Annotated in this window: 60 protein-coding genes and 1 pseudogene (2 of these 61 cut by a window edge); 28 read left to right on the top strand and 33 right to left on the bottom strand. The window is 39.4% G+C overall.

All coding sequences use genetic code 11. The annotated features are described in order from the left end of the window. From argJ to LEP1GSC199_RS17610, 8 genes are all read right to left on the bottom strand, one after another. Positions 1–185, bottom strand: the beginning of a protein-coding gene (gene argJ, locus LEP1GSC199_RS17645) for a bifunctional glutamate N-acetyltransferase/amino-acid acetyltransferase ArgJ (RefSeq protein ID WP_002988543.1). It extends 970 nt beyond the left edge of the window; the window shows 185 of its 1,155 coding nt (coding positions 1–185); it begins with the start codon at positions 183–185; its stop codon lies off the left edge, out of view. Positions 186–236: 51 nt separating this feature from the next. Beyond that, on the bottom strand, positions 237–1,601 hold the full coding sequence (locus LEP1GSC199_RS17640) for a HAMP domain-containing sensor histidine kinase (protein ID WP_002988626.1): 1,365 nt from the start codon (positions 1,599–1,601) through the stop codon (positions 237–239). Then, a complete protein-coding gene (locus tag LEP1GSC199_RS17635; protein WP_002988474.1) occupies positions 1,594–2,268 on the bottom strand; it encodes a response regulator in 675 nt (224 codons plus the stop codon). Before LEP1GSC199_RS17635 ends, LEP1GSC199_RS17640 begins: the two co-directional genes overlap by 8 nt. Positions 2,269–2,339: 71 nt before the next feature. Beyond that, positions 2,340–2,720 carry a hypothetical protein gene (locus tag LEP1GSC199_RS17630; protein WP_002988621.1) on the bottom strand — a complete coding sequence of 127 codons (381 nt, stop codon included), beginning with the start codon at positions 2,718–2,720 and terminating at the stop codon, positions 2,340–2,342. 7 nt (positions 2,721–2,727) lie between these two features. Next, positions 2,728–3,078: a hypothetical protein gene (locus LEP1GSC199_RS17625; RefSeq protein WP_002988482.1), complete on the bottom strand. Its 351-nt coding sequence runs from the start codon at positions 3,076–3,078 to the stop codon at positions 2,728–2,730. Then, entirely contained in the window at positions 3,062–3,565 is a 504-nt protein-coding gene (locus LEP1GSC199_RS17620; RefSeq protein ID WP_415857911.1) for an RNA polymerase sigma factor, read from the bottom strand. Before LEP1GSC199_RS17620 ends, LEP1GSC199_RS17625 begins: the two co-directional genes overlap by 17 nt. A gap of 65 nt (positions 3,566–3,630) precedes the next feature. Then, a complete protein-coding gene (locus tag LEP1GSC199_RS17615; RefSeq protein ID WP_002988477.1) occupies positions 3,631–4,005 on the bottom strand; it encodes a hypothetical protein in 375 nt (124 codons plus the stop codon). Further along, on the bottom strand, positions 3,986–5,173 hold the full coding sequence (locus LEP1GSC199_RS17610; protein ID WP_002988660.1) for a hypothetical protein: 1,188 nt from the start codon (positions 5,171–5,173) through the stop codon (positions 3,986–3,988). Before LEP1GSC199_RS17610 ends, LEP1GSC199_RS17615 begins: the two co-directional genes overlap by 20 nt. Before the next feature lie 12 nt (positions 5,174–5,185). Between LEP1GSC199_RS17610 and LEP1GSC199_RS17605 the strand changes: the two genes are divergently transcribed. Further along, positions 5,186–5,917, top strand: coding sequence for a hypothetical protein (locus tag LEP1GSC199_RS17605; protein WP_002988379.1), 732 nt, complete (start codon positions 5,186–5,188; stop codon positions 5,915–5,917). Next, the gene (gene aat / locus LEP1GSC199_RS17600) at positions 5,914–6,579 is read left to right on the top strand and encodes a leucyl/phenylalanyl-tRNA--protein transferase (protein WP_002988398.1); all 666 of its coding nucleotides are present in this window, start codon (positions 5,914–5,916) and stop codon (positions 6,577–6,579) included. The genes LEP1GSC199_RS17605 and aat overlap by 4 nt, the downstream gene beginning before the upstream one ends. On the opposite strand, the gene LEP1GSC199_RS17595 is transcribed toward aat, so the two are convergent. Beyond that, on the bottom strand, positions 6,557–7,147 hold the full coding sequence (locus LEP1GSC199_RS17595; protein ID WP_002988653.1) for a hypothetical protein: 591 nt from the start codon (positions 7,145–7,147) through the stop codon (positions 6,557–6,559). The genes aat and LEP1GSC199_RS17595 overlap by 23 nt on opposite strands. Before the next feature lies 1 nt (position 7,148). Beyond that, a complete protein-coding gene (locus LEP1GSC199_RS17590) occupies positions 7,149–7,484 on the bottom strand; it encodes an Mpo1-like protein (protein ID WP_002988614.1) in 336 nt (111 codons plus the stop codon). Between the two features lie 215 nt (positions 7,485–7,699). Here LEP1GSC199_RS17590 and LEP1GSC199_RS17585 point away from each other — a divergent pair, with 215 nt between their 5' ends. Further along, the gene (locus tag LEP1GSC199_RS17585) at positions 7,700–7,987 is read left to right on the top strand and encodes an LIC10235 family protein (protein ID WP_002988547.1); all 288 of its coding nucleotides are present in this window, start codon (positions 7,700–7,702) and stop codon (positions 7,985–7,987) included. 5 nt (positions 7,988–7,992) lie between these two features. Here LEP1GSC199_RS17585 and LEP1GSC199_RS17580 read toward each other — a convergent pair whose 3' ends face one another. After that, complete coding sequence (locus tag LEP1GSC199_RS17580; protein WP_083901972.1) at positions 7,993–8,169, bottom strand: DUF1289 domain-containing protein; 177 nt, start codon at positions 8,167–8,169, stop codon at positions 7,993–7,995. Between the two features lie 86 nt (positions 8,170–8,255). Here LEP1GSC199_RS17580 and flgN point away from each other — a divergent pair, with 86 nt between their 5' ends. From flgN to LEP1GSC199_RS17545, 7 genes are read left to right on the top strand one after another with little or no spacing between them, the layout of a single operon-like run. Continuing rightward, the gene (gene flgN, locus LEP1GSC199_RS17575; protein WP_002988778.1) at positions 8,256–8,768 is read left to right on the top strand and encodes a flagellar export chaperone FlgN; all 513 of its coding nucleotides are present in this window, start codon (positions 8,256–8,258) and stop codon (positions 8,766–8,768) included. 9 nt (positions 8,769–8,777) lie between these two features. Next, a complete protein-coding gene (flgK, locus tag LEP1GSC199_RS17570; protein ID WP_002988655.1) occupies positions 8,778–10,691 on the top strand; it encodes a flagellar hook-associated protein FlgK in 1,914 nt (637 codons plus the stop codon). A gap of 5 nt (positions 10,692–10,696) precedes the next feature. Continuing rightward, entirely contained in the window at positions 10,697–11,962 is a 1,266-nt protein-coding gene (locus tag LEP1GSC199_RS17565) for a flagellar hook-associated protein 3 (RefSeq protein ID WP_232227844.1), read from the top strand. 52 nt (positions 11,963–12,014) lie between these two features. Beyond that, positions 12,015–12,476, top strand: coding sequence for a flagellar assembly protein FliW (gene fliW / locus LEP1GSC199_RS17560; protein ID WP_039927315.1), 462 nt, complete (start codon positions 12,015–12,017; stop codon positions 12,474–12,476). A gap of 3 nt (positions 12,477–12,479) precedes the next feature. Beyond that, positions 12,480–12,719 (top strand): carbon storage regulator CsrA, encoded by a 240-nt coding sequence (gene csrA / locus LEP1GSC199_RS17555; protein WP_083901971.1) that lies wholly within the window; start codon positions 12,480–12,482, stop codon positions 12,717–12,719. A gap of 59 nt (positions 12,720–12,778) precedes the next feature. After that, on the top strand, positions 12,779–13,453 hold the full coding sequence (locus tag LEP1GSC199_RS17550; protein WP_002988780.1) for a lysophospholipid acyltransferase family protein: 675 nt from the start codon (positions 12,779–12,781) through the stop codon (positions 13,451–13,453). Further along, positions 13,450–13,854 (top strand): OsmC family protein, encoded by a 405-nt coding sequence (locus LEP1GSC199_RS17545; RefSeq protein WP_002988607.1) that lies wholly within the window; start codon positions 13,450–13,452, stop codon positions 13,852–13,854. The genes LEP1GSC199_RS17550 and LEP1GSC199_RS17545 overlap by 4 nt, the downstream gene beginning before the upstream one ends. A gap of 10 nt (positions 13,855–13,864) precedes the next feature. Here the strand turns inward: LEP1GSC199_RS17545 and LEP1GSC199_RS17540 are convergent, their stop codons facing one another. The 3 genes from LEP1GSC199_RS17540 to LEP1GSC199_RS17530 are packed head-to-tail and all read right to left on the bottom strand — an operon-like array spanning position 13,865 to position 17,851. Then, positions 13,865–14,692 carry a metallophosphoesterase gene (locus tag LEP1GSC199_RS17540; RefSeq protein WP_002988421.1) on the bottom strand — a complete coding sequence of 276 codons (828 nt, stop codon included), beginning with the start codon at positions 14,690–14,692 and terminating at the stop codon, positions 13,865–13,867. A gap of 13 nt (positions 14,693–14,705) precedes the next feature. Next, positions 14,706–16,940 carry an alpha-glucosidase gene (locus LEP1GSC199_RS17535; protein ID WP_002988755.1) on the bottom strand — a complete coding sequence of 745 codons (2,235 nt, stop codon included), beginning with the start codon at positions 16,938–16,940 and terminating at the stop codon, positions 14,706–14,708. 59 nt (positions 16,941–16,999) lie between these two features. Further along, on the bottom strand, positions 17,000–17,851 hold the full coding sequence (locus tag LEP1GSC199_RS17530) for a sulfurtransferase (RefSeq protein ID WP_002988732.1): 852 nt from the start codon (positions 17,849–17,851) through the stop codon (positions 17,000–17,002). A gap of 172 nt (positions 17,852–18,023) precedes the next feature. On the opposite strand from LEP1GSC199_RS17530, the gene LEP1GSC199_RS17525 reads away from it, so the two are divergent. The 4 genes from LEP1GSC199_RS17525 (at position 18,024) to LEP1GSC199_RS17510 (ending at position 22,651) form a co-directional block, all read left to right on the top strand. Continuing rightward, positions 18,024–18,893, top strand: a complete 870-nt coding sequence (locus LEP1GSC199_RS17525; protein WP_051999788.1) for an LIC11113 family protein — start codon at positions 18,024–18,026, stop codon at positions 18,891–18,893. After that, positions 18,886–20,343, top strand: coding sequence for a S1C family serine protease (locus LEP1GSC199_RS17520; RefSeq protein WP_002988746.1), 1,458 nt, complete (start codon positions 18,886–18,888; stop codon positions 20,341–20,343). Before LEP1GSC199_RS17525 ends, LEP1GSC199_RS17520 begins: the two co-directional genes overlap by 8 nt. Further along, positions 20,330–21,694, top strand: coding sequence for a PDZ domain-containing protein (locus LEP1GSC199_RS17515; protein WP_002988486.1), 1,365 nt, complete (start codon positions 20,330–20,332; stop codon positions 21,692–21,694). The genes LEP1GSC199_RS17520 and LEP1GSC199_RS17515 overlap by 14 nt, the downstream gene beginning before the upstream one ends. 63 nt (positions 21,695–21,757) lie before the next feature. Then, positions 21,758–22,651, top strand: coding sequence for an ATP-binding response regulator (locus LEP1GSC199_RS17510; RefSeq protein ID WP_002988690.1), 894 nt, complete (start codon positions 21,758–21,760; stop codon positions 22,649–22,651). Here the strand turns inward: LEP1GSC199_RS17510 and LEP1GSC199_RS17505 are convergent. After that, positions 22,648–23,994, bottom strand: a complete 1,347-nt coding sequence (locus LEP1GSC199_RS17505; protein ID WP_002988725.1) for a hypothetical protein — start codon at positions 23,992–23,994, stop codon at positions 22,648–22,650. The genes LEP1GSC199_RS17510 and LEP1GSC199_RS17505 overlap by 4 nt on opposite strands. Positions 23,995–24,076: 82 nt before the next feature. On the opposite strand from LEP1GSC199_RS17505, the gene LEP1GSC199_RS17500 reads away from it, so the two are divergent. Next, the gene (locus LEP1GSC199_RS17500) at positions 24,077–24,703 is read left to right on the top strand and encodes a hypothetical protein (RefSeq protein WP_002988484.1); all 627 of its coding nucleotides are present in this window, start codon (positions 24,077–24,079) and stop codon (positions 24,701–24,703) included. Here LEP1GSC199_RS17500 and LEP1GSC199_RS21505 read toward each other — a convergent pair. Then, the gene (locus tag LEP1GSC199_RS21505) at positions 24,681–25,913 is read right to left on the bottom strand and encodes an oligosaccharide flippase family protein (protein ID WP_198288801.1); all 1,233 of its coding nucleotides are present in this window, start codon (positions 25,911–25,913) and stop codon (positions 24,681–24,683) included. The genes LEP1GSC199_RS17500 and LEP1GSC199_RS21505 overlap by 23 nt on opposite strands. A gap of 513 nt (positions 25,914–26,426) precedes the next feature. Beyond that, positions 26,427–26,930: pseudogene (locus LEP1GSC199_RS22110) on the bottom strand (phosphatase PAP2 family protein); the annotation flags it as partial. Positions 26,931–27,001: 71 nt separating this feature from the next. Between LEP1GSC199_RS22110 and LEP1GSC199_RS17485 the strand changes: the two are divergent. The 5 genes from LEP1GSC199_RS17485 (at position 27,002) to LEP1GSC199_RS17465 (ending at position 36,095) form a co-directional block, all read left to right on the top strand. Beyond that, entirely contained in the window at positions 27,002–27,823 is an 822-nt protein-coding gene (locus LEP1GSC199_RS17485; RefSeq protein ID WP_198288800.1) for a lysophospholipid acyltransferase family protein, read from the top strand. 102 nt (positions 27,824–27,925) lie between these two features. Further along, a complete protein-coding gene (locus LEP1GSC199_RS17480) occupies positions 27,926–31,300 on the top strand; it encodes a methylmalonyl-CoA mutase family protein (RefSeq protein ID WP_002988702.1) in 3,375 nt (1,124 codons plus the stop codon). A 38-nt stretch (positions 31,301–31,338) separates the two neighbouring features. Then, positions 31,339–33,039 (top strand): hypothetical protein, encoded by a 1,701-nt coding sequence (locus tag LEP1GSC199_RS17475; protein WP_002988680.1) that lies wholly within the window; start codon positions 31,339–31,341, stop codon positions 33,037–33,039. 153 nt (positions 33,040–33,192) lie between these two features. Then, positions 33,193–33,657, top strand: a complete 465-nt coding sequence (locus tag LEP1GSC199_RS17470; protein WP_002988602.1) for a hypothetical protein — start codon at positions 33,193–33,195, stop codon at positions 33,655–33,657. Further along, entirely contained in the window at positions 33,654–36,095 is a 2,442-nt protein-coding gene (locus LEP1GSC199_RS17465) for a C1 family peptidase (RefSeq protein WP_002988427.1), read from the top strand. The genes LEP1GSC199_RS17470 and LEP1GSC199_RS17465 overlap by 4 nt, the downstream gene beginning before the upstream one ends. Before the next feature lie 47 nt (positions 36,096–36,142). On the opposite strand, the gene LEP1GSC199_RS17460 is transcribed toward LEP1GSC199_RS17465, so the two are convergent. From LEP1GSC199_RS17460 to gcvT, 5 genes are all read right to left on the bottom strand, one after another. Then, entirely contained in the window at positions 36,143–36,919 is a 777-nt protein-coding gene (locus tag LEP1GSC199_RS17460) for a c-type cytochrome (RefSeq protein WP_002988773.1), read from the bottom strand. A 398-nt stretch (positions 36,920–37,317) separates the two neighbouring features. Continuing rightward, complete coding sequence (locus LEP1GSC199_RS17455) at positions 37,318–37,653, bottom strand: (2Fe-2S) ferredoxin domain-containing protein (protein WP_002988569.1); 336 nt, start codon at positions 37,651–37,653, stop codon at positions 37,318–37,320. Between the two features lie 14 nt (positions 37,654–37,667). Next, on the bottom strand, positions 37,668–40,580 hold the full coding sequence (gene gcvP, locus LEP1GSC199_RS17450; RefSeq protein WP_002988516.1) for an aminomethyl-transferring glycine dehydrogenase: 2,913 nt from the start codon (positions 40,578–40,580) through the stop codon (positions 37,668–37,670). A gap of 16 nt (positions 40,581–40,596) precedes the next feature. Then, positions 40,597–40,989 (bottom strand): glycine cleavage system protein GcvH, encoded by a 393-nt coding sequence (gcvH, locus tag LEP1GSC199_RS17445; RefSeq protein WP_002988728.1) that lies wholly within the window; start codon positions 40,987–40,989, stop codon positions 40,597–40,599. 29 nt (positions 40,990–41,018) lie between these two features. Next, positions 41,019–42,161, bottom strand: a complete 1,143-nt coding sequence (gene gcvT, locus LEP1GSC199_RS17440; protein ID WP_002988631.1) for a glycine cleavage system aminomethyltransferase GcvT — start codon at positions 42,159–42,161, stop codon at positions 41,019–41,021. Between the two features lie 47 nt (positions 42,162–42,208). Between gcvT and LEP1GSC199_RS17435 the strand changes: the two genes are divergently transcribed. After that, positions 42,209–43,228, top strand: coding sequence for a synaptic vesicle VAT-1 family membrane protein (locus LEP1GSC199_RS17435; protein WP_002988522.1), 1,020 nt, complete (start codon positions 42,209–42,211; stop codon positions 43,226–43,228). A gap of 137 nt (positions 43,229–43,365) precedes the next feature. Here the strand turns inward: LEP1GSC199_RS17435 and LEP1GSC199_RS21495 are convergent, their stop codons facing one another. The 4 genes from LEP1GSC199_RS21495 to LEP1GSC199_RS17420 are packed head-to-tail and all read right to left on the bottom strand — an operon-like array spanning position 43,366 to position 45,581. After that, positions 43,366–43,536 (bottom strand): hypothetical protein, encoded by a 171-nt coding sequence (locus LEP1GSC199_RS21495; RefSeq protein WP_002988387.1) that lies wholly within the window; start codon positions 43,534–43,536, stop codon positions 43,366–43,368. Between the two features lie 25 nt (positions 43,537–43,561). Then, positions 43,562–44,143, bottom strand: a complete 582-nt coding sequence (locus LEP1GSC199_RS17430; RefSeq protein WP_002988692.1) for a hypothetical protein — start codon at positions 44,141–44,143, stop codon at positions 43,562–43,564. Positions 44,144–44,202: 59 nt separating this feature from the next. Next, positions 44,203–45,345, bottom strand: coding sequence for a suppressor of fused domain protein (locus LEP1GSC199_RS17425; RefSeq protein ID WP_002988431.1), 1,143 nt, complete (start codon positions 45,343–45,345; stop codon positions 44,203–44,205). Next, positions 45,345–45,581 (bottom strand): hypothetical protein, encoded by a 237-nt coding sequence (locus tag LEP1GSC199_RS17420; protein ID WP_039927309.1) that lies wholly within the window; start codon positions 45,579–45,581, stop codon positions 45,345–45,347. Before LEP1GSC199_RS17420 ends, LEP1GSC199_RS17425 begins: the two co-directional genes overlap by 1 nt. Before the next feature lie 165 nt (positions 45,582–45,746). On the opposite strand from LEP1GSC199_RS17420, the gene LEP1GSC199_RS17415 reads away from it, so the two are divergent. Beyond that, positions 45,747–46,352 (top strand): alpha-ketoglutarate-dependent dioxygenase AlkB family protein, encoded by a 606-nt coding sequence (locus LEP1GSC199_RS17415; protein WP_002988600.1) that lies wholly within the window; start codon positions 45,747–45,749, stop codon positions 46,350–46,352. Here the strand turns inward: LEP1GSC199_RS17415 and LEP1GSC199_RS17410 are convergent. Both LEP1GSC199_RS17410 and LEP1GSC199_RS17405 read right to left on the bottom strand, forming a co-directional pair. Next, positions 46,334–46,933: a DUF4269 domain-containing protein gene (locus LEP1GSC199_RS17410; RefSeq protein WP_002988546.1), complete on the bottom strand. Its 600-nt coding sequence runs from the start codon at positions 46,931–46,933 to the stop codon at positions 46,334–46,336. The two genes, LEP1GSC199_RS17415 and LEP1GSC199_RS17410, sit on opposite strands and share 19 nt — an antisense overlap. A gap of 192 nt (positions 46,934–47,125) precedes the next feature. Next, positions 47,126–48,178 carry an SDR family oxidoreductase gene (locus tag LEP1GSC199_RS17405; RefSeq protein ID WP_002988390.1) on the bottom strand — a complete coding sequence of 351 codons (1,053 nt, stop codon included), beginning with the start codon at positions 48,176–48,178 and terminating at the stop codon, positions 47,126–47,128. Positions 48,179–48,431: 253 nt separating this feature from the next. On the opposite strand from LEP1GSC199_RS17405, the gene LEP1GSC199_RS17395 reads away from it, so the two are divergent. Beyond that, positions 48,432–49,463: an MBL fold metallo-hydrolase gene (locus LEP1GSC199_RS17395; RefSeq protein WP_002988400.1), complete on the top strand. Its 1,032-nt coding sequence runs from the start codon at positions 48,432–48,434 to the stop codon at positions 49,461–49,463. A gap of 256 nt (positions 49,464–49,719) precedes the next feature. Here LEP1GSC199_RS17395 and LEP1GSC199_RS17390 read toward each other — a convergent pair whose 3' ends face one another. Continuing rightward, complete coding sequence (locus LEP1GSC199_RS17390; RefSeq protein ID WP_039927282.1) at positions 49,720–50,289, bottom strand: Crp/Fnr family transcriptional regulator; 570 nt, start codon at positions 50,287–50,289, stop codon at positions 49,720–49,722. A gap of 142 nt (positions 50,290–50,431) precedes the next feature. Here LEP1GSC199_RS17390 and trxA point away from each other — a divergent pair, with 142 nt between their 5' ends. The 5 genes from trxA to LEP1GSC199_RS17365 all read left to right on the top strand — a co-directional run bounded on the left by trxA (position 50,432) and on the right by LEP1GSC199_RS17365 (position 55,001). After that, positions 50,432–50,746, top strand: a complete 315-nt coding sequence (gene trxA, locus LEP1GSC199_RS17385; protein WP_002988610.1) for a thioredoxin — start codon at positions 50,432–50,434, stop codon at positions 50,744–50,746. Positions 50,747–50,816: 70 nt separating this feature from the next. Continuing rightward, positions 50,817–52,112 (top strand): discoidin domain-containing protein, encoded by a 1,296-nt coding sequence (locus LEP1GSC199_RS17380; RefSeq protein WP_002988405.1) that lies wholly within the window; start codon positions 50,817–50,819, stop codon positions 52,110–52,112. 7 nt (positions 52,113–52,119) lie between these two features. Beyond that, on the top strand, positions 52,120–53,385 hold the full coding sequence (locus LEP1GSC199_RS17375; RefSeq protein WP_002988489.1) for a hypothetical protein: 1,266 nt from the start codon (positions 52,120–52,122) through the stop codon (positions 53,383–53,385). Then, positions 53,375–54,259, top strand: a complete 885-nt coding sequence (locus LEP1GSC199_RS17370; RefSeq protein ID WP_002988712.1) for a VanW family protein — start codon at positions 53,375–53,377, stop codon at positions 54,257–54,259. Before LEP1GSC199_RS17375 ends, LEP1GSC199_RS17370 begins: the two co-directional genes overlap by 11 nt. Positions 54,260–54,323: 64 nt before the next feature. Continuing rightward, the gene (locus tag LEP1GSC199_RS17365; protein WP_002988618.1) at positions 54,324–55,001 is read left to right on the top strand and encodes a M15 family metallopeptidase; all 678 of its coding nucleotides are present in this window, start codon (positions 54,324–54,326) and stop codon (positions 54,999–55,001) included. 8 nt (positions 55,002–55,009) lie between these two features. Here the strand turns inward: LEP1GSC199_RS17365 and LEP1GSC199_RS17360 are convergent, their stop codons facing one another. From LEP1GSC199_RS17360 to LEP1GSC199_RS17345, 4 genes are all read right to left on the bottom strand, one after another. Beyond that, on the bottom strand, positions 55,010–55,216 hold the full coding sequence (locus tag LEP1GSC199_RS17360; RefSeq protein ID WP_002988520.1) for a type II toxin-antitoxin system HicB family antitoxin: 207 nt from the start codon (positions 55,214–55,216) through the stop codon (positions 55,010–55,012). Positions 55,217–55,521: 305 nt separating this feature from the next. Next, the gene (locus LEP1GSC199_RS17355) at positions 55,522–55,947 is read right to left on the bottom strand and encodes a PH domain-containing protein (RefSeq protein WP_002988749.1); all 426 of its coding nucleotides are present in this window, start codon (positions 55,945–55,947) and stop codon (positions 55,522–55,524) included. A gap of 75 nt (positions 55,948–56,022) precedes the next feature. After that, entirely contained in the window at positions 56,023–56,442 is a 420-nt protein-coding gene (locus LEP1GSC199_RS17350) for a MaoC/PaaZ C-terminal domain-containing protein (RefSeq protein WP_002988549.1), read from the bottom strand. A 15-nt stretch (positions 56,443–56,457) separates the two neighbouring features. Then, positions 56,458–56,774: the 3' portion of an FAS1-like dehydratase domain-containing protein gene (locus LEP1GSC199_RS17345; RefSeq protein ID WP_002988441.1), read on the bottom strand. It continues 121 nt past the right edge of the window; 317 of the gene's 438 nt are visible here — the last part of the coding sequence; its start codon lies beyond the right edge, outside the window; the stop codon is at positions 56,458–56,460.

Raw genomic sequence — 56,774 nt, 5'->3', positions numbered from 1 at the left:
GCTTGGAGGAATCCGTCTTGAATATGGTCGCGCCCTACATAAATGGGAGCACCGGGAAAATTATTACGAGTGAATACAGCTGCTGCCTTACATCGATTTTCTGAATAAATGACTGCAAAATCTAAACTTTCGTCTTTGATTCCTATGTTTTTGCCGAAGGAATAAAATCCCAAAGGAAACTTCATAAATACCTACCGGATACCAATATTCTATCCGGTGACTTCTCTTACGAGAATCTATTTTTTAGGGAATTCAAAGGTAAAAATGGAGCCACCTTTGGGGTTGGGAGAGACCGAAACTTCACCAGAATGTAGCCTTGCAATGTGTTTTACGATGGAAAGTCCAAGGCCAGTCCCCCCTTCTTTCCTGGAACGGTTGGTATCCACGCGAAAAAAACGTTCGAAGATTCGTTCGGCATCCTCGCCGGAAATTCCAATACCATGATCAACAACTTGGATTTGGTTTTTGTCCTCTGTAGAAGACGTTCTTACAATGACACTCGATCTTTCGGGGCTATAGGCGGAAGCATTGGAAATTAGATTCACGAGTAGATCCTCGAGAAGCAAACGGTCGGCCCTAACGCGAAAATCGGATGGGATATCCAAAACCAAACTTTGTTTTTTTTGGGAATAGATAACTCCCAAGGATTCGGATACATTTTTTACAAGATCTAAAACGGATACATCCGTAAGATTCAAAACAGTTTTATGATTTTCTAAACGAGAGACCGTCAACATATCTTCCACAATTCGAATCAATCGATCCGTATTTCTAAGAATGGCATCTAAAAATTTCCTTTCATTTGAATCTTGTGGAAGTTTTAGTTTATATTCCAAAGTTTCTGCATACCCTTTAATCGATGTTATGGGAGTTTTTAGTTCATGGGAAGCATTTTGAAAAAACTGTTCTCGGATGAGTTGATTTTGTCTGTCTTCTGTGATGTCTGACAAAACTCCAATATACAATTGAATCATGGAATCGGATTTAATAGGATAAATGCGTGCAGTATAAAAGTGAATTCCGTCCTGAAACTCTGTTTTTCCTTCCACACCATGATGGATTTTATCTTTGATGAAAGTTAAGAGTTCTTTGTTTTTGATCGAAGGAATATAATCTTTGTACTGCGAATTTTTTTCAATTAAGGTATCTGAAATATTACGATTTAAAAATAGGAATTTTTCAGTCCTATCAATGGCAAACACACCTTCTTTTAGATTTTGTAGTAAGTAATTAAACTTTTCTTTTTCGACAGTAAGATCCAAAAATTGGACTTTCAGTCGTTTTGCCATTTCATTGATAGACAAGGCAAGGGTTGCCAACTCGCGAATGTCAGGCGAAGAAAGTTCAACACCAAAATCTCCCGCATTGATTTCTTTTGTTTTTTTCTCTACAGTGGCCAGCGGATCTGTGATTCGCATCGCAATGTTTGTGGAAGTATAAAAAGTACCAAAAATAGCAATTAAAACAAATCCGAATAGGATAAGAGGGCGTACGGCAGGTACAACTAGATCGTAAACAAAAAATACTCCCAAGGCAAGGGTCAGTAAAACGAGTAAAAGACCCCAGTTGAGTAAAAGTAATGTAGAAAAAAAACTACGCATCTCGGAATCGGTAACCGACCCCGCGTATGGTTTCTAGTCTTTCTTTTTCGGAGAGTAATTTGTCACGAAGGCGTTTGATGTTTACGTCAACAGTCCGGTCTGTAACAAAAACGTCTTTTCCCCAAATTCGATCTAGAAGTTTGTCCCTAGAAAAAGCAACCCCCGGATTGCCAGCAAACAGTTGTAAAAGTTTGAACTCAATTAGAGTCAGATCAATTTCCGTTCCTTCGACAAAAACTTTGTGGGCGGTTGGATTGATTTGGATTTTTCCAGTGGAGATGGTTCCTTGGACTTCCCCAGCAGGATCAGTTGATCGTCGTGTAACGGTTCTTACTCGAGCCACAAGTTCCCGAATGTTAAATGGTTTACGAATGTAATCATCGGCACCTAACTCAAGGCCAAGAACGATATCGGTTTCTCCAGTTTTTGCCGTTACCATTAAAATAGGAATATGAGGGTATTTTTCTTTAATCCGTCTGCAAAGATCCATCCCACCAATGCCCGGTAACATTAAATCCAAAATGATTCCGTCCGGGAGGTGTTTTTCTAAACGGGGGAGGACTTCCATCCCATTGTGACATACTTCGGTCTGAAATCCTTCTTCCTCTAAATGGAATTGGATGAGTCCTGCAATGTCTTCTTCGTCATCTACAATTAGTATTTTCATGAATTATTCCAAAAGTAACAGGGATTCATTACAAAGAGAATACAAAATGATGACAATAAAGCGATATCTATCTATTTGCCGAGCATTTGGTTGATGTCTCGGATGGCTTGCCTTTGGCGAAGTAATAAAAAGCCAAGGAATCCGAAAAACAAAAAGAAGGCCAATCCATAAACCCAAAGTAGGGAACGTAGGCGCGCCTGTTCTTTTTCGATGGCTTGGATTTCTTCTAAGTGGGAAATGAGAAAATAAAAATGGTCTGCCTGGGAGTAAGATTTTTTGATTTCCGTTCGGAGTTCCGAAACAAGAACCTTTGCATCTTCTTTGGAAAGGGATTCAACTAAAGGCAGTGCGCGATCCAAATCCATTTTTAAAAATTCTTCACCAGAGGGCAAAGCGTCCGCAGAGAGAGACAGGGCAAAACAAAAAAACGGGAGAACCAATAGACCTTTCACGAATACTTTAGACCTCTTCAAATCCAAGTTTCTCCTTCCATTCATTCAGAAAAGGAATTCTTGTGTTGAGGAGTAAAAAGCCAAGGACAAGAGAGTAGAAACAGAAAAACAAACTAGAACTAATCAATAGGGGCAAAAGTAAACCCGTGTTCTCGTGGTGAAAAACAGAGAGAAACATGGTGCCGAGTGGGATCATAAATAACAAAAAGGATAGACCCACAGAAGAAAATAAAAAACGTAAAGGCAAAATTTGGCCTAACACTCGCAAACGTATTACAGCAGGTGCGTCCGAATGTTTTAAAAACGGATCTGGATGGCCAAAGGAATGGGAAGTTTCAAAATCAACCTTCGATTTCATGTGACCACCATTTCCTTAAAAGGTCCTTACCTCTAGAGATATGACTTTTGATCGTATTCAGTTTTATATTTAGATCTAATGCAATTTCTTTGAGAGGTTTGTTTTCAAAGTAATGTAAGAGAATCGGCATTCGGTAAGATTTTGGTAATTTGGAGATGAGGGACCGTAAAGTATGACTTGTTTCTTCTTTGTCTAAAATTTCGACAACAGAAGGTCCTGTTTTGTCTGCTACAAAGGAAATGTCTTCTTGCCAATCGGCAATAGGTAGTTTTTTCTTTTTAAAAACTTTTGTTAGGCGAAATCTAGCAATTTGGAATAACCAAGTGGAAAATTGTGATTCCCCGCGAAACTTACTCAACGATTCGTAAGTTTGAATAAAAACTTCTTGAGTGAAATCTTCCGCTTCTTCTTCTGTTAGAAAAGCTTTCCTGGCTTGGGAAAATACCATTCCTTGGTATCGTTTCATCAGTGCCTCGAATTGGGACACATCTCCCTTAAGGATGGATTGGACAGAGTTCCAATCTTCGTCGTTACAGATCCTTGTTAAAGGCTCTACCGATGCATTTTGTAGAAGGTCAAGAGACCGAGTCCAATTGCGAATGGGATTAACCCTCCTAACATCGCCATAGAACTTCCTAAGACGAGTATAAATACAAACGATAAGGCAAAACCAGTGAATGTCAACAAAAGACCAAGGAAAAAGGAATACAATCTGATGTCAAAACTCCAAGGTTTGTACTGACCGGATTGGATGAGGGCCATCTTTTGTTTATGCCACCATTGGAACAAAAAAAACAAAAGTGTGGTGCCAAAAATAATTCCTATGTTGGGGACTAAATAAAGAACCAAACGATAAGGATCGGATCCTCCCGTTTTTTGAATTTCGGTGAGTAGTGTTATGATTGTTTCATATTGTTCTTGGGTCATACACAGCCGCTCCAATTAAATTTGATGCATAAGAACTAAGATAAGACATTCCTTCTGGTTTGTCACATTGGAAAATTTGTAATCCAATATTTATAGAATCGGATTCTCCTTTTTTTATACTTCTGAGGCTTCCGTAAAAGGTATAAGGGGAAGAATTAATTACCATCTGGAAAGATAGAGGGGATCCTAACGGTCTGCTTTCAATATTAGTTCCTGCGGGCAAAGTCATACCAATCCCACGCCCATCTTGGCTTATATCTCTAACGGGTGTTGTGCGAATCACAGTTTCCCAATCCTTTGCATAAGCAAATTCCAATTGAAATACAAACTCCTCCGCTTTTTGATCTAAAAAAGCAAGTAAGGGTCCAATCCCTTCCGGCCCTTCGATATTTGATTGTAAAATAGGGTTTCCAAGATCTGGTAAATTACTGATGATTTCAAAATAACCGAGTAAAACTTTTCCATTTGAGAAGATTGGAAATATCAAAGTGGATTTTGCATTGTTTAAAAGAAGAGAGTCCAAATAGGAACGAATGTACATTTCGCTCAGTTTTTTGGGGCTGAAAAAACCTCTGTCAGTATAAAAAACTCTACGATTCGCATCACGCAGATAATATGGTGCTTTGGAAGTGGCAAGTGCTTCCATTAACTGGGTGTCTACGGCATAATAAAATCCAATTTGAATTTTTTTGATAAAATAACCATAATTCGTTAACACTTGTTCCAGGTGGACTTGCCATTCATTCAAAATTTGGTTGATAATAGAAGTTTTTCCATAAATAGAAATGACAGTTCCTAAATCTGCAGTCTGCGCCATTTTGAATTCGTAGGCGGAGATATCTTCAATGTTTGCTCGTTTGGCGGAACGTTCCAAAGGTTCTATGAGAATTTCATATACTTGCTGTAAATCATCTTGGTAGGGGTTGGCTGGTTTGAGCCGAAGTTCGACTCTGTTTTCTTTAAGAACACAAACGAGAGATTTTGGTTTGGAGACAATTGGTTCTGTGGTAACAATTGTAATATGAACTGATTTTAGGATATCGTTTACTGCTACTGGATTTTGGAGTGTAAACTTTTGTTTGGTATCCTTGTCTTGGAGAACCGTCGTAGTCAGTTTGGAAACAATTCCCAAAACCGTCCTTTGGTCAGTCAGTCTATATTTTTTCATGGTCTAATCAGTATGATACGTAAAATCCTAATTTTTGCCATAGTTTTTCCATCTTTTTTACCTTTGTGGGCAGAAAAACCAAAATACCAATACTTCGGAAAAGCATACGATCTGAGCACTGGAAAGTATATATACTCAGACAATCATAAAGAATATTATAATAATGGAAAGCATACCCATTCGGATATCGTTTATAAAGACGCAGAGGGAAGGGTATTCGGTACCAAACATATTGAGTTCGACAAAAACTCGGAAGTTCCCACCTTCAAAACAGAAGACTTTAGAGATGGTTATACAGAAGGTGCGGACGTAAAAGGTAAATCGGTTCGTCTGTTTTCTAAACGAAAAAAAGAGGATCCTCTAGCCGAACGGACCTATACTCCCAAATATCCTGCAGTGATGGATGGGGGATTTGATTATTTTGTAAGAAACAATTGGGAGACTTTAGCGAAGGGAGAAAGGATGTCCTTTCATTTCCTCGCACCTATCCAGTTGGATGATTATAAATTTGCCGCTGAAAAAATCAGAGATGGGGAATGGAAGGGTAGGCCTGCGTTATATCTACGATTGGAAGTGGATAATTTTATTTTGAAACAGGTTGTGAAACCCTTTCTTTTGGTTTATGATGTTCAAACCAGGAGAATTTTACAATTCGATGGGCTTTCTAATATCAATGATGAAAATGGGAAAAGTTTGAAAGTAAAAATTGTTTACGATTATCCAAAGGAAGTATTGGAGCCTTGACACAAAGAAGTTTAGACCAGTTCTTTAAAAATCCACGTACTTGGAAGGAAGACCTTGTCGCCGTGGGTGGAGATTTTTCCGTAGAGCGTTTGTTATATGCTTACAAACGAGGAATTTTCCCTTGGTCAGAAGATCCTATTCGTTGGTATTGTTTAGATCCCCGGGCCATTTTCGATTTACAACGAGTTCATTTTTCAAAAACAGTATTACGTAAAGTGAGACAAGGTAAGTTTCGTATCACTTTCAATGAAGCCTTTCCGATCGTAATGCAAGGTTGTTCTTATAGAGAAAAAGATAATACATGGATTACTCCTGGTTTTATCGAAGGGTATTTGGAATTACACCGATTGGGATGGGCGCATTCTGTAGAAGTGTGGAATGCAGAAAATATTTTGGTGGGTGGGGTGTATGGAGTGGCGATCGGCAAGTTCTTTGCAGGGGAAAGTATGTTTTCTTTTGAATCGGATGCGGGAAAGGTTGGGTTATACCATTTATTTGTATCATTAAGAAAGTCTGGGTTTGAACTTTTTGACACCCAACAACTCAATCATGTGACCTGGCAATTGGGTGCCTACGAAATTCCAAAACATTCCTATTTGGACCGCTTAGAGCGTGCATTAGGTGAATGTGATCCCTGGATTATTCCACCTTCACTCGACTAAATTCATCCAATTCTACTTTCCACAATTTCTGAATCTCACCTGTTACACTTTCCCATTCTTTATCACCTAACTTTGGTGCCTTAAAAGGATCAAAATTAGGATGGGTTTCCCAAAAAACATCCAATTCATGTTTGGAAATGGTTGTTCTGAAAATTTCTGCTTCTTGGATTTCTGTGTCAGGATTGTTTTCTCCCTGAATGAAAAAAGGTTTGGAAAAACTTAGGGAAAGTCTGTGAAACTGGTGCAGGGCCAATGCATAACCCACTCGCAGAAGGACCAAACTATGGTATTCTGTATTGGTTTTCCGGTAGTCCGATGCATCATTGAAGGTGAGTGCTGAGTTACTGCCATAAGTGATATGAACTTCGTTTTTTTTGTCCGCATCCACACCGGATTCGAATCGTTTAAATTCTTTTCCTAAGATTTTTGGCAAAACTAAATTCGAAAAACTGACAAGGTTATCCTGATTTCCATCGCGAAGAGAAGTGATTTCCTGAATGGAAACTTCTTTCGGCTGGCAACCAATGAGTAAAACAGCAGTTACAAGCAAATTGAGAACAAGTTTCATCTTAACCTTTATTTGACTTAATTTTGGCAAATTCTACATCAATACGACCAGTTAACATTTTGAAATACATGATCCAATCCGATACAAAAGAATAAAATGGATAGATAAAGGTTGCTGGTCGGTTTCTTTCTACGAAAAAATGTCCGATCCATGCAAAGAAATACCCACTAACAAGGGCGCAGGCTAAGATATAGAATTTACCAGTGGATACAAATCCAAGGATACATCCTAATGCTAGGCTTGATCCAACAAAGTGAAGAGCTCTGTTGAACGGATGACTATGTTCTTCCAGATAAAAAGGGAAAAAATCTTTCAGTGTTTTGTATTTCTTTTCCATATATGGTTCCTCACGTTTGATCTTAGTAGATATTTTAACTTTGCCAGGACAAAAATGATTCTAAATATTAGAGTTTATCCCTAGTTTTTTCGGCTATATTCGATAAATCTGATATGATTTTAAAATTGTGTTGCGCGTTAGTGGGTACTGCCTAATTTGCATTAACATTTAGAATCTAACAGAGAGTTAAATTTAGCAAGAAAGCAGGAGAATGTATGAAACCTAAATCGATTAAACCGGATGAGCTGAGTAAGATTTTTGCCGAACTAAAAAAAGGTGAAGAGTCTGCAATCGGTAGCTATTTGGTAAAAGGGGTTCGCCTTCAAATCAGTAAGTACAATCTTTCCGGTGCAGAACGAGTTCAATTGTTATACAAACGAAGAAGAACCCAAGGGATGTGTATTGTATGCGGAAAAAAAGTTACAAAGAAAAATCCATCTACAGACCAACTCTATAGATTATGCGAAGAACACCGCAATAAGATTGATAAAGGTTCGAAATAACCAATTTAGTTGAGAGAGCCTCCCGCCTTTCTTTGCGGGAGCTCACTCCAAATTTTTTCCCTTTCTTCTTCACTCATCACAGACCAATTCCCAATCTCTTCAATAGTGCGAAAACAGCCCGCACAGAGCCCTGAATCTGGGTCCATCATACAAACTTTCGTACAAGGTGATTTTAGTGACATAGACCTGAAAATAGTAAATTTTTATAAATTTTCCTAAGCAAGTTTCGGAATCCGTCGATCCTTCCCATAAGGGAAAAGGAATTCGCATGTTGGATTGGGTAGAATCACTTAGAAGTTTATTTACTAATGAAATAGACTGTTACAAGCGCCTTCTGGAATTGGAAGGCAAAAAAAGAGCTGCAATCCATTCTGCGGACGGAAAATCCCTGGAATCTTGCGTGAAAGAAAGTTATCATATTATGGTAGAAGCCTCCGAATTGGAAAGAATTCGAATGAAGGCCATCGAAGATGTCTATGAAAAGGAAAAATTCGCGAAAGACGAATCTTCCATCACACTTACAAATTTTTTAAACCAATTGGATCGTGAGTCCAATTTTAAACTAAAAACCTTTGCTTTAGAATTAAAGAAGGTAGTGGCAGATCTTAAAGACGCCATCATCACCAATGACAAACTCTTAAAAACAAGAAAAGAGTTTTTGCAAACAACTGTTGACTCTTTGCAAGAGTTATCGAAAGAAAAAGTTTATACCTCACACAAACAACCGACAAGGCGTGGGCAGGGCCAAAAAGGCGCGATCATTTTGAACGCGACTGCCTAGGAGAATCGTATGGGATCAACATTCCAGGGAATTGAAGTAGGGAAACGAGGACTTTCGGTCCACCAACAAGCGATCCAAACCACAGGTCATAACATATCCAATGCGGATAACAAACATTATGCTCGCCAACGAGTGGTAATGAACAGTATGGATCCTATTTATGATCCTGCATTCAACCGGGCAGAAGTTCCCGGTCAAATTGGACAAGGTGTGAAAATTTCCGAAATCGAAAGAGTTCGTGATAATTTCATTGATGATCGTATCATTGATTCTTCCTCTCTCAAAGAATATTGGGGTAAAAAAAACGATTACTTATACCAAGTAGAAACAGTTTTTAACGAACCAACAGGAACGACACTTCGTTCGATGATGGATCAGTTCTGGTCTTCTTGGGAAGATCTTTCTAACTATCCAGAAGAAACCGCACATAGAGCTGTGGTCCAAGAGAAAGCAGAAGCTCTTGGATCCCGTATGGAAGATGTGTATAGAAAACTTTCCCTATTAAGAGACCAATCCAATCGTGAAATTGAATCGAAGGTGAATCATTTAAATACGGTTGCTGAGAATATCAAATCTCTAAACGAAAAAATTACAAAATCACAAGCATTAGGTGACAATCCGAATGACCTTCTAGATAGAAGAGACGAACTTTTGCAGGAACTTGCGGGAATGGCGGACATTACTATTGGTCGCAGTGATGAAGATGAACTGATGGTTTTTATTGGCCAACAGATCCTTGTCCAAGGACAAAAAGTTCATAAAATCGACCTCGTTGGAAATCCGAATAACGATGGACTTCTGGATTTGAAATGGTCGCAGACAGGGGACACTGTTTTACTTCGTCAGGGAAGTATCCAAGCTCTCTATGAAATCCGCGATAAGATCCTGGTAGATAAAATCAATGCTGTCGATGCACTTGCGATCAACGCCATGGATGTCATCAATGAAATCCATAAAGATGGATTTGGTTTGAATGGAAAAACTAATTTAAACTTTTTTGAAAGTCGTGCTCTTGCCACGAATACCTTTGGGGAAATTGATACCGACGGAGATGGACTAAACGACAAAACCGCTGTGTTCCGAGTGACGGGCCGTACCTCCATTGATGCGGATCGTCCCATTGGAATTTCAGGAACTATGCGTTTTTTAAAAGCAAGTCCTGGTGGGGAAACAGAGGTTCTTGTTCCCTATTCCAAAGATGACACTTTGAATGCGGTGATCAAACGGATCAATCGTTCGGAAACGGGTGTGGTTGCTTACATGTCGCATGACAACCAGTTGGCGCTAAAGGCGACAACAAACCCACTGGATAAAAAAGAAAACTTTATGATCCGTCACTTAGAAGACTCCGGAGAACTCCTTGTCGGTCTTACCGGAATTCTAACAGCAACGGGAGTGGCAGGATCTTTTGATTACCGAAAAGTAGGTGAGATCAATAAATTCCAAGCGAATGCCCAGGACCTCACTCTCACACCAATGTATCATCCCTCTTCTTTCTTTAAAATGTCGGAAGATGTAAGAAACAATCCGGCAAACATTGCCGCAGCTCGCGGTAAGGATGTGAATGGATCTGGGGATTACAATTCACCTAACGGGCAAAAAGACGGATCCAATGCCCTTCTCATTGCCGCAGCTCTTCGAGAAAAACCGGTGATGTTTGATTATTCCAAAACAACGGATGATTTTTACAACTCACTGATTTCAAGACTCGGAACAGAAGCTCGCGAAGCAAAACAAGAATATACAACACAAAATGAACTGATGGTAGAACTTGAGAATATGCGTCAGTCCGTGATGGGTGTGAATTTGGATGAAGAGATGGCCAATATGGTTCAGTTCCAACAGTCCTATAACGCATCCGCAAGAATGATCTCAACACTCAATGAAATGTTGGATACCATCATCAATAGGTTAGGTGTATAAAAATGATTCGAATCACTAACATGATGCAGAATAATTCCTTGGTGCGGAACTTAAACCGCCACCAAGTGGCTATGGACGAAACCCAAACCCAACTTGGGACTGGATTAAAAATTCGTAAACCCTCCGATGATCCGGGTGCTGCCACAAACCAAATGTACTTTCGATCACGCCTGAATGAACTTTCTCAGTATGAGGAAAACATTGGGGATGGATACCAAAGGTTACAACAGATTGATGGTGTTCTAGACAAAATGGGAGAAATTTTCCAAAGAGCTCGTGTTCTTACGGTTCAGGCCGGAAACGGAATTTACCAAGGGGACAAGGGATTTGAATTGGAAGTGGCTATCGGTAAAGAGATAGACCAACATTTACGTGCAATTGTGGATTTAGCCAATGCTCGGGATGCTACCGGGCAACCTTTGTTTGGTGGTCATGTGATTGAACGTCCTCCCTTTGAACCGATCGAATCGAAAATTAAGGGATTACAAGGTCTTGAACTCAAAAACCAATATGTGGGTGTTGAGTATCGGGGTGATATTGGCGAACAACTTCGTGAAATAGAAAAGGGAGAATATATCCCGATCACCATTCCTGGTAACAAAGTGTTTTGGGGAACAAACGTCAGTGTCACTTCCAAAGTGGATAACTCGGCCTACCAAGCTACTTCCGACCAAAAGTTCAAAATTGATGGAGTAGAAATTCATGTTTCTGTGGGTGATACCATTGATGATGTGATTGATAAAATCAATAATGCTCCTCTCGAAGTAAAAGCAAGTAAACTGGCTCAAGATAACGTTTCTATTTCTTCCACAGCACCTCACCAAATTTGGTTGGAAGATGTGGATGGAGGAACTGTGTTACGAGACATTGGACTTGTAGAACCAAGTGCCAGTGAACCACCTAACAACTTTTCTAAATCAGCAACAGTGACTGGCCTTTCCGTATTTGATGTTCTTATCCAACTCCGAAATGACCTGATCCAAAAAGACCAAGAGAGAATTGGGGGAAGGGATTTGGGGGATTTGGACTTAGCATTGGAAAACATCCTTCGTCATCGGGCAACGATTGGTGCTCGTATGAATCGGTTGGAACAACATGAAGATCGAGTCTCTTACGACAAAATGTATATGACTGAACTTCTTGCGAAAAATGAAGGAATCGATTTTCCAGAGACCATCATGAATATGAAGTGGTTAGAAACGATTCATAGTTATGCGCTCAATGTCGGTTCTAAAATTATCAAACCCACTTTGATGGATTTCCTTCGGTAAACGAAACTAAATGACGGAAATATTAGAAAGATTAGAAACTACAGGAACTAGAATGTCGGTAACGATTCACACAAAACCTTTCGGAACCATCCAAGTGGACGCAAAACAAATCTTAAAATTCCCGCAAGGATTGTTAGGGTTTGATGAATTTGATGAATATGCACTCATCGAAGAAAGTGCCGAGAGTCCTTTCAAATGGTTACAATCTACAAAAGAATCGGGACTGGCATTTATCGTAATCCAACCTGAACTTTTTATGAATGATTACAAACCGGCAGTTTCTGATGAGGAACTGCATGATATTGGCCTTTCCAGTTGGAAGGAAGGATTAATTTTTTTAATTGTGACCATTCCTCATGACAATCCCAAAGGAATGACTGCGAACTTGCAAGGCCCAATCATTCTGAACGGAAAAGAGGGTAAGGGAAAACAATGTATTTCTCGTGATGAAAATCACCCGATTCGTAAAAACATCATTGAATCGATGGAAGAGATGTCTTCCGAAAAGGTATAATCCGTGTTAGTTCTTGCAAGGAGGAGTAACCAATCGATTATGATCGGTGACGATATCGAAATTGTCATCGTTGATATTAAGGGTGACCAAGTAAAGATTGGAGTCAAAGCTCCGAAAAATGTTTCTGTTCATCGGGCGGAAGTGTACAAAGAAATCCAAGAAGAAAACAAAAAAGCTGCCGGAGCTAACATCAAACCGGAAGATTTGGGCAAACTTGGAGATTTGTTCAAAAAGAAAACTTAACTTGATCTTTCTTTAGATTTGCGTTTCCCTGGAATTTAACTCTCGGGAGTATCTTTACTTTGAAACGTAAAATTTTAGTTTGGTTATTGCCTTTAATCGTCGTTTGGTTCCAACGTTTGATTGGACTCACTTCAAAATTTCGTTTTCTCACAAACGATGCATACGAAGAATTATTTAAAAATAAAAAACCTTTTATCTATTCTATTTGGCATACGAACGTTTTGTACTCTCCTTATTTGCATCGAGGTAAAAACGTTGCTGTTTTGATTTCTGAATCGAAAGATGGGGACTACATCAACCAAGTGGTGCACAGGTTTGGAAACACAAGCATTCGTGGCAGTAGTTCCAAAGGTGGATCTAAGGCTTTAAAGGCAGTGATCCAACATTTAAAAAAAGGCTTACCTGCTGCGTTTACACCCGATGGCCCTCGTGGTCCAGCCTTCATTGTCCAACCCGGACTGATTGCAGCGGCCCAAGTCACTCAAGTTCCCATCATTCCTTTCCATTATGAATGCAGTCGGCAATGGATTTTGGAAAGAGCCTGGGACAAACATAGAATTCCGAAACCTTTCACAACCTTTGTTGTTTCTTATGGAGATCCCATTTCGGTTCCTAGAAACTTAAATGAAGAGGAATTTGAAAAGGTACGTCTAAAAGTTGAAGAAGCTATGTTAAACAATCGCAACCGCGCGATTACAGAAGCAGAACGAATTTATAAAGGAGAATCCAAATGACAGCAGTATTCGAAGACAAGGTGGTAGTATCTACCGCTAAAACAAAATATGAAACAAAAATCTCGTCAGGAAAACATAGTTGGATTGCCGATGAACCAAAAGATAAAGAGGGAACGGATTTAGGACCTATGCCTACCGAGTTACTGGCTTCGTCTTTGGGTGCTTGTACTTCTATTACAATCAGGATGTATGCAGATAGAAAAGAATACCCTTTGGATGCCGTAGAGGTTCATGTAACGCTTGATAAACGATCTGCGGATGATCACAAATTTGTGCGGGAAGTAATACTGTCTGGAAATTTAACCCCCGAACAACGAGAAAGATTACTTTCTGTAGCTAATGCTTGCCCAGTGCATAAAATCCTTTCTGGAAAAATTGAAATCGAAACCAAACTAGGGTAGATTTACTTAGTTACACCCACAAAGGAATCACAGTAGCAGATCCTCCGTCCCATTCGATTTTTGTATGGAAATGTTTTCCTTCACGAATCCTTGGGACTTTGGCACCGTTCACATAGAAAGTTCCGCCTGTGTATTCATGGGTTTCACGTTCTCTTTTTTTACTAATGGAATGGTGCATATGTCCTGAGAGAACCAAGGGAACTTTTTTCCCGATGGATTTGGCGTAACTTATGGCTTCGGTCAGATCAATATCTCCCCAGTCTCCACCTTCTTTTTTGAATTCTGCTCCATACATAGAATTTTTTGCGCCACCCAAACCAAAAGGACCGTTATGCGAAAGGAAGAATAAATTTTTCTCCTTTGTTCCATCGATGAGGCGTTTGTATTTTTCAATCGATGTGTCCATATTGGAAACCATATAGGTTTTTTTCATATTGGGTGCAAAACTTAGTCCTCCACCCATAGCATGAGGACGACCTACAATCAAACTTAAGTCTAACTCCTGTGATAAAACTAAAGAACTGTAACCAAGTAAACTAATTGGTTTTACGAGTTCAGAAAGTTTACGTATCCTTCTGTTTTGACCAAATTGCCCTGATTGGATCAGGATTTTGGATTGGATTACTTCTCCAATGATGGATGTGAGACTTGTGCCATCCCAATTTCCTGGAATCATATACGCTCGTTTGGTGAGACCTTGGAAAGAAAGTTTGCTTAGTTTTGGGTTGCCACGAAGGTCACCAGTGAAAAACAAAAAATCGTAATCCGATGTATTAAAATACTCGATATCAAGATGGTTCCAATACCCATGGATGTCTCCAATCAGTGCAAATTTCATAAGAGTTTTGTCCTTAGTCTTTATTCCGAATGTTACTGAGGGAAGAACGAATGAGAGCTTCCGACTTTCCACCGATCCGAAGGAAGGCAGGTGGTTTTCCGATGGGTGCAGGAACTTGTATCTTCCTATAACCATCATAAGTGGTTCCCGTCCAAAGATGTTGCCACCTACCACGAGGGAGATAAACATCCTGAACAATTTCTCCACTTTCTACAACAGGAGCTACAAGAACGTCGTCCCCTAAAAAAAACTGATATTTGTATTTTAATAAATTTTTATCTTCAGGTTCTACTATCGCATTATGTCGGACAACTGGAATTCCTGTTTGGGATGCTTCTTCCACCAAACTTTGAATATATGGTTTTAGGGCAAAATGGATTTTAGCAATTTTTGCAAATAGTGCCACTGTATCTTCATCACCGAGGGATTTGGTTCCATCCGGTTTTGTGTAAGTGTAAACTTGCCAATTTTTGAGTGGTTTATTACCTTCGTGGGTACGAAAAACCGGTGTAAAGGCAGAGGCTTCTGCCCAACGCAAAAGGAGTTCCTTGGATCTATGGTAGTTACGAAGTGGATTGGAAATCGTAGTGTATCCACCTATGTCACTGTGATTGAGCGCATAACCGCTGATACCCGATGTTGTGAGACCAATGATAGAAGAAGGAAGGCCGTCATTGGTTCCAAAACTCACCATTTGGTCTCCTTCCCAAAAAAGTGTAGAGTGGGCATTGGAATAACTATATCCCGCACGTGTGAAAAATACAATTTTCCCTTCCATACCCGCTTCTTTGATAGCCTCTCTATTGATCTTTGCCCAATCGACAGGATAACGGTTATGATAGATTTTGGCATCGACACCTGATGCAAGTTTGGCGTCGTAGGGAAGCCATTCTCCAAAATCGGCCATCCAACCGGAAAGACCCATTCCAATTAAGTTCTTCTTAATTAAGTCCTTGGTCCAACGCACTGCCAAAGGATTGGTTAGGTCAATTAAATAAGCAGGAAATCCAACGGTTTGGATTAGGTAGTCTTCTCCATTTTGATTTTTGACAAGATATCCTTTTGCCTTTGCTTCTATTAAGAGGGGGTTTGTAAAATCATCTCCCGGTTTTTTCGGATCCGTGTCCGCAAGGAAGGAATTGATATAACCTAATACCTGTACATTTTGATTATTCATCGATTTTACAAATTTTTTAAAATCGGGATAAAGAGTTTCATCGGCATACCAACGCCATTTGAGTTGGTCTCCAAAATTGGTCACACGGCGGCCACACCAGTCTTGGATCCAAAGTGCGGTCACCGGATTTCCAACATCTTTTGCTTGTTTGACGATCGCCGAAACTTTTTCCGTTCCGCCTTGGACACCGAGCCAAGTTCCATAAGCCCAATCAGGAAGTTTCGGAAACCTACCCGTTTTTTTAGTATAGGCTTCGATGAGTGTTTTGGAAGAGGTTCCAAGCCAAATGGTTCCCGTAAGAGATTTTTCTGATTGGAAATCCCAAAATTCTACCTTTGTTTTTTTCGAATTACTAAAATCAAAGTTCGCATAACCACTGTTTTCAAAAAATACGGAACGATTATCGGATGTGATGTAGTGGGGGATTGGTGCATAAGTTGTGTAAACATTCCCACCGGCACCAGCCAGTAAGTTTGCTCCTGTTGTGATGGGTTGGTCTCCCCGACCAATTCCTTGTTCTTCCGTAAATAGGAAGGGTTTTTTTCCTTTGAGTTCATCATAGGTAAACTGTTCCCCAAGGCCATAAATCCGTTCTTCTGGATGGGAACCGTATTGGAATTGGATTCTGTTGAGAGTGGGATCAGTTAACGTGATATTGAATTCTATTTCAGTTTCGGATTTGGAAACAAAAACGATTTGGTAATCGCTAGAACAATCACTACCAGTTAACTTTCCTTTGATGGTAACTTTGCCGGTTTCTTTTTTGATTTCGTCTATGGACTGTTTTGTGCAAGATTTTTGGAGAGTCTCTTCGAATTGAAAGGAAGCCATTCTGTATTTGGCTGTAGTTTCTTTGGTGAAAGATTGGAGAAAGGGTTCCTCCAAAGAAAGTTCAATAAAGTCCTTATCAAGCGACTGGTTTTTTAACCTGAGTTCATTTGCGGATTGAATCCATAAAATTTGTTTGCTAAAAGGAAACGATTCTTCTGTCGGAGGAATGTGAGAAATGACGCGCGAAGCACAATCCCAAAAGATAAGTGAAAATAGTATGAAAAATAAACGAGATGCCATCGACCCCTCCAGGAGCAGGAGTAAGTGGATCGATGGTTTTGGGTTTCGTAAATCTTTTTTTAAACTTTCTTGCGATCGACCCCGCCAACCCGAGGAGGAGCTGCTGCTACCCCTTGTTTGGCACCAAAGATCGCAACGGCTTGTTTCGGTAGGCTCGACTTTCTCCACTCAAACCAAGAACCTTGGTAGGTAGTTACATCAATGTACCCTGCTTCCCTAAGCATAAGTGCTAATAAACAAGACCGAGCACCATTGTAATCATAGATGACAGTAGGTCTTTCTGGCATGAAGGGAAAACCATTTAGGCGTTTTTTGAAAATAGAACGTTCGATGAGGTTTGCTTCTCCATCGTACAAGTTTCTCCAATCCCACAGGAAGGCACCTGGCAAACGTCCACAAAGAGTTCCCTCTTCTGGAGCAGTAAGCCTTGGCAATCGGCCTTCGTATTCGTCCATTGTCCTTGCATCAAAGATTTGGAGTTTGGTAAGATTTCGTTCCATAAAGGCTTTGTCTACGACACCTTCGATGGGTTTTACTTTGTCAGCGATCGGTGGTTCTACTTTCAGCTCACCTTTGGATTTATTTCCGGTGGCAGGCCATTTTTGACCAAGAACATAGGTTTCTTTGATTCCCATACCGCGGAGTAAATACACCATACGAGTGGAAAACATTCCCATTCCCTCGTCGAAAACGATGATTCGAGTTTTTTTTGATTTTTGAAATTCTTGTACGACTGCCAACATCGGTCCGTACAATTTCTTTTGGGATTCTGGATCAGATCCGAATGCTTTTTTGATAAATGGATAGTAGTAAGCACCTTCTAATGTTTCTTCTTCATATGCTGATTGGGAACGACAATCGATGAGGAAGTCACCAGGTTCTATTTCGGTTTTAAGAAAGCTCCAGTTCAAAAAAGTATTCTCCTATTTCTTACATTACTTTTCCCCCCCATGAATTTTTGAAAGTCTGAAAACCAAAAAAAAAGTTCATCCTCGGTTTGAGACATAATGAGAAAAGAAATCAATTGGATGCCAGTTGATTCTTCGGGGTAGATAAGCCGATAATCACCATAATCGGTAATCCATGATTAGGCAGTTATACATATACTTCGCATTGATTTTGTTATTTTTTGTGTCAGGAGTTGCATTTGCGGACCGCACAAAGACAAACCTAACGCTACAATCGCTTGCGGAGGAAGTGAATGTTTGGAAAGAAAGAAAACCTTCCCAACTGATCAGAAAACAGATCCAATCAAAACAAAGTTTTCCTATGGATGATGGAAATTGCCATTTAGAACCCGCTTCCCGCATTTCCTCTGTCACATACTTTCGATTCAGTTGCCAGAAAGAACCCGAACCGATGTTGATTCAATTCCAATCCCATCAAAAAAAGAAGTTGGATCCTGGCAAGTTCCGATTAAGGGCTGTTCATCGTATTGGAAAAAAACAATACTTAGAAATTGAAACAAATCTTGGTATGAGCGAATCAAAAGTGGTTTCGAGAACTAATACAGATGATACGGATTTAGACTATCCTTCGAAAAAACAAATACCAGTTGTTATCGAAGGAAAACAACCAGTCAGTTCGTACAAACCCATCCAAAATCCGAACCTATTCTATTTTAAATCCGTTACCGAAAACCCGCGCCGAAGAAAAGAAGCCCCAAGTAGTATCGAGGTGTTTTTTGATTCTTCTTGTCCCTTAGAATATATAGAAAAAGATGAAAGTTTTTATTGGGATCAAACAGTATCTTACGTTTTTCGCATAACATGTATTCGTGATTCTGTTTACAGTTTGATTCGAGTACCATCTAATTCTTCGGGTGATTTGGTATCATCAAATACGATATGGAAAGATCCAAAACCTGGGGATCGAGTTTTAGGAAATGCCATCCTAAAAAAAATCACAGAAACTCAAACCTTTTGGGAGAAAATCGTTTTGTATTATGAATAAACTATCTAAAATCTACATTTTATTTTTTGTATTGAGTTGGTCATTACTCGCTCAAGAAGATCCCGCACCTGCTGTGGATTCAATTTTTCGTTCTGTGGTTCTCATTCGTAATGAAGGATTCAATACCGAAAACAAAACGCAACCTTGGATGAAAAAGAATTTGTATACTGGATTTGGATCAGGACTTGTTTTACCCAACCAAACCATTTTAACGAATGCTCATGTGGTGCGTGATGCCAAAAGAATCCTAGTCAAAAGTAGTTTTACAAAAAAAGAATATTTAGCAGATGTTAAATTTATCGGTTATGACTGTGATTTGGCATTATTACAAGTTACGGATTCTGATTTTTCAGAACAAACCACCACTCTTTCCTTTTTGGAAGGAATTCCCAATTTAGGTTCTGATGTATTACTTTTAGGTTTTCCCAATGGAAACGATAGTTTGTCTGTTGAAAAAGGATCGATCCTCCGGTTTGAAAAAAATCGCTACACCTATTCTGGGTTAGATTATCGAAATGTATTAAAAATTACTGCGAATATCCAACCTGGAAATTCTGGTGGACCTGCTGTACAAAACGGCAAAGTGGTGGGCCTTGTGTTCCAAATTAGTACTTTGGAACAAGGGATTGCTTACTTGATATCGAATGATATTGTCCGCCACTTTTTAGAAGATATCGCTGATGGAAAGTATGATGGCTTTCCTAACATCGGGTTTACTTTTCAAAATGGAAATCCCAAAAGTTTGAAACAAGCAATGAAAGTTCCGGCAGGACAAACGGGGATTTTTGTAAATCGAATTTATCCTTCTTCTACATTTTCAAAAGTTTTAAAAGAAAAAGATTTTGTAACAGCAGTGGATAGTTTGCCACTTTCTAATGATGGTGAAATTTCAGAGTCCAACAAAAAAGAATTCATCATCGATTGGATCGAAAATAAACAACTCAATACGAAAGTGACTGTGAGTTATTATAGAGCTGGAAAAAAGTATGATGCCGAAGTGAATCTTCAAAAAAACTATGCTTTGGACTTATATCGAGATTCAACAGAAGACTATTTTTTGCAGGCAGGGTTTGTTTTCCAACCCATCACTCGGTCTTTTTTTCATTCGGAAGATGGGGACTTAGATAGTTCCTTAAAATACCATTATAGTTATTTTATCCAAGATCTGTTGTACAGGTATACTACTCGGGACATTGTTCTAAGTTATACATTTAATGATCCTGAAACATCTAAATACAAAAAGTATAAATACAAAGTGGTGGAATCGATTAACGGCCGAGTTCCGAAAGATCTAAATGAGTTTAAAACCATTTGGAAAGATGGGAAAAAAGGTTTTATTGTCCTTCGGTTTCGCGGCATGGACCTACCGATTGTGCTAAGGCCTGAGTCTGTCTATCAGATGAACCAACGTGTGAAAAAAAGATATGGTGCGAATTATGAAGAGTTTTAAATTTATTTTTGTAATTTTTTCGATTTTTGCCACCTTACTTCCCCTTGGTGCAGAAGACTTCGAAGACAAACGTGTAATCGAATCAAGGATTACATTCCAAAAAACAAGCCATCAAAACCCATGGCTTGTAGGAGAACCATTCTCTCGAAAGTTAAATTTGATTTATATAGGGAAAGGTCTTTTTTTCGGAGTCACACTTCCCAAACAAAATCCCGTGTTTGCTGAATTCGAATCTTTTGATTATTCCGTTCCCAAACTAGGAATCAAATCCTATGATGAAGAAACAGGCTTTCTTCTTTTGGAAACAAAAGAAATGCCAAAACTTCCGAAACCAGTGGTTTTGGATTCCAAATCTTCGAATAAACATTGCCCTAGTGGGAAGTCTCGTTATGTATTCCTCCCCTTTTCTAAAACACCAATCAAAGTGTTGTTACTTGAGAAAAAAAAATCGGAAGAATCTGATTTTTTCTTCAAAGATCAATTGTTATGTGGTGTTACTGTCTCTGAATATTTGATTCCTACCGAATATGTGGAAACCTTCTACAGAACCGGTGGAAAATCTTTTCCCCATCCAGGTTTAGTTTTTGATATCAACCTAACTCCTTCCGAACGTGAGTATTATTCCAAAACTATATCCAATCCACTGTTAGTCACAGAAGTGGTTCCTGGTGTTGGTCCAGCATACAATTTGTTTCCGGGAGACTTGATCACAGAGGTCAATACAATCCCTCTTTCCAAAATTGACGATTGGGACCGGACAGATAAAGTATATGATTTGATTTTACGGAAACCAAATGGGACTTTACGCGAATTAAGTGAAACCGTACAATTAAAACTACACCGTAATTTTCAAAATCAATCGGTGAGTTACGATTTGAGAGCTTATGATTCCAATGATTTTCTAATCCCCGAAGAAGCCAAAAAAAGAAAACCCCTGTATTTGATTGTCGGTGGTTTTTTCTTTACCGAACTTACGAACGCATATTTGAAAGAGTTTGGTTCGGAATACCGGGTGAAGTCGGAGAAAAAACTCGTTTATCTTTCCGATTACTACCAGAAAAAAGTCCACCCCGTCCGAGAAAAGATAGTGATTCTAAGTCGTGTTTTTCCCCTAGAAGGGAACCTAGGATATCAGGAATTCCAGGATTTAGTATTAGAGAAGGTAAACGGAACACGAATCACCTCACTCAGCCAATTGAAAACACTGCTCCAGTCGGAGGACACCACCTATTATGCGTTTGAGCTATCGGGTGGAAAAATTGCATTTTTTACGCGTCGCGAGATTTTGGACCTCCAACAAGAGTTACAATTAACTTATAAATTGGGCCGAGCCTACAACTTAGAAGACTAAAATCCAAAAATAGATTTACAATTGTTATAGATTGGAGTTCCCTTTACCCTAAGACTCCACTCTATGAAAATCCTTTTTGTTGATGACGAAGATACAATCCGCGAATTGTTCTGGGAATACTTCAAAGATGAATTTAATGTCACTCTTGCATCCGATGGACTAGAGGCTCTCGCGATCTCCAATCAAAAAACATTTGATCTTATTATTTCTGATATCAGCTTACCGAAATTAAATGGAATTCAATTCATACAAAAACTAAGAGCCGATGGAAACCAAACTCCGTTTTTGGTAATCACCGGTGATAGCGATATTCAAATTGCCATCGATGTTTTTCGAATGGGAGCTGTTGATTTTTTTCTGAAACCATTCCGAATGGAAGCCCTTCGTTCTCGGATCAAAAAATTTGAAAATGCAGATGTTGATTTAACTCTCCTTTTTAATAGCGGGGAAATCATCCAGTTTAGTTCTGATTGCAGAATGAAACTTCGGCCACAAATTAAAAAATTAAATTCATATATTGCTTTTATCGTAAAACAAATTTTGAATTCTCCTTTGGCAACTCAGGAAGATTTGATTTCCATTAAGATTGTTTTATATGAACTATTGGCGAATGCAATTGAACATGGTGTTGCTGGTGTGAGTTATGCAGAAAAACAAGATTGTTTGGAATCAAACGAAGATTACTTTAAGTTAGTGGATTCACGTTGTGCTAAAAATAATACATCTGTGTTTGTAGAAATTTCCATGGATGATGTAGGGATTACCATTGTGATTCGAGACGAAGGGAACGGATTTGCTGTCAGTCAAATTCCAAACCCAGTGATCAACCCTGCCGCCAACTTAGTGAGTGGGCGGGGCATTTTTCTTGCTAAGATGAATATTGATTCCATTGTTTATAATGAAAAAGGTAACGAGGTCCGATTTTTCAAAACTTGGTACAAATTAATGCAATCCTAAAATTGTGTTCCTAAAGAAACATAAAATCGAATGTATTCTTTTTTTGGTTCCTCTTCAGTAAATGGTTCTGTAATCCAAACTCGTGTTCTACGAGGATCCATTACTGTATAAGAAACACTCAATTGTGCAAATAACTTACCGTAGTCATTGGATAAAAAACTTACTTTCCCTATCACTTCATTACCTTTGCCAAGTATGGAATCAGATCGGTTGATAAAGAGATCAGTGCGAAAAAAGGAATACCAATCCATACCCATTTGGACTCCATAAATACGGTTCCCCTTGTTTTCAAAGTTGGGATTTTCTTTTGTGGGTACATCTCGGAACTGGGGTGGATGGATCAAATCTAATGATTGGTATAAAAGAAAAGAAGAATAACCCCCTAATACTCGTGGCTCGGCAAAGTTAGACGCATAACCATTGCTATTTGAATCTAATCTATCCTTTTGGTCTTTTTTTGTAACAAGACCCGCTATGGCAAAACTGAATTTTTCCCCTTGAGAATGTAGGGATAAATAACCCAAATAGGAATTGGTCGCCGTTTGGTTTTCGGACCAAGGATTTGAGGAAGATTTAGATTCTCCTAAAAGTCGGATGCCTGCTAGATCGATAATCCAAGTATCCCAAAATTTCCGTGATTGAAATTCCATTCCACTATAGGAATAACGTCCAGATAACCTTTGGCCAGATAGAATTTGCCCATTGGAATTGTGGTTGGGATCAGAATATACATAATGGAAAAAACGAAACTCTTCCCAAAATAAAGTTTTTTCAGAACTGATGAGGCCCCCGTAGATTTCTCTGCGGTATCCTGTCCAGGGAGGCCCAAACCAATTTTCTAATTCTGGTTTCGCGTTTAAGTGAATCCCTGTTATGCGAAAACCGGAAGAATGAGAAATCGACACAGATCCATAATTGGCCATTCCGACAAAGAAAAACCCATACCGATCCAACCTGTTGAACCCTCGACCCACTTCGAATGCCACTTGGATTCCAGAAATTTCTTTGGAAAGGAGGGCCGTGGCTTCAGAATCGTAAATTGTGCGGACTTCCTTTTCTACCACCCTTCCTTCGGAAAGGACAACTCGTGGTGCGAGAAGGATTCCTAGATTCCAACCTTGGCCCGCATAATAAAACAAACTAGGCGTTGTAAAACTTCCTTGTGTGTAGTAGCGATTGGCTTTTTCGGAATCAACGCCACCTTTTTGGGACTGGAACCTTCCCCCACTGATAAACTCTGTTTGGAAACCAAAACCGGCGTTTTCAGAAGCCGTCGGTATCTTTTGATTCCGTTCTCCTACAACGACTCGACCAAAATTTCGATTGGCGCGGTCGTCATCCATTACCGAGTCGGAATAGGACTCAGCAGAAAGTCTGGAAAAAAAAGAAAGAAAGAGAAAGGAAACTATCCCGATACTTGTAGGGATGAAGAAAATACTTTTGAAATACAGACATGGATTTCTTCTCATTTTCCCTCTTCTGTTGGTTATTTTTTCTTATAGGGAAGCTGACACTCGTTTTTCTCAGGATTTGAGTCGGTTTTTTGAAAAGGCTGACCATAGTAAAGAGGAGGTAGTGTTATTTGCCTATCTCACGGAAGCAGAAAAAACCAATTTTTCTGTTCGTCGAAGGAAAGAACTTTCGAGGGCGATAGTTCGATTTTCGCAAAAATTACAATTCCCCGATGGCACTTTGTTAGGTGGATATCCAACAAATCCGTCTTTATTTTTACTCGCTTGGGCAAAAACAAGATCGGAGTTTAGAACAAATCACACAGAGGGTTATGGAATTTTGAGATTGCCGGAAATCTTTGTTCGGGAATTTGAAATGTCTTCTGGAACCAAAATCAATCGTGACTACGACATCCAAAACGATTCCATCCAATTGAAAATGGTCATTCTGAAATTAAAGGAATTCCTTTCTGAAGGAAAATCTGTTAAAGACGCCTATCTGAAGTTATATGGAGCAAACGTTTCTCCTAAGGAATGGGAAACTTTGGAGACAAACTATAAAAAAATTTATGAGTTTGTTACTTCCGAAAGTAAGCCATAAAGTAACCAGTTAATAATAACCAAGAAACAATCTGCCCAAGAAACAAAGATATGGCGGCTCCATTGGCACCCCAATCGGGAATGATCCAATAGTCAAAGATAGCACCAAACAATAATCGGAGCAGTGCTAGGCCTGCCAGAAGTCTTGGCAGACCAAGCGCAAAAAGTGCCGTTCCCAATGGAGCAAAGACCAATTGTAGCAGAAAGTTCGGGTATAGGATTTTGAAAACCGAAATGGAATTGGTATATTTTGTTCCAAATAACAGTGTTAAGATAGGTTCTGCGAGTAAAATTCCAGGGGATAAGGCAATGGCAATCATCCCCCCTAAAAAGACAGATTTTTTGAGGACATTGGGAAATTCTTCTGTTTCCGCAAGTCGTGCTAATTTTGGATAAATAATAGAATTAAAAGTAGCAAGAATGATGACAAATCCGCTAAACAATTGCAAGGCGGTGCCATAATCGGCCACAATTTCTGGCGGATGGAATTGGTTTAAAAAGAAAATTTCCAATCTGTCAGATAGGATGGCACAAATAGAAGCGGCAAAGGCCCAAAGATTAAAGAGTAAAAGTTTTTTTTCATTAGTTCGAACGTCCGAAGCATCGGCGGTAAAAGAAATTTCTTCTTTACCAAAAAAGAAAAAGAACAAAAACAAAACAAAAATAGGGGCGATACAAAAAATAGCAAGTATGTCCATGTAGGTTAATGGATGAACACTCGACTCAGACAAATAAATTAACAACAAAAGTCGAACTACGTTTGGAAGTGGGTTCCAAAGAGATAAGGATTTATACTTACGGTAAGAAACAAATAGACTTTCGAAGTAGGAGATAAACGAAATGATAATCCCACCGAATAACAAAAGTAATAATACGAAGTAGTTTTCATCACCTGTAATGTAGGCGACTAAACATACTAAGGATAAAAACAAAAAGGAATAAAACTTAATCCGAAGAGATGCATTTAGAATGGCACCCGGATTTTCTTTTCGATCTGCCATTGGAGAGATGTATTTGATAAGTGCATTGGGAAGCCCAAATTCAGCAACAGCTAAAACGACAGGTAAAAAACCTAAAAAGTATTGGAGTTTTCCGTTTTCTGCTTTGCTTAACAAATTTACGGAATAAATCATAAACACCAAATTGGTGATAGCTGATATGGCTTTGGAACTGCTAACAAAGAAAGAGTTTTTGAGGACTCCTTCTTTCATCAGTTCTGTTTTTAAAATCTGAAATATCTTTTTTATTTTTTGCAAAACCAAAGGGACGATTACCACGAGTGCAAATCCAACAACTAAATAGCGGATGTATCTCAGAAACAAATCATCTTTCCAAATAGATTTTTTGATAAGAATCCCCGGTAGCACATAGAGTAACGAGATCACTATGACTAATACTAACAAGCGAATAAGAACCGTATTCCAAAAAATGCGGAATTCTTTAGTTCCGAATGAGAAACTAAATTGAGGAAGAGACCAATCCAGAAATTGTGGTTTACTAAATCTCGGATAAAATAGAATTCCTAACCAAAAACCTGCAAGGGCACCACTGGCCATAAGCACTCCTGACAAACTATGGTGGTGTTCTACCGAAAGAAAAGGAGAATCCAAAGAAATTGGGGAGAGTGTAACAACAATTCCAAGTAAACCTATGGTTCGGTATTTATCTGTTTGTAGGAAGGTTTGAATGGAATCCTTATGATAGAATTTGTTCAGTAAGAATAAAAGAATGATTAAGTGAACAACACCCAATCCAAATCCAGAACTGACATCTCCTAAATAATGCACCTTGAGATACATCCTGGAAAAAGGCATACATAGTATGATGAGGATGGACAAAATACGAAACCAAAGTTTGGGAATTCGATAGGCTAACAATCCCCATACGACTACGGCTGAATAAACATGCCCTGAAGGCAAACCAAAGGCTTTTTCATCGAAAGCTTCTGGATAAGGAAAGGGCCTTGGACTTTCAAAATAAAACTTTAAAAGAGAAACCATCACGGCTGATGTGAGGAGTCCCAGAGATAATTCAAAAGCGAGTTTGGGTCGAAAGTAAATATAAACAAATGAAATCAGACCGAGGAAAAAACTACTTCCTCCCAGGTAATGGCAGATTGTCGAAATTGTGAGGAAGATTCCGCCGAATGTTGGATCCCAATTGTGTAGGGAATCCAGAGGTAGGGGGGAGAACCAAAGGGAGTTCTGTGCGAGAAGGAGTTCTTTCATAGGAATTTCCATCTAAGATGAAAATCCAACTTGATTTCATAAAGTTTTATTTTGAAATATGTGATGTTTCTATGGATTCAAACCAAAACGCCTCTGATATATTAGAAAGTCTCTTTGTGATCCCCCGGGAAGTTCCCAAAACCATCCTTCGTAACCTCCTCGAGCTCATTTATGATGTCCGAGTCGTCGGATCTGAAAATCTTCCCGAATCTGGTGGGGCTCTCATTATCTCCAATCATACAGATTATTTGGACATTGCTGTTCAGGGGGCCTTTGCCGACCGTAAAATCGTCTATTTAGGCAAATATGAACTTTTCCATCCACAAGAAGAGATCATGGCCATCATCAATCACAAAAACTCTCCCTTCCAATACCCACCACTCAGTCTGACAAAACCAGTCATTGAAGTTTTGTTAAATTCTCTCGGGGGAGTGGTGAAAAAAAACCTCATCAATTGGGGGAGTATGCCCATCATTCGCAATGCTGCTAAGGAGTCAGAAATGGACAAACGGGCGGTTATGGACTATTACGAAAAATTGGAAACGTATATGGTAGACCTTATGAAAGAAGGGGAACTTCTTTCCATCTATCCAGAAGGTTCGCGTTCGGAGACGGGAGAAATCCAATCCTTTCGAGCAATGGCGGCAAAACTTGCCATCCGGGCTGGGGTTCCGATCATTCCTTCGGGAATTGTGGGGGCAACCAATATGTCCAAACCAAAGGCCTTCCTGACAGGGGATGCGTTCAAAACAAAAATTCGCTACCTGATCGGGAAACCCATCCTCCCTTCCGAGTTTCCTACGGGCCCTGAGAAAAAAGCAGCCAAAGAACTGACAGAAATTCTGGAAAATCGGGTGCGAGAACTGATGAAAAAGGCAGAATCCATACTTTAGTCTCGACCTTTCGGGAAAATATGGCATAATTTCAAAAGCTATGTCATTCCCGTCACATTTTCCAATTGAATCCGTAACAATCATTCTAGAACGTTGTTCTCTATGACGACCGAAATTCTAACTTACACCCCCAAAAACAAAATTCGCTTTGTGACGGCGGCCTCTCTCTTTGATGGCCACGACGCCTCGATCAATATCATGAGGAGGATTTTGCAACAGAGTGGGGTGGAAGTGATCCACTTGGGACACAATCGCAGTGTCCAAGAGATCGTCCAGTGTGCGATCCAAGAAGACGTCCAAGGAATTGCCATCACGAGTTACCAAGGTGGCCATGTGGAGTACTTCCAATACATGATTGACCTTTTACAAAAAGAAGGGGCAGGTCATATACGTGTGTTCGGTGGTGGTGGCGGAACCATTCTTCCTTCCGAAATTGAAATCCTTCATAAATATGGTGTGGCACATATCTATTCTCCTGATGAAGGAAGAACTCTTGGCCTGCAAGGTATGATCAATGATGTGGTCAAAAAATCAGATTTCCCTACACCACTCTCATTTAACGGAGATTTGGCGTCACAGATTCAAAAGAAAAATTATTTAGCACTGGGGCAAGCCATCACTCAGATGGAATTTTCTCTCCTACAAGAAAAAACAAATTACTCTATCAATTTAGAATTTCCACCACCTAAAAAAATAATTCCAGTGCTTGGGATTACGGGGACTGGTGGTGCCGGTAAGTCTTCCTTAACGGATGAACTGGTTCGTCGTTACTTACATGATTTCCCAAATCAAACCATTGCCATTTTATCGGTAGATCCATCCAAACGAAAAACAGGTGGGGCATTACTTGGTGATCGAATTCGAATGAATTCGATTTTTAATGAAAAAGTTTATATGAGGTCCTTTGCAACAAGAGAAGCAAACATTGCCCTCAATCGTAGTGTCAAAGGTGCCATTCAAATTTTAAAGTCTGCAGGGTATGACCTCATCATTGTAGAAACTGCGGGTATTGGACAAAGTGATTCCGAAATCACAGAAGTCGCTGATGTTTCGTTATACGTGATGACACCGGAGTATGGTGCGGCCACTCAATTAGAAAAAATCGATATGATCGATTATGCGGATGTGATTTCCATCAACAAGTTTGACAAACGAGGAGCACTCGACGCACTCCGGGATGTAAAAAAACAGTACCAACGATCTCGTAATTTATTCAACGATCCCATTGATGCGATGCCGGTTTTTGGAACGATTGCTTCTCAGTTCCAGGATGCAGGGACAGATGAACTCTACGCTCATTTGATTGGGGTTGTGATTGAAAAGTGCCAATTGGATTGGAAATCGAAATATTTAAAAAATCAAATCGGAAGAGAAGCCTCGGTTGTTCTTCCTCCCGACCGCATTCGGTATTTGACAGAAATCAAAGAAGAAATTGATCGCAATGGAGAATGGATTCAGAAAGAAGCAGAGACTGCCAGATCCGCCTATCAATTGAAAGGTGCAATTGCAGTTCTTTCTAAAAAAGGAAAACCAACAGTCGACTTGGAGTCCGAATATCAATTGTTATGGGACGCTTTGTCTTTAGATTCACGAAACATTCTCGATACATGGTTAGAGAAATTAGAATCCTTCCGTAAGGAACAGTATTCCTATTTTGTTCGTGGCAAAGAAATTAAAGTAGAAAATTATACCGTTTCTCTCAGTCATTTGAAAATTCCAAAAATTGCCACTCCTCGTTTTGTGGATTGGGGTGATATTTTACAGTGGTCTTACCAAGAAAACTTCCCCGGTTTTTTTCCTTACACGGCAGGTGTTTATCCATACAAACGAAGTGGAGAAGACCCGACTCGTATGTTTGCCGGAGAAGGTGGACCTGAACGAACCAACCGTCGTTTTCATTATTTGAGTTCGGGAATGCCTGCCAAACGTTTATCAACAGCCTTCGACTCAGTTACGTTATACGGGGAAGACCCTGATGTCCGTCCCGATATTTATGGAAAGATTGGAAACTCCGGTGTGAACGTAGCCACTCTCGACGATGCTAAAAAACTCTATTCTGGGTTTGATTTGTGTGATCCATCCACTTCGGTTTCTATGACGATCAATGGGCCAGCACCTATGGTACTTGCTTTCTTTTTGAATGCAGCCATTGACCAGGCCTGTGAAAAGTATATTCGGGCCGAAGGAAAAACAGATGAGATTCGTTCCAAAATCAAAAAAATTTACGAATCCAAAGGACAACCGGTTCCCCGTTTTGATGGGCCTTTGCCGGAAACGAACGATGGTTTGGGTCTCATGCTCCTCGGAGTCGCAGGTGATGAAGTCCTTCCATTTGATGTATACGCAAAACTTAAAAAAGAAGCACTATCACAAGTTAGGGGAACGGTGCAAGCGGACATACTCAAAGAAGACCAGGCCCAAAATACTTGTATATTCTCCACAGAATTTGCCTTAAAGATGATGGGAGACATCCAAGAACATTTCATTCAAAATGCAGTGCGGAATTTTTATTCGGTATCCATCAGTGGTTATCATATTGCAGAAGCAGGAGCCAATCCCATCACCCAAGTGGCATTTACTTTGGCCAATGGATTTACGTATGTGGAATATTATTTAAGTCGAGGGATGGACATCAACGAATTTGCTCCGAACCTTTCCTTCTTTTTTTCCAATGGAATTGATCCTGAGTATTCCGTCATTGGTCGAGTGGCAAGAAGGATTTGGGCCAAAGCCATGAAGTTCAAATACCGAGCCAATGAACGTTCTCAGATGTTAAAATACCATATCCAAACATCAGGACGTTCTTTGCATTCTCAAGAAATTGATTTTAATGATATAAGAACTACCTTGCAGGCGTTATATGCCATTTATGACAATTGTAATTCCCTTCATACGAATGCTTATGATGAAGCGATCACCACACCAACAGAAGAATCCGTTCGCCGGGCTGTGGCCATCCAACTCATCATCAATCGGGAGTTAGGTCTAACCAAAAATGAAAATCCGTTGCAAGGTGCTTTCATCATCGAAGAACTCACTGACCTTGTGGAAGCTGCTATCTTAACGGAATTCAATCGTTTGACGGAAAGGGGTGGTGTTCTTGGTGCCATGGAGCGGATGTACCAAAGGAATAAAATCCAAGAAGAATCGCTTCATTATGAAACTTTAAAACACACAGGTGAGTATCCTATCATCGGTGTGAATACTTTTTTAAACAGCAAAGGTTCCCCAACCGTTATCCCAGGGGAAGTCATTCGTTCGACCGACGAAGAAAAACAAACTCAAATTGGAAATTTGAAGGCGTTTCAAAACCGAAATGGAGTCAAAACCATTGATGCCATTACAAAATTAAAACAAGTGGCTCGAGCGAAAGAAAATATCTTTCACGAGTTACTAGAAACAGTGAAAGTGGCGTCCTTAGGGCAGATCTCCCATGCCTTGTATGAAGTGGGAGGTCAGTACCGCCGCAACATGTAAACAAAGGATAGGGTAGTGTATCTGCCCTTGGTGAATCTATGATTTCTTGGGATTTGATCAAAAAACACAAATTGGGAATTCCATTACTTTGGGACATAACCATGGTCTTTGTTGTCCTTGGCAACTTAGCCCTCATTCTTTTTGATCTGAGTTATTTGAGTTTACGTCCGTTTTACTTTCATAAGTTTCCTGAAATTTTAGAATTGTATGACAAGCCGATTTTAGGCATTGAAAATCACCGAACGACAACCGCTTACACCGATTTGGTGGATGATTTAAAATATCTCACCCAACTGCGAGAGGATACATTCAGAGAAAACCAAAGAAAAATCACAAGAGAAGAAATTTATAAAGTTCTCACATCATTAAAATCACAAGTATCCAATGAAAGGTTCGAATTGTTATACGCCGAATTTGAAAAAGCAATTCAGATTGAGGATGTCCAACTTCGTAGAAAAAAAGTAGAAGAAATCTTAGTCCAACTCAATGTTTTTTTTAGCGTTTTGGAAGAGACGGATGAAATCACTACTCTCAGTGAATTGTCAGAAAAATATGCCTTTATCAATCGTTTGAGTGTTGAATCCAACGAGTCGAAAGAAATTTTATCCATTTTGCAAAAGATGGATAAACGTATGTTAGAGATCGTGGAATCAAATCCATTTGCGATGTCGGGACAAACTAAATTTTTATCTGAGATCCAAACCGGTATCAAAACGGAATACCAAACTCATAAAACCAAAGCTCGTGATATCAAACTAAGACAAGAACTGGATCCAGTGCTCAATAGGGATCGAATCCCTTCGACTGTTGTGGCTTTTGCTTGGTTTTGGCGGGACCAAAACAGGTCACTCGAACAAAAAATAGATTTTTTTAATTCAAATTTTAGAGAGTATTTTGCACTTAATTATTATCGGGCCATTTCTTCTGATGGAAGTCCTGTGAACAACTATTTATTGTTAGATGCTCCGTTTCTCTTTTTCTTTTTGGCAGAATTTATCCTTAGTTGGCTAATCGCCATTCGTAATAAATCCTATATAGCTTGGTTTTTATATCCTATTTACCATTGGTATGATGTTTTGGGACTCATCCCACTTGCGCCGTTCCGTTTTTTCCGTTTAGTACGTGTGTATAAAATTTATCTAATGTTACAAACCAATCAATTCACTCGTATTTTAGGGAATGATTTGATTAGTAGAACTTTACGGTATTATTCCAATATCATCAAAGAAGAAATCTCGGATATTGTTACCATTCAAATCCTGACTGAAACACAAAATGAAGTGAAGTCGGGGAACTCTCTTGACCAATTGGTGAATGCTATTGATCAAAATAGGGATGAATTAAAAAAAGTGGCGATCAAAAATATTGCTAAGTCGGCCCAGAATCCCAACTTACAGGCATTAATTCAAAATTTGGTGACAGAAGTGTCGGAACGTGTTTCTGCCAATATGAAACCAATTTCTCTTCTTCCAAAAGAAATGCAGGCCAATTTAACAAAACAAATTAGTTTAACCATTTATTCTGCGATCTCACAAGCAACGGTCGCTATGGCCACCGATCCATCGGGAAGAAAGTCCATTGAAAATTTGATTGATTACCTCATTGATGAAATGATTCTGATTGCGCAAGATCCCGATATGGTGAAACTCAATACCAATATCACTGTGGCTCTCATTGAAAATATGAAGAAGTCGATCGGTGAGAAAAAATGGCTAAAAGCAGAAATTGCAAATAGTTAGTACTTAAAACAACAGGTATCAGTTAATCTTTCGAACACTGTTTTTCAGTAAAAAAAGTCTTGTTTTCGTAAGAAAACAAGATGAGATCGATCCACTTTGATTTCATTTTCTAAATTTTTTATCCTTGTTTGTTTGGTTTTATTTCCGGGATTGATGGCTGTTGCAAATTCCAAAACAAAAAAAGTCAAAACACAGGGATGGAATCTAAAGAATCAAAAAGGGAATTGGAAACCAATGGACCTTGTATGGGAAGAAAGCTCTGGTGCTGTTGCCCCTGAGTTTCGGTATGGAAAACAATACCACCTAGTTGCGGGACAAAATAAAATTTTACTCACCCGTAAAGTATTCCGCGCGAACAACCAAATACTCAATGAAACAAAAGAAGTATCTTCGAAACTTTATGAATCGTGGATGCAAAAACTGTTTCAAACAGGGATAACAACTTTAACTTTCGAATCTCCACCAACAGAGATAATTACCGGTGTGAGTTACAACTATGTTTCTTTTCAGCTGGGTTCCGCCAAATCGAGGTTTTATTATCGTCTAGAAGAACGTAAAGAGCCAAGTTGGAAACAAAAAAATACTATCATACATATCATAGAGAGGATGAAACCATGAATTTAAAATTAAACAGAATGATCGTTGGAATTTTGCTTTTGTTTGCGAGTGCAATTCTCGCGGAAGAATTTGATCCAAGTAGTGTTCGGTCTCCTGGATGTAAACCGGGTACTTTTTCTTGTGGATACATTCCGAGTTCCAAGGAAATCCAAGATAGTATCCCTCTCAAAAGAGATTTTAACTCGTTTGAGGAAATACCAAAATCTATAGATTTATCTTCACAAATGCCACCTGTGGGAAACCAAGGCCGACAAAATAGTTGTGTGGCATGGGCGACTGGTTATGCGATTAAATCCTATCTATTAAAAAACAAAGGACAGGTTTCGGAATACGATCCTCCTTTTGCTGGCGGAAAGGGAAATTATGTTTTTTCTCCTGCCTTTATTTACAACCAACAGAATGGGGGGGAAGACAAAGGGTTGTATTATTACAAAACAATGGAGTTTTTAAAGTCAAGTGGTGTCGCTCCTTGGAGTAGTATGCCATACACAGATAAAGACTATCTTTCCCAACCTTCGCAAAGTTCTAAAAAAGAAGCTCTCAAATACAAAATTAAATCCTTCTCTAGATTAAATTATAAAAACCCCGATGAGATTAAGCGGGTGTTAGCCGGAAAAAATGTGGTAATGGTAGGAATGATCATTGATGACGCCTTTTATAAAGTAAAAGGTTCTGCCATTTATGATGAAAATGGCGGCCAAAGTTACGGTGGTCATGCCATGACTATCGTTGGATATGATGATAACAAAAAATCCAAATCAGGGAAAAAGGGTGCGTTTAAGTTACAAAACTCTTGGGGAACTAGTTGGGGGGATAAAGGATTTGGTTGGGTGTCTTATTCCATGCTTGCCAAGGTAGGACAAGAAACCTATGCCATAATAGATGAACCAGCACCGCAAAATGCACCGACAGTGGTGGTGCCAGTAAAAAAACAGATTCTTCCTCCAACGGAAATCAAAGTTTCCAAAGGAGAATTTGATACGAAAGTTTTATTAAATTGGAACCAGCAAGATTTGGCCGTTGCTTATTTGGTCCAAAGAAAAGAAGAATCTGAATTTTATGATCTCGGATATTCGGATAAACCAAGTTTTACTGATTTAAATGTATCACCTAACTCTACATATGTGTATCGAATTATATCTGTGGGTGCGGAAGAAGTTTCTGTTGCTTCCTTGGAAGTGGAGGGCTTTACTTCAGCCGAACCTCAGTCAGAGGGAAACTTGGGGCAGGTGGCCGGTCTTACGGGAACGGTTTATGTGAATGGAAATACACCCAATGTAGAACTGAGTTGGTCCGAATTGGAAGGGGCGACGAGTTATACAATTGCCCGTTCTGATTCCTCTTTAAAATGGAAAAAAATTGGATCCACCAAAACTGCGAGTTTTATTGACCCTTCTCCCAAACTAGGGGAATCCAATTTTTATCGAGTGAGTGCTTCTTTACAATCGAAACCATCCGAGGACTGGAGTGATTCAGTGGCCATTGATGTGGCAGACCAGACTTTGTTACCTAACCAAGTGAGCCATCTAACTGCGACTAGTGGAGATTATGCAAATAAAATAGTTTTAAATTGGAATGCGGCTCCTGGAGCAAAAATTTACTATCTATATCGATTTGATGAAAGGGCCGAACCTTCTGGACAGTTTGAAATATCTGGAACTAGTTATAATGATTCTGATCCAGCCATTCAAAATGGGAACCAATATTTATATACGATCATTGCTGCAAATGATCTGGGTTATGCGGAGCCAAGCGAAGTAGCAATTGGAAAAACAGATCCTGGCCTTACAAAAAGAGCTGGCGGTGTGACTCTAGCTCCGCCAAAACACCTGGCTTCGAATCCAGTTAGCAAAGACAAAGTTATTACTTTGAAATGGGATTCTGTAAAGGATAGTTTTGAATATTATATTTATCGTAAACAGGTGAAAGGAGGGAAATCGGGAAAATTAGAATTTCTATCCAGTGTTGACGCTAAAAAAACTGCATTCAGTGAAACTTTCCCTGGGAACTCGGGAGATTTGTTTTTGTACTCAGTTCGTTCCAAATCAGAATTTGGTTCGGAGTCGAAAGATTCAAATTTTGTATCAGTTTTTTGGAATGAACCAAAGGTTCAGGTGAAAAAGAGAGCCATGTCTTTGGAAGAGTTACCGACTTCTTTTGTCGGAAAGTGGACGTCGATATATTGGAATCCCAAATCGGGACCTCAAGAGGTTAGGATTGTAATCCAAGGAAATGGTTTAGACTTCATCGCCAAATTAAAGGTAAATGAAAAAGAAATTCGAGAATTCAAAGGGACATGGTCTCCTGGTAGTCATACTTTGAAGGCAAATGGATTTTTATTTGAGTTATCTAAATCAATGGAAGGAAACTCTTTGGCTCAGTTCCAAACCATCAAAGATTTTAGTGATGGTACAGAGCTGAGTTTTACCAAAGAGTAGGAAGTTGGAACTTACCTATATAGATAGAGAGTTACCGAGTCATAAGGTTATATTGTTTGTAGATACTTCCAAAGAGCTTTGAGTTCGGTATCAGTCAATTGGCCCAAACTTTTCCAAGGCATCGGAAATTTCATTTCTGAACCATCAGGACGTTTTCCTGTTCGGATAGTTTGTATGAAACTAGCTTCCGTGTAATGTGTTAAACCATTTTTACTGATGTCTTGAGCTGGTGGCCATTCAGGAGGAGCCCCTTGGATCGGACCACCTTTCAAACTAAAACCATGGCACCCCGTACAAGTTGATGCCACATACTTTCCATATTCTAACGAAATAGAAGGTGTAATATTTGTTAGATGTATAGCTTCGTGATTGATGATCTCTGCGGATACAAAAACAGGAATTTCTCCGATTAAAAAAAGAAATCTTCCGAGTGGACCTGCTTTGAGGTCTCCTTGTGGTTTGTTTACAACAGGTAAAGAACGAAGGAAGGCGATTAATTTTCCAACATCCTCATTAGTGATTCCTTGGAAGTCGGTAGATGGCATAAACAACAATGCCCTTCCGTTTTTGCCAACACCGTGACGAATGGCAATGGCAAGTTCTTCATCCGTTCTCTCTGTTAGAATTCCGCCTTTACCCGATGTTAGGTTAGATCCTGAAAATCTTCCAAGGGCCGGATCTTCAATAAATGTTCTTCCGCTTCCGTCAATGTCATGGCAATCTCCACAACCTCGGGATTGGTAAAGTCGTTTCCCTTCAGCTAGATCAACTGGTTTCGAAAACTTGGGAATGGGAACTGATTTTACTTCGTACGTTTTGTTCATTCGTGCTGAACTTAACGCATAAATAGTCGTAACTAACACTACAAGGATGCCCACTAAGGAAAGAGAGGTGATCGTAAAAATACGGAAAATTTTTTTCATTGGTGGAGCAAAGAGATCGGAGAAGTTGATTTTGGTCAAGGGGGATTTGGGGTGGGTGAGTGCGTTAAAGGATTGGATATTGGTATCCCCGCCCGATTAGAGGGTGGGGAACTAGACCCGCCGCCCAATGGTTTCCTTCTATCACAATCCGCTTATTCCCGCGAGTATATCTTCTTTTTGATAAAAAATTCTCTAGGAAAGTTCGTGGTTTCACAAAGAAATTGAGGTTACTTTCATTATACTATGTTAGGTGCCTGAGATTGAATGTAGGAAAACTGGGAAAGTGTGTTTGTATTTTTTTAAATAGATTCGGCCACCGCATCGTCACTGACGACTAGGTGTTGGTATTTTTCTGGTTGGTTTGTTTTTAGATAAAATTCCAAAATGGTATCCACGTCGGCTTCTGTTTTCATGGCAAACCACTTACCTTCCGGGTAGGAAACTTGAATGGGACCCAGTTCACACCGGTCCAAACAACCAGACTTTTGGACTCTAAATTTGTATTCGATTCCCGCTTTCGCTGCTTTTTGTTTCAGGAGTTTTAATAATTCGATAGAACCTTGATTTCCGCAAGACACCCGTTCGCCGGGTGCCCTTTGGTTTTCGCAGACAAAAATATGTTTTTCATAAAACATATACTTTGGTTTTCCTAAACGGCGTAGTCTTCCATAGGAATACAGGAACAGATTAGGTTTCTATCTCCATACACGTTATCCACTCGACCCACACTCGGCCAGAACTTACGTGTGCGTAACCAGGGAAGTGGGTATGCTGCTCGTTCTCTTGCATAGGAATGTTTCCAAGAATCACTAATCACCATGTCCGCTGTATGAGGAGAGTTCTTTAGAGGATTGTCTTCTTTAGAAAGTATACCTGATTCAATATCACTGATTTCACCGGCAATGGCCAACATAGAATCAATAAATCTGTCGAGTTCTTCTTTTGACTCTGATTCTGTGGGCTCTACCATAAGAGTTCCCGGAACAGGAAAGGACATAGTCGGTGAGTGGAATCCGTAGTCGATCAATCGTTTGGCGATGTCTTCTACTTCAACACCACTTCCTTTTTTGAAACCACGCATATCTAAAATACATTCGTGAGCCACAAGTCCTTTGTTTCCTCGATACAATACGGGAAACGAAGATTCTAATTTTTTAGCAATGTAGTTGGCATTGAGAATCGCCACCTTGGTTGCAAATTGTAAACCTTCGAATCCAAGCATCGCAATGTATGCCCAAGAGATTACAATGATGGAAGCAGATCCCCAAGGGGCAGCGGAGACCGCCCACTGGCTGTTATTCGATCCATTTTCTACAAGGCTGTGTCCGGGAAGAAAAGGTGCTAGGTGTTCTGCCACTCCAATGGGGCCAACTCCTGGTCCACCACCTCCGTGAGGGATACAGAACGTTTTATGAAGGTTTAAATGACAAACATCGGCACCAATATCAGCGGGCCTTGTTAACCCCACTTGGGCATTCATATTGGCTCCATCCATATACACCTGACCACCGTTATCGTGAATGGTTTGGCAAATTTCTTTGATAGAGGCTTCAAACACACCGTGAGTGGAAGGATAGGTAACCATAAGGGCACCTAAACTATCCTTGTATTCGTTTGCCTTTTTCTTAAGATCGGTTACGTCGATATTTCCATTGGAATCACAATTCACAGGCACCACTTTGAATCCAGCCATCACTGCGGATGCGGGGTTTGTTCCATGTGCAGAGATCGGAATGAGACAGATATCTCTATGCATATCATTTCGACTTTGGTGAAAGTTTCGAATGGCAAGTAAACCTGCATACTCGCCTTGCGAACCAGCGTTAGGCTGTAGAGATACTTCTGCAAATCCAGTGATTTCACAGAGCCATTTTTCTAATTGGCTAAAAAGAGTTCGGTATCCTTCTGTTTGGTTTTCAGGAACAAAGGGATGGATATTGGCAAGTTCTGGCCAAGTGACAGGATACATCTCAGTTGATGCATTGAGTTTCATAGTGCAAGACCCAAGCGCAATCATAGAAGTGGTGAGAGATAAATCTTTGGCTTCGAGTCTACGAATGTAACGTAACATTTCTGTTTCTGTATGGAAACTATTGAAAACAGGATGGGTTAGATACTCGGACTTTCTTTCCAAAAGTTCTGGAATTTTCCATTCTTCTTTGGCGGTAAGATCTTCTAATTGAAAATGAAGGGTTTTGTTTTCGTTAAAAATTTCTAGTAGGTCTTTGATATCTTTTAGATTGGTAGTTTCATCTAAAGAGATACTGATCACGTGACCTGAAACTTGTCTGATATTGATTTCTCTTTCTTCTGCATAGTGAATGATCTCCGCAGAGGAAATTTTAGACAACTCCACACGAATGGTATCAAAGTAGGGATTAGAAATGATTTTGTATCCGAGTTTTTCCAGTCCAGTGGCAAGGATAGTTGTCATCCGGTGGACACGGGAAGCAATTTGTTTTAAACCTTTTGGCCCATGATACACAGCATACATAGAAGATAAAACGGCGAGCAGAACTTGCGCTGTACAAATGTTAGATGTTGCTTTGTCGCGACGGATATGTTGTTCCCGTGTTTGTAGGCTTAGGCGGTAACCAGGTTTTCCTTGTGAATCTTTGGACACACCAATGAGACGACCAGGCATGTTCCGTTTGTATTCTTCTTTGGTGGCGTAGTATCCGGCATGCGGTCCACCAAATCCCAGTGGCAATCCAAAACGTTGTGTACTTCCCACAACCACGTCTGCATTCATTTCACCAGGTGCTTTTAAAATGGTAAGTGCTAAAAGGTCCGCTGCAACGACAGTTTTGGCACCTACTTTATGCAGGCTTTCTATAAATTCACTGTAATCATAAATAGTTCCATCAGTGGATGGGTATTGGACAATGGATCCAAAAAAATCATTGGAAGGAACCATCTTCTTAAAAGATCCCACAACGATATTGATGCCGAGAGGAATGGCACGTGTGCGGATGACATCTAATGTTTGAGGATGCACCGATTGAGAAACAAAAAATGATTTTCCTTGTGTATCTTCTTTGAGAGAGAAGAGCATATTCATCGCTTCGGCAGCAGCGGTTCCTTCATCGAGAAGGGAAGCGTTGGCAATTTCCATTCCTGTCATGTCAGTGATCATCGTTTGGAAGTTAATGAGAGCTTCCATACGGCCTTGTGCAATCTCAGCTTGGTAAGGAGTATAAGCAGTGTACCAACCTGGGTTTTCTAGAATATTCCTTTGGATCACGGCAGGAGTGATACAAGAGTAATATCCAAGACCCAAGTAGGATCTATAGATTTTATTTTTAGAAACAATTTTCTTCAGTTCTCTTTGTAAAGCATACTCACCGATCGGTTTTGGTAGACTGAGTTCCTTTCGCAAACGAATGTTTTCGGGAACTGCATCGTTGATAAGGTCGTCCAATTCCTTGTAACCAATGGTTGTAAGCATTGAAGTGACTGTCTCTTCTGTCACACCGACATGACGGCGTAAAAAAGTATCGCTTGGTTCCAATGATTCTTCGTAAGGGGAATGGAGAGGTGATGTAGATTTTACGGAACTCACTTTAGAAAAACTCCTATTAATCCAGTTTGGATACGTATTCTTTATACTGTGCGCTTGAGAGAAGGCTTCCGAGTTCGGAAGTTTGGATGTTTTTTAATTTTACCATCCAGGTATCAAAAGGTTCTGCATTTACAGCTGCGGGGTTGGAACCGAGGTTTGCGTTTGTTTCTACTACTTCGCCAGAAATAGGAGAGTATAAATCTTCTGCAGCTTTTACTGATTCGATAGTTCCAAGGCTGTCTTTGGCTTTGATTTGTTTTCCCGGTTTTGGTAGGTCAATAAACACAATGTCACCGAGTGCGTTCTGTGCAAAGTCTGTGATTCCAACGAGAGCCACATCACCCTCTATCTTTACCCATTCATGTTTTTCTGTGTAATAATAACCGTCTCTTGCTTGTGTATCTGCCATGGTTTTTCCTCTTCTTCTATGTTCTCGGTTTAGCGATTGTTTCGGACACTGCCTTGGATAAAGGCCCCAGTCTCTACTTTTGCCAATTTCTTTTGTCCACGAATCTCCACAAATACTTCCGTTTGGTTTTTAGTGAATTCGGTTTCGAGAATGGCAAGACCTAGGGATTCTTTGCGACTGGGGGAGTGGGTTCCTGAGGTGGATTTGCCAATTTCTTTACCATCGCTCGAAAAAATCGGGAAATTTTCTCGCAAAACCCCAGGTTCCATCAGGCGAATCCCCACAATTTTACGTTTGGGACCATTCTTTTTGTCAGCGATAATTCGGTCATATCCCAAGTAAGGAGTCGGTTTTTCTTTCACGATAAAGTTGATTCCCGATTCTACCGGTGTCCATTCTGCATTCAGTTCATGGCCATAGAGTGGGTATTTTGCTTCGAGTCTGAGTGTGTCACGAGCCCCAAGGCCAACAGGTGCAAGTCCAAACTCTTTTCCTATTTCTAATAAATCTTTCCATAAGGTAACACCGAGTGTGTTGGATGTATAAATTTCGAATCCATCTTCTCCCGTATAACCAGTGCGAGATACTATGATGGTTTCCCCTTTCCAATTCATTTCTTCAAAATGATAGTAAAGGATCGAACTTAAATCCTTTCCAAGATATTTAGAAAAGATTTCATCCGCTTTCGGACCTTGTAATGCAATTTGATGCCAGTTTTTGCTATCATCAACGACAGTTACGGTTCCTTTTTTATATTTTTCTAAATGTTTTGTGACTGCAGGGTAGTTGGAAGCATTGGAACAAATCATGTATTTGCTATCGCTAAATTTATAAACTGTGATATCGTCCACAAGACCACCGTCTTCATTCACTACAGCATTGTACTGCACTTGGCCGGCTTTCATACTAGAGATGGTGTTGCAAGTGACTGATTCTAAAAAACTGAGAACCTCATCTTCTTTTCCCGTCACAAAAATTTCACCCATATGCGAAACATCAAAGAGTCCCGCGGCCGATCTAGTTGCTAAATGTTCTTGGATGATGCCAGTATATTGAACAGGCATGTCCCATCCGCCAAAAGGAACCATCTTGGCTCCCATTTCTTTATGAATTGTATGTAAAGGGGTTTGTTTCAGTTCCACGGTTTTCTCTCGTTCAGACTCTGGAACCATTGAAAAATGGTTTCATGGTTATGGAATTGAATTTTTTTTAAGATATTATGTTAAGAGAAGTCTATCGCATCGAAAAAACCGGATCTATCGATCACCTTCATCGAAAAAAAGAACTCTTAAGGCCACCCGAAGGAGATGAAGTCACCATTGAAGTGAAAGCCATTGGACTTAACTTTGCCGATGTATTTTCGATTTATGGTTTGTACTCAGCAACCCCTAAAGGAAGTTTCATTCCTGGTTTGGAATTTGCGGGAAAAATCGTAAAAATAGGCCCAAATGTTAAGGATTTTGAGGTCGGAGACACAGTGTTTGGTGCAACCAGGTTCGGAGCTTATACAACACATCTTAACATTTCAGAAAAAACAGTATTCTCACTTCCTAAGGGATGGTCGATGCAAGATGGTGCGGCTTTTGTTGTACAAGCACTCACTGCATACTATGCTCTCGTTCCACTGGGGCAAGTGAAAGAAGGTGATCATGTTCTGATTCATAGTGCTGCCGGTGGTGTGGGAATTATGGCAGGACACATTGCGAAGAAAAAAAAAGCAATCCCAATCGGTCTTGTAGGTGATTCCGTTAAGTTTTCGATCTTAGAAGAGGTTGGTTATGATTATTTTCTCATTAGATCTCCTCATTTTAAACAAGAGATGCAGAAAATTTTATCAGGACATCCATTAAAAATAGTTTTAGAATGTTTAGGTGGTCGTTATTTTCACGACAGTTATGATCTCATGGCACCAATGGGAAGGCTTATTACTTATGGCAGTGCGAACTTCACACCATCACATTCATTCCGAAATTGGCTATCGATTGCATATTCTTACCTCACAAGACCAAAAATTGATCCATTATCGATGATTTCAGAGAATAAATCAGTGATGGGATTCAATTTAATATGGTTGTGGAATGAAATTGATGAACTTAGAAAACATTTTTCCGATTTAATGATGTTATCATTACCAAAACAAACCATTGGACATGAGTTTGCGTTCGAAAAGATACACGATGCACTCCGTACATTTCAATCGGGACAAACAATTGGTAAGATCGTTATCAATGTTCCGTAGAATGAGTATTAGTCTGTTTTTTTATTTTGAATAAAAATTCATGCAAAAAATAAAATTTCTTTACATTTAAAATGATCTGATTTAATTATGTCGTATCAATTCACTCTCTGTTTGCCAAGGACAGCCGTGTTTTGAAATCAAAAGATAAGGACGATCACAATGGTTGCTAAAAAGAAAGCCGCAAAAAAGAAAGCCGCTAAGAAAAAAGCTGCAAAGAAAAAATCTAAGAAATAACTTAGATTTGATTCTTCCTTCGAAACTATCGAAGTAAGATTGTGTAAACCCGCAAAACCTGCGGGTTTTTTCATTTATAGGCACAAGTTCTGGGAAAATTTAGGCAATTGCCCTTGTAAAACCCCTTCGACTCATCGAAAACCCCGATTTTTTATCAGAATTGACTCTTTCCATACCAATAAATTGAAAATGATCTTTCTTATTGATCGAATCAAAGAGTGATTTCATCAGCGATTCAATGTTAGGATGGATCACATTTTTATAACTCTTACGTGAATGATCCTTACTCCAGATTTCTAAATGGTCTGACTCAGGCATTTTGAGAATGAGAGAAGGTAAATCGTATCGTTTCATCAGTACATTGCATACATCTTCGAAACCATACTCAGTGATGGAGTTAAAATCAAAAAAAACAAGTAAGTAGAGGATATTGGTAGGTTCCAACCTTCCGTTTTCATCGGAAATTTTCTGAACCCCATCCAAAACAATATAACGCAGATTTTTTGTTTGGATCCAAAGTTTTTGGTCCTCGTGGCGTTTGAGATTCACTTCTTCCGAAAACCGTTTTTGAAATACGGTAGAGAGAAAAAAACCAGTGGAGTCTTGTCTTTCTTCGAGAATTCGTTCTAAGGAAAAGGGTTCAAACTCTAAATTGAAGTACTTTGTATACGTCTCTGCCATATCATATAGAGTAACGGCCAGATTTTAGAGTTTGAATCGGTTTTTTTTGAAATTAAAATCTAGAATTCTAACATTCTTCGTTCGCTGTCATGAAAGAAACTATATCCTTCCTTCTTCCAGGTCTCCCAAAACTTAAATGATCCTTCGCGCATAAAACAAATTCTTTCTTCGGTTGCGATCGGAGTTAAGAAAAGAAAATTAGCGCGTTTCCCGTTCTCTGTGACGAGTCCATGAAGATTTGGTAGAGATTCTGCTATACCTTGCTCTATTTCCTCTGTGACGTTACGTAGAACGAACCAATTGAAGTCTAAATAGAGTTGATCGGGATCTTTTCTCGGATTTTGAATCGTATGAGAATGTCCAAACCAAATTCCTGTGCTCCAAGGAAACTTTACCATCTCACCAAGTACATGTTGGATCCATGTTTCTGATTTATCTTCTGCTTCTTTCGAAAGTTGGATGGCGAAAACAAGTTCAATACGAGAAAAATTTTCATAATCTTTGTGATAGAGTTCAATGGATGGTTGATTTTGTACACTCATCCCAATCGTAGAAAATATTTTGATTCCAGGAAATTCTTTCGGTAAAAAGGATGCGATCCCAAGCGAAGGATACTTTCCACCATCGGCAGACCAATATTTTTCATGTTTACCAAGTTTTGATTCTAAAAAATCCAATCGAAGTTGTTGTGCTTTTTTCCAATGGTCTTTTTTCGCAACGGATTCCCAAAACTTTCGATTGGTTCTGACTCGTTCGGCAATCACACCATTTTCTGGATCTCCGAGAGGGGATGCTGTTGGTGCTTCTTCTTTTGCAAATTTTGCATACCCATGAATGCCTTTGATCCCTGACCAAGAGGGAAGATAGGCTTGTAGTTCTTCATCTACAAATAATGCCACTGCATCTCCTTCTTCTGACCAAATAAAATGAATTTGGTCTTCAGTGAAGGAACTTTGTGCATTTGGATCTGTAATTTCGGATTTGGTGAGGACCGGTGCAAGGCCAACATCAAAATCCTCATCCACTCGTAAATCGGGGGCATCAATTAAGTTACGCACCCAAAGTGTTTTCATTGGCCACTCAGGATTGTTATGTGATTGTAAGTAGAGATAAATAGTTCTTCCGTCATCTTCTAAAAATGCAGTAAAAGAACCGTATGGATTTGCTTCTTGGTATAAAACTTTAGGAGTACTCGGATTCATTAAAATTTATGGGGGACAACTCTCTCTTGGAATTTTGCAAGTAGTTTCGCTATGGTTTCATCCATTCCGGCTTCAAAATAAATATCAGGATAATAACCAGAGGCATTGCGAAGACCAATGAGTTCCGGTTCATTCCATTTCCGAAATCCTTTCAAAGAGTTCCAAACTTCTTCCGAAGGGGAAAGGTTTTCCTTTTTTGCGTCTATGAAAGATTGTATCGTGCGAGTTGGGGTCATACTATCGTATAGATTCTTTGGTCTGGAAGGGAATCCAACTAAAATTTTAGACGGTCGACTTAAAAACCAGTCCAGATTTTCATTGGATTTTTTTCTCCCGGCGGTCATATTTACTAGTGAATTCATTTTTTTAGGCGATCCATCCATCCATACATTCCAAAATCTATGTATCTATTCCCAAGTTCCGAATCTGAAAATTTATTACCTTATGATGGGTTATTGTTGTACATCCCTCATTTTCTCCCGGCAGAAGAATCCCATCGGATCTTTACTTCCTTAATGGAAGAGATCGAATGGAAACCGGATGAAGCCATCCTCTATGGAAAACGCATCACCACCAAACGAAGTGTCGCTTGGTATGCAGAGAAAGGTTTTTCCTATCGGTATTCAGGAACAACCAAAACAGCTCTTCCTTGGTCTCCTCTCCTTTTAGATTTAAAAACAAAAGTAGAAATGGCCTCTAAAGAAGTTTTCAACTCTTGTTTGTTGAATTTATACCATGATGGAAGTGAAGGGATGGCTTGGCATAGCGATGATGAAACTTCCTTGCGTCCGAATTCTACGATTGCTTCTGTGAGTTTTGGTGCAGAACGAATCTTTCGTTACAAACATAAAAAAACTGGAGAGCAGGTGGAGTTACAGTTAGAACATGGGAGTTTACTTTTAATGAAAGATGTCATACAAAGGCATTGGTTGCATTCTCTTCCCAAAGCAATGAAGGTCAAACGACCCAGGGTCAATCTAACCTTTCGTCAATTTGGATTGATTTGATATCCTCTTTGGAGAAGTAATTCCAGAAACTGGTCATCGGTTTTTTGATTCCATTGGACGAGAGTTTTATACGGATCCCCTTTCAAATCCAATACTTTACAAAAAGCAGGTTCTGTTTTCATCCCTTGTTGTTTTAGGTGTCGAATTTCCGCGCGGAGCGTTGGATCAGCCAATCTTAAGAACCGATTTTCAACCATCATGTGAATCCAAGCATATTGTTCTGTCGGTTCCACTGATTGTCCAAAAATTTCATATTGAAATTTTTTTGTTTGGAATCGACAAACTAAAGTTACTCGAAGAGCAATTGTTTTTTCTGAAAAACGATAATTTGGTAAATTACGAAATTTGGCGTAACAAATTTTTTGTAAATGGGCAGGGATGTTAAATTTGACAAGGATATCGACATCACTTGTGTCTGTATCAACATCTAAGGGGATGGTGCCCGCAAGTGTGGGTTTGAAACCATGTAAGCATTTTAGAATTTTCCATTCTTCTAAATCACGAAACAATTCCTGTTGTTTGGCTGTTCCGAACTGTAAGTAATCTGTTTGGAGGAACGGATTGGTTTGAAGGGAATGCATATTATGTCTCGTGCGCTCGGTCTCGGCCCCCACCCTGAATGGGTGGTGGAGGTGGGCTTGTGGGGGTTCATTCCCGGCCCAACTCCTACCATAAAACATAACACTTGTCTCTTGGAAATCGAATCTCTTGAAAAATTCTAAAGAAAACTTCGCAGTTTCAACAAAACCCGCAAGTCATTCTCTAGAGTAAATTTATAATAATCCAGAACTTTCCATTTGATTCACATGATCCACAAAAGTCTCAGTCAGTGGACGGTAGGTTAAGCTCAAATCGGTTTTGCTAAACTCATGATTATAGTTCAATGGTTGGCCAATATTATTTTTTGTATAACCCCAACTCAATCCAAAGAATGGCCCAATCACATACACAAGCGCCTTAGGAAGATTTCCTGTAGGCACAGAGTATCGTTTACCAAACTTTTCTTTAATGATCTTTGCAACACCTAACATTGGCATGACTTCGGCTGATGTGATATGCCTTCCTTTTGCACTCGGAGTAAATCCTGCTAAGATATGTGCCTTTGCCACATCTCTCACATCCACAAATCCCATCTTCGTATCGGGAACACCTGTACGAAATACTCCCTTCAACATATTTTTCATAAACTCAACACTGGTTCCATCAAGTCGTTTGGAAAGAGAAGGGCCCATCACAAAGGAAGGATTGATCACAACTAAATCCCAACGTGTTTGTTTACTTTGGATCTCCCAAGCTTCTTTTTCAGCCAAAGTTTTTGAGTAAGCATAGGGTTGGTGGATGAGGTTACTTGTTGTATTCCAATGTTCTTCGGTAAAGGTATTGTTTGAAACTTTTAAGGAATCGATATTGTCGCTGTGAATGGCTGCAACACTCGACGTTAACACAACTCGTTTAACAGGAGAAATGCGATTGCATGCGCCCAGAATATTCCTTGTTCCTTGCAGTGCGGGATCAACGAGTTGTTTCTGCGCATTTTTAATTCCTGCCACAAAAAAGGGAGATGCCGTATGAATTACAAGTTCAACACCTTCTATCGCTTTATCAAAACTTCCTTCTGTTAGTAAATCAGCTTCGAATAATGTGAGTTTGTCTTTAAACTTGTTTTGTAATTCCAGTAGATGTTCAATTTTTTTCGTATCTTTTAAACTACGCACGGTAGTTCGCACTGATTTTCCATCTTCTAACAGATACTTAACGATCCAAGAGGCAATGTATCCGGATCCTCCCGTTACAACAACGGGCAACTCTGAGTTGATTGTTTTCATATTGTTTCTTAGACTATCTTCCACCTAAAGAAAACTGCCAACCAATCCAAAACAATACGCTCATTTGTTATCTTTTGTTTGGCGAGACCCGTTGGGTCCGGGCTTTTCCGGAGTCCGCGTTCGCTCCCGTCTCCGGCCGCCTTTCGTCCGGAGACCAAGTCCTGCAAATCCCTCTCGCTCTGGAGGATCCAATCTATTATGGAAATAGAAATAGTTTGCCATTTGGATTTCTTTCTGTAAATTTTGTATCGTTATGCTAAACAAAACGAGTCTTCTCAAAAAACCAAAACCTTTGTTTTCCATTCTCTATTGTTTACTCATTCTCTTTTGTTCTCATTGTGCCTTTCGTCCTTCCGGAACCTTAAGCCATTATGATTCTTATTTCCCACATGAAAGTAATACGAACCCCATTCCCAAAGGAAAAATTCGTGCCACCTTTCTCGGCACCACATCGATTCTGTTAGATGATGGAGAAACACAAATTTTAACAGATGGATTTTTTTCTAGGCCTTCTTTATGGAAAACTGCTTTTTCCAAAATAGAATCAAATCCATCTACGGTTCAATCTGTAATCGACAAAGCTAAAATCGAACGACTGAAAGCCATTTTTGTCTGTCATTCCCATTATGATCATGTAATGGATGCACCCCTTGTCGCCAAACAAACACAGGCGAAGTTATTTGGTTCTTCCTCTACTCTGAACGTAGGCCTTGGAGCCGGACTCACCAAAAATCAAATGGAGAAGTTCCAACCAGGAAAACCCATTCAAATAGGAAAGTTTACCATCACCGTTTTAGAATCCAAACACACACCTCCCTTTCGCATATTTGGAAAAACAAATGCAACCGATCCGAACCATCCCAATATCGAATCTCCACTCATCCCACCAGTCAAAGCAACAGACTTTATCGAAGGAGGGACTTTTGACTTTTTTATCCAACATGGAAAAAATAAAATTCTTATCAAAAGCAGTACAAACTTTGTAGAAGGGGCCTTGGACAAAGTAAAAGTAGATGTTTTGTTTTTAGGAATTGCCCAACTTTCCTTACAACCCATTCCATTCCAGGAACAGTTCTATAGGCAAACTGTACAAACTCTAAAACCCAAACTGCTCATTCCGATCCACTGGGATAATTTTTTCAAACCACTTTCCGTTCCTTTGGAACCAAACCTCCAACTAGGAGATGATTTTGAATCGAATATGAAATATATTTTGAAACGAGCTCAAGACGATAAGGTCGAAGTCCAATTATTACAAGGCTTTGAAACGATTGATTTGTTTTAGAAAAAAGGGAGGGTATGACCCGCAAGGCGGGTAATTGGATTTTGCCATTTGTAATTTATACTTTTTAACTTAGGTTAAAAACAAAGCCCTGGTTCCGCACCTCTATTAGAAAAGTTCCCGCCTGTTTTGGTGGGGACAAATTTTGATTAGAAGTGAGAGTTTTTTCCTGCCAGTGGATATGCCACTCGTGATCGAAATTTAGTCACCTCACAAAATCCATTTTCTGGAAATGAGTTCACCAAACTTTATTTAGATGCTATTTCTGATTATCTAAAAAAGTTCTCTTTTTGATCCGACTGAGGGCAACATTGGTAATTCCCAAATAGGCAGCTTGGTCTATTTGGGAAATCCTTTCTAAAGCGGAATGGTATTCTAAAATGAACTTTTTATAACGTTTTTCAGGCTCTAAGAGTAAAAAGTCTGCAACTCGTTCTTCTTTTTTCAAATACAAAGTAGAAAGGAATTGGATGAGAAATTCTTTGTATCGGTCTTCTTTCTCCATTTTTGTTCTCAATTCGTTTGCGGTGAGAACAAATACTTCGCTAGGCTCTAAAGCTAATATGGAATAGGTGTTTGTTTGTTGGTTTAGTATATTTGGCAAACTTCCTAAAAGCCCACCTTCAAAGATAAAAGATTTGATCCATTCTTTTTTCCCATGTTTATAAACCAGTTTGAATCCACCCGATTCCACCAAACCAACGCTAAATAAAGGAATTCCTTGTTTGGCAAAAAATTCCTTTTTTTTAAGTTTGATTTTTTTTCCATGAGTCAGGAAAAGTTGCCGGATCCCTTGGGGGTCAAGATGTACTGGTTTTGGAACTTTCATCAAATGGATACTCAATGGATTCCAATGTTTGTGACATTGTCTATTGATTCTTTTGAAAATAAAAAACAAAAAAATTTAGAAAAGTTGATTTTTCTTTTATACCCCCATGGGTATATTCGTCTAAAACTTAGGAGAATAGGATATGTCAGAAAATTTACCAAAAAGTTTTGAGGAACTGGTCCAAACACATGATAAACCTATCCTAGTGGATTTTTGGGCACCTTGGTGTGGTCCTTGTCAAATGGTGGCACCAGAGCTTGAAAAACTAGCGAAGGACTGGAAGGGAAAGGTTTCCATTATCAAAATCAATACGGATGAAAAGCAGGAAATCGCTGGTAAATATGGTATCACGGGAATCCCTACAATGATTCTTTTTAAAAATGGAAAAGAGATTCATCGTATATCTGGCGCTATGCGAAGCGAGGAGATGAAAAAAGTATTCGGCGGCCTGATCTAATCGTGATCAATTTTTTACTTGTCTAAGTCGGAAGAGTTTTGGATTCTTTGTATCTGCCGAGGTACAACCTTTGAAAAAAATAATCCTGTCTCTTTCCCTTCTATTTTTCCTTTTCTGTAAGGGTAGTTCGATTGAAAAGTCCGTTGTCATTGAAAGGATCCAAGCTGCGTCCTCTGCAGACGGAACCAGTCCCATCAACGTCTTCAAATCGGGTAAGTACTGGAAACCAGAAACTAGTTTGGATGGAATCACCATCTTTTTTTCCAATGGTGCACAATGGAACCAACCCGGCAAAACCGATGGCCGCGCTTTTTTCAGTGAACTTTCAATCGAATGTAAGGACAAAAAAGGATATGTTGCTCTTTACAAGGATGGAAGTTATGCGACTAATTTTGACTGCTCCAAAACAGAAAATCAAAAAATTCGTTCCAATGGTGTTCATGTAATTTATCTACTTCCTGATTCGGGAAATGGAATTGAATCAGTTTCTTTTTTCCAAGATGGAAAAAAATTAGATGTAACTTATCCAGAACCAATCCAAGGCGAAGTGAAAGCTAGTAGCACACTTCCTAACTATCCCGCCTATGGTTTGTTTGATGGGAGTATTGACTTTGCTTGGGTCGAAGGAGCTAAAACAGACGGAGTGGGTGAAAACTTCCAAATTAATTTAGAAGATAAAATTGATTTATCTGGTATTGAAATTTTTAACGGATACCAAAGATTGGATTCACTTTTCCACAAAAATGGATCAGTAACCGAATTACAAGTATCCAATGGTTCTGATTCCTTTACTCTCAAAGTGGAAGACAAACAAGGTGGACAACGAATTTTCTTTCCTAAAACAATTTCAGGAAAGAATTTTACGTTTAAAATTCAAAAAGTCCGTCCCGGAAATACTTGGAGTGATACAGTCATCGCTGAAATCATTTTGTTAGGTGAAAAAGGAAACCGATTCACTGTCATTGACCAAAATGCAGAGAAATTCAAAGAGTCAATCCTTTCGAAAACAAACGGTACCATTCTTTCCAATTTAGTCAACAAAGCAGTATTTGGTGACATGGCGGAGGGTCGTCTGGATTATGTATTTCGCTCCAATGGATCTTTTGTTATTTGGAAAGATGATACTATCGAAAAACGCGTATTAGATGGTAATTGGGTATTACTTGATGCAAATTCAAGTGAAGCTAAAATTAAAATCTTTGGACGAGATCATAAGGTAGTCACTACGAGTTTAGATGCAGACAGTCCTTACTCGCAAACTACTGAAGAAGAATCTACTTTGATTTTCAGTGATACGTTGACTATAACTCCTGCAACTATTGGTGGTTTACAATTGGTCGGAAACAAAGTCCAGATTTCTAACTAAACCTCCTTTGTTCGGAAAGGATATTTATTGGTATGGCGTTCAAGCAATTTCCCTATTAGAAACGGGGAAATTGCATTCGCCAGATTCTTCTCCCGTTTTTCATATTGTTGCCCTTTTTCTAAAGATTTTTGGCATCCAAGACTATTCGTTATTATTATTTCAAATTTTAACTTTCGTTTGGTTACTTTTTTCCATTTTTCTCTCTCGTTGGATTCTTTTGCAAAGAGAATTAAAATATAGTTTTCTTTTTCCCGGTTTTGTTATTTTGTTACTCGGATTTTTGTATCCAAAACAAAGTTGGGCTTTGGGATTTTTAGTTCTAAGTATTGGTTTTTATACTTCTTCGTTTTCCCGAATTCGGTGGGTGGCCGCTGGACTTTTGTTTTTATTGGCACTTTGGTTTCATCCCATGGTGGGAATTTTAGGACTCGGCATCTGGATTCTCTATCAAATTCCTATAAAGTTTTATCCTTATATTTTTATCCTTTCCCTCCTGCTGCCACTTCTACTTCCCAATGATCCCAATGAAAGGTTCTACAGTGAAAGAGAAATATTCCCACTAACGGCCGCTTATGGAATTGTTGGTTTAGGGATTCTCTGGGACTGGGGATATTTACTATTTGGGAAGAGCGAAGAAAAGGTCCTCCAAATTCGTAAGGCAATCGCATTTTTTGGTTTGATACTGGTGTTGCCGATCTTTCATTTTGCAGACATTCAGCTACGCATCCTTTTGAGTTTGATCCTCGTTGTACAGGTTTTTATCCCTTGGGGTAAAATACAAATTTTAGTTTGGAGTATTAGTAGTATTCTTTGGATTTTTACTGTTTATACAGAACCCCATCTCTTTCGGTATTCTTATGAATTGATGTGGAATCCTGCAGAAAAAATGGCTTCTATCTCTAACAATGGTTTGCTTGTAGCTCACCATGGATTTTGTGAATACTATCATTTCCAATTTCGTAAAGATTGCCTCTCTTGGGAACCAGATGCAAAAGCCATTGCTGAACTACCAAAGGGGACTCAAATCTATCGTGCTGTTTATGGAATTCGTTATGAAAATTTGTTAGCAAGTAAGGATGAAAATAACAATCCTATATTTTCTTATCTCAAACCGTTGGGAGAATACCAAATGGTATTAGAAGAGGATTGGAAACGTTACCGTTTGTGGTTAGAGAAACGAAATTCAAAACTGCTATCATTGGCCAAGTCCTGGAAAAATCCTTACCGCGAACGCCCCAACTTTATAAAGAGAAAACAAAGCTATGGGATTTAGTTTCAAAAAAAAATCGATCCTGGGTATGAACCGAAGAACAATGCGTGGAAATCTACGTTTGTTTCTCGGAAAAATCTATTTCCAATGGAAACGTTACTGGGTTTGGTTTCTCGAAAGAAATACTTTTGCTGTTACCAGAATTCCGTTGCAGGAGATGACTTTTACCTTTCCCATTTCTATTTTCAAACATTCATCGCCCATCTATCGCAAACTAAAAGATGTGCCCATGTATCTCCAAGAGAACAAAAAGGTAAACTTAGAAATCGCCATTTCTAAGTTAGATGGAACTGTTTTATATCCAAACCAAGTGTTTTCGTTTTGGTATCTCGTGGGCAAACCAACAAAACGGAAAGGGTATTTGCCTGGAATGCAACTGCGGAATGGCGGGTTTGTGGAACGCACTGGAGGTGGACTTTGCCAAATGGCAAACCTCATCTATTGGATGACACTACACTCTCCCTTAGAGGTGAAGGAAAGATGGCGGCATAGTTTTGATATTTTTCCTGATTCCGGAAGAACCCTTCCCTTTGGATCAGGTGCCACTTTGTCCTACAACTACATTGACTTACAAATTAAAAATACAACCAAACAACCGTTTGTTTTGCATCTTTGGATTGAAGATGGATTTCTAAAAGGGGAATGGCGCTCAGATGTAGAAATTCCTTTTTTCTACCAAGTTTACGAATCCTACCACGGGTTTCATGCGGAACCTTGGGGGGGATATACCAGAAGGAATACCATCCGCAGAAAAAAAATTTTAAAAATCACAAAGGAAATTTTGGAAGACCAACTCGTGACAGAGAATATAGCTTGGATGATGTACGAACCACTCCTAGAATCGAAAGAACCTAAATCCGATCCTACAAATTCTTAATGGGATTTAGGTTCATTTATAAATTGTAATGCGAATTATCAAAACATAAAAAAAGGAGAATTATATGAAACTAGTTACAATCGCAATTTTGTTAACAATTCCTTTTATTTCTTTGATATCCCAAAACAAGGAAAACAAACTCATTGTTTTGGATCGCTTGGCTTATGAAGACTCTGTAAAAAAAATCCCGAGCAAAGAACTGATTAACTTAGGAAAGAAAATTCCAAACATTGTTTTGGATATCAAATATGCTACTCCAAACAACTTTACCAAACAAGTGATCTACAAAGAAGCCAAAGCATTTGCACGAAAGCCGGTGGCGGAAGCTTTGGACTCGGCACAAAAAGAATTTTTGAAACATGGATACTCGATCAAAGTTTTTGATGCCTACAGGCCTTATACCGCTACTGTAAAATTTTTTGAAATCATTGGAGATACAAGGTATGTGGCTTCTCCCAAAACGGGATCTCGGCATAACAAAGGTTGTGCGATAGACCTAACTTTGATGGATTTAAAAACAAAAAAAGAACTTTCTATGCCAACAGAATATGACTCCTTTCGGAAAGAGGCATGGGCAGAGGCACCGGTAAGTGACTCGGAAATTCTAAAAAACCGAACGATATTAATTCAAGTGTTGACGAACCATGGATTTCGAGTGAACAAAACGGAGTGGTGGCATTTTGATTTTGTTGGTTGTGCGGGTTTTGAAGTTTTGGACATTCCCTTTGAGGAATTGGAGTAGGCGAAAGATTATACCTCGATCCAGATCACGTCGGTTTTAGAATCCGGTGTTGGTAACCCATCTTCTTCGTAACCTTGCAGATGCAATTGGATTGCTTCTTGGATGAAGGTCTCCACTTCTTTGACAGAATCACCGACTGTAAATACACCAGGTAAGTCAGGTACATGGGCCGAGAAACCAGTATTAGTTTTTACAATCTCAACCGTATATTTCATTCTGCTTCACTCCTTACCCTCGCTTGTTTAAAGATACTTTTTTCTGTCTTAATATCAACTTCTCATCCAAGGCCATGATTTGGAACCGTAACCATTCCCGCGCCAGCGATAGAAGCGGAAATCCGAAGGATTGCAGCGAATAGCGCGGTCGTTATAGTTTAATATTTTGATCTATAGTAAAATTCGAGGCGCCCCACCTACATGGAGCCAACTAAAGGATTGTTTTGGGAATGGAGTAGTTTAGTGATTTAATTCATGGTGTAATATTCGCATTTAGTTTGTTATGCGAGTGAAATCTTCAGATTTTATAAAAAATCTTTCAAATAAGGAAGGAAAAAACTGTAATCTTTCCTACCGATTTGTAACATCCGAATGGTGTTGTCTGGTGTAACAAATTGAATTTGGCCAAAAAACCAACCGAGTTTGGTTGTGATTTTTTTAATATTGGAAAATTCTAATGGGATGTGTTGGTGGCTGGATCGCATTATGGGATTTTGAACCAAATGAAATCTTTTGTTGGTGAGTAAAACGAGCCATTTTCCTGGGCTCAATTTCTCTTTGGATCCCTCTAGTAAACCTATGCAATACCCTTGGATGATTTCGTCTTCTTCGATTATGTGGTGGAGGATTTTAAACTCAGGTACATACAAAAATAAAATATCAATGTTTATGTTCGGATGATTGGAAAGTAAATCTTTGATTTGCGAAACGATGGTTTCTTCGGATGGCATAGTCTGTTCCTTGTTTGGTGGATTTCTCCCTTCAAATGATGGAACGTTCTCATTCAAAGGGAGAGGGTGTAAAATTTATACTGCGTTGACGACTAAATCTCCACCGGCTTTTACTTCACCAGCTTCGTTTTTAGCTTCTACAAGAACAGTTACCGTTTTTTTCCCATCTTTTTCAAATTTCTTTTTGATGGTTCCAACGATAGTTAGTTTTTCGCCAAGTTTTGTCATGGCTTTGAAAGTCACACCAAAATAAGCGATGTCTTTTTGGTCAGCCCAAGAAGTACAAAGTCTTCCTACTTGTGCCATAACATACATACCGTGAGAGATAGTTCCATCGAGGCCTGCTTTTCTTGCAAAATCAGGATCGTTGTGGATGGGGTTAAAATCTCCAGATGCTCCCGCATAACGAACTAAATTTGCATGTTCGATGACCGGGATGTCTAGTGGAGGAAGAGTTTGACCAACTTCTACTTTATCAAATTCGATTTTTGCCATTGTTAGCCTCCTGTATTAATCCTTACGAATGAAGATCGCCATCTCAGCGGAGAGGATTGGATCATTTTTTTCATCATAGATGGTCGTTCTGAAAGTTACGATTTCTGCTCTTCCGGATTTTACATCGGCAATCTCTGATTGTGCGTACACTTTGCCCGGATACAGAATTTTGTGATACGTATACTCTTCTTTTAAGTGAAGGATTTTGGAAAGGTCGATACCGAGTTCGGCCATATCGTTCCAAATCTTTGGGTATCCCCAAAACATAATGACTGTAGGGAAAGTAGGGGGAGCAGGAACATCTGAATATCCCGCTTTCTTTGCTTCTTCTA

The sequence above is a fragment of the Leptospira vanthielii serovar Holland str. Waz Holland = ATCC 700522 genome, assembly GCF_000332455.1.
GTDB lineage: Bacteria > Spirochaetota > Leptospiria > Leptospirales > Leptospiraceae > Leptospira_A > Leptospira_A vanthielii.
Note: the sequence above shows the minus strand (reverse complement) of the source record. Positions and strands in the feature narration are given on the sequence as shown.

Bases quoted from the DNA above. Each gene is read 5' to 3' on its own strand.
- LEP1GSC199_RS17635 (WP_002988474.1), bottom strand. From the start codon at position 2,268: ATGAAAATACTAATTGTAGATGACGAAGAAGACATTGCAGGACTCATC.
- LEP1GSC199_RS17475 (WP_002988680.1), top strand. From the start codon at position 31,339: ATGATTTCTTGGGATTTGATCAAAAAACACAAATTGGGAATTCCATTA.
- LEP1GSC199_RS17515 (WP_002988486.1), top strand. From the start codon at position 20,330: ATGAAGAGTTTTAAATTTATTTTTGTAATTTTTTCGATTTTTGCCACC.
- LEP1GSC199_RS17625 (WP_002988482.1), bottom strand. From the start codon at position 3,078: ATGAAATCGAAGGTTGATTTTGAAACTTCCCATTCCTTTGGCCATCCA.
- LEP1GSC199_RS17485 (WP_198288800.1), top strand. From the start codon at position 27,002: ATGGATTCAAACCAAAACGCCTCTGATATATTAGAAAGTCTCTTTGTG.
- flgN (WP_002988778.1), top strand. From the start codon at position 8,256: ATGTTGGATTGGGTAGAATCACTTAGAAGTTTATTTACTAATGAAATA.
- LEP1GSC199_RS17395 (WP_002988400.1), top strand. From the start codon at position 48,432: ATGCTAAACAAAACGAGTCTTCTCAAAAAACCAAAACCTTTGTTTTCC.
- LEP1GSC199_RS17350 (WP_002988549.1), bottom strand. From the start codon at position 56,442: ATGGCAAAAATCGAATTTGATAAAGTAGAAGTTGGTCAAACTCTTCCT.
- LEP1GSC199_RS17470 (WP_002988602.1), top strand. From the start codon at position 33,193: ATGGCTGTTGCAAATTCCAAAACAAAAAAAGTCAAAACACAGGGATGG.
- LEP1GSC199_RS17430 (WP_002988692.1), bottom strand. From the start codon at position 44,143: ATGGCAGAGACGTATACAAAGTACTTCAATTTAGAGTTTGAACCCTTT.
- LEP1GSC199_RS17425 (WP_002988431.1), bottom strand. From the start codon at position 45,345: ATGAATCCGAGTACTCCTAAAGTTTTATACCAAGAAGCAAATCCATAC.
- LEP1GSC199_RS17415 (WP_002988600.1), top strand. From the start codon at position 45,747: ATGTATCTATTCCCAAGTTCCGAATCTGAAAATTTATTACCTTATGAT.
- LEP1GSC199_RS17365 (WP_002988618.1), top strand. From the start codon at position 54,324: ATGAAACTAGTTACAATCGCAATTTTGTTAACAATTCCTTTTATTTCT.
- LEP1GSC199_RS17520 (WP_002988746.1), top strand. From the start codon at position 18,886: ATGAATAAACTATCTAAAATCTACATTTTATTTTTTGTATTGAGTTGG.
- LEP1GSC199_RS17360 (WP_002988520.1), bottom strand. From the start codon at position 55,216: ATGAAATATACGGTTGAGATTGTAAAAACTAATACTGGTTTCTCGGCC.
- LEP1GSC199_RS17580 (WP_083901972.1), bottom strand. From the start codon at position 8,169: ATGTCACTAAAATCACCTTGTACGAAAGTTTGTATGATGGACCCAGAT.
- LEP1GSC199_RS21495 (WP_002988387.1), bottom strand. From the start codon at position 43,536: ATGAAAAAACCCGCAGGTTTTGCGGGTTTACACAATCTTACTTCGATA.
- LEP1GSC199_RS17460 (WP_002988773.1), bottom strand. From the start codon at position 36,919: ATGAACAAAACGTACGAAGTAAAATCAGTTCCCATTCCCAAGTTTTCG.
- LEP1GSC199_RS17410 (WP_002988546.1), bottom strand. From the start codon at position 46,933: ATGCATTCCCTTCAAACCAATCCGTTCCTCCAAACAGATTACTTACAG.
- LEP1GSC199_RS17540 (WP_002988421.1), bottom strand. From the start codon at position 14,692: ATGAAATTTGCACTGATTGGAGACATCCATGGGTATTGGAACCATCTT.
- LEP1GSC199_RS17420 (WP_039927309.1), bottom strand. From the start codon at position 45,581: ATGACCCCAACTCGCACGATACAATCTTTCATAGACGCAAAAAAGGAA.
- fliW (WP_039927315.1), top strand. From the start codon at position 12,015: ATGTCGGTAACGATTCACACAAAACCTTTCGGAACCATCCAAGTGGAC.
- LEP1GSC199_RS17405 (WP_002988390.1), bottom strand. From the start codon at position 48,178: ATGAAAACAATCAACTCAGAGTTGCCCGTTGTTGTAACGGGAGGATCC.
- LEP1GSC199_RS17510 (WP_002988690.1), top strand. From the start codon at position 21,758: ATGAAAATCCTTTTTGTTGATGACGAAGATACAATCCGCGAATTGTTC.
- LEP1GSC199_RS17535 (WP_002988755.1), bottom strand. From the start codon at position 16,940: ATGGCATCTCGTTTATTTTTCATACTATTTTCACTTATCTTTTGGGAT.
- LEP1GSC199_RS17545 (WP_002988607.1), top strand. From the start codon at position 13,450: ATGACAGCAGTATTCGAAGACAAGGTGGTAGTATCTACCGCTAAAACA.
- LEP1GSC199_RS17505 (WP_002988725.1), bottom strand. From the start codon at position 23,994: ATGGATGACGACCGCGCCAATCGAAATTTTGGTCGAGTCGTTGTAGGA.
- LEP1GSC199_RS17355 (WP_002988749.1), bottom strand. From the start codon at position 55,947: ATGCCATCCGAAGAAACCATCGTTTCGCAAATCAAAGATTTACTTTCC.
- LEP1GSC199_RS17585 (WP_002988547.1), top strand. From the start codon at position 7,700: ATGAAACCTAAATCGATTAAACCGGATGAGCTGAGTAAGATTTTTGCC.
- LEP1GSC199_RS21505 (WP_198288801.1), bottom strand. From the start codon at position 25,913: ATGAAAGAAGGAGTCCTCAAAAACTCTTTCTTTGTTAGCAGTTCCAAA.
- LEP1GSC199_RS17615 (WP_002988477.1), bottom strand. From the start codon at position 4,005: ATGACCCAAGAACAATATGAAACAATCATAACACTACTCACCGAAATT.
- LEP1GSC199_RS17525 (WP_051999788.1), top strand. From the start codon at position 18,024: ATGATTAGGCAGTTATACATATACTTCGCATTGATTTTGTTATTTTTT.
- LEP1GSC199_RS17500 (WP_002988484.1), top strand. From the start codon at position 24,077: ATGAAGAAAATACTTTTGAAATACAGACATGGATTTCTTCTCATTTTC.
- gcvT (WP_002988631.1), bottom strand. From the start codon at position 42,161: ATGGTTCCAGAGTCTGAACGAGAGAAAACCGTGGAACTGAAACAAACC.
- LEP1GSC199_RS17640 (WP_002988626.1), bottom strand. From the start codon at position 1,601: ATGCGTAGTTTTTTTTCTACATTACTTTTACTCAACTGGGGTCTTTTA.
- LEP1GSC199_RS17455 (WP_002988569.1), bottom strand. From the start codon at position 37,653: ATGTTTTATGAAAAACATATTTTTGTCTGCGAAAACCAAAGGGCACCC.
- gcvH (WP_002988728.1), bottom strand. From the start codon at position 40,989: ATGGCAGATACACAAGCAAGAGACGGTTATTATTACACAGAAAAACAT.
- LEP1GSC199_RS17605 (WP_002988379.1), top strand. From the start codon at position 5,186: ATGATACGTAAAATCCTAATTTTTGCCATAGTTTTTCCATCTTTTTTA.
- LEP1GSC199_RS17435 (WP_002988522.1), top strand. From the start codon at position 42,209: ATGTTAAGAGAAGTCTATCGCATCGAAAAAACCGGATCTATCGATCAC.
- LEP1GSC199_RS17480 (WP_002988702.1), top strand. From the start codon at position 27,926: ATGACGACCGAAATTCTAACTTACACCCCCAAAAACAAAATTCGCTTT.
- flgK (WP_002988655.1), top strand. From the start codon at position 8,778: ATGGGATCAACATTCCAGGGAATTGAAGTAGGGAAACGAGGACTTTCG.
- LEP1GSC199_RS17370 (WP_002988712.1), top strand. From the start codon at position 53,375: ATGGGATTTAGTTTCAAAAAAAAATCGATCCTGGGTATGAACCGAAGA.
- LEP1GSC199_RS17610 (WP_002988660.1), bottom strand. From the start codon at position 5,173: ATGAAAAAATATAGACTGACTGACCAAAGGACGGTTTTGGGAATTGTT.
- LEP1GSC199_RS17465 (WP_002988427.1), top strand. From the start codon at position 33,654: ATGAATTTAAAATTAAACAGAATGATCGTTGGAATTTTGCTTTTGTTT.
- LEP1GSC199_RS17390 (WP_039927282.1), bottom strand. From the start codon at position 50,289: ATGAAAGTTCCAAAACCAGTACATCTTGACCCCCAAGGGATCCGGCAA.
- LEP1GSC199_RS17590 (WP_002988614.1), bottom strand. From the start codon at position 7,484: ATGGAAAAGAAATACAAAACACTGAAAGATTTTTTCCCTTTTTATCTG.
- LEP1GSC199_RS17595 (WP_002988653.1), bottom strand. From the start codon at position 7,147: ATGAAACTTGTTCTCAATTTGCTTGTAACTGCTGTTTTACTCATTGGT.
- trxA (WP_002988610.1), top strand. From the start codon at position 50,432: ATGTCAGAAAATTTACCAAAAAGTTTTGAGGAACTGGTCCAAACACAT.